The 56,563-nt window shown below is 69.6% G+C and carries 50 protein-coding genes and 2 pseudogenes (1 of these 52 cut by a window edge); 31 read left to right on the forward strand and 21 right to left on the reverse strand.

Annotated elements, in window-relative coordinates:
• Together ACZ7L5_RS30740 and ACZ7L5_RS30745 are read left to right on the forward strand one after the other, a co-directional pair.
• A protein-coding gene (locus ACZ7L5_RS30740) for a M35 family metalloendopeptidase (protein WP_471520652.1) crosses the window boundary here: on the forward strand, window positions 1-421 show its end. The gene continues 605 nt to the left of window position 1, outside the view; the window shows 421 of its 1,026 coding nt (coding positions 606-1,026); the start codon falls outside the window, past its left edge; the stop codon is at window positions 419-421.
• 90 nt (window positions 422-511) lie between these two features.
• Window positions 512-943 carry an ATP-binding protein gene (locus ACZ7L5_RS30745; RefSeq protein WP_471520654.1) on the forward strand — a complete coding sequence of 144 codons (432 nt, stop codon included), beginning with the start codon at window positions 512-514 and terminating at the stop codon, window positions 941-943.
• A gap of 98 nt (window positions 944-1,041) precedes the next feature.
• Here ACZ7L5_RS30745 and ACZ7L5_RS30750 read toward each other — a convergent pair whose 3' ends face one another.
• Window positions 1,042-1,539, reverse strand: coding sequence for a cupin domain-containing protein (locus ACZ7L5_RS30750; protein WP_471520656.1), 498 nt, complete (start codon window positions 1,537-1,539; stop codon window positions 1,042-1,044).
• A 555-nt stretch (window positions 1,540-2,094) separates the two neighbouring features.
• Here ACZ7L5_RS30750 and ACZ7L5_RS30755 point away from each other — a divergent pair.
• Together ACZ7L5_RS30755 and ACZ7L5_RS30760 are read left to right on the forward strand one after the other, a co-directional pair.
• Window positions 2,095-3,594 carry a family 43 glycosylhydrolase gene (locus ACZ7L5_RS30755; RefSeq protein WP_471520658.1) on the forward strand — a complete coding sequence of 500 codons (1,500 nt, stop codon included), beginning with the start codon at window positions 2,095-2,097 and terminating at the stop codon, window positions 3,592-3,594.
• 57 nt (window positions 3,595-3,651) lie between these two features.
• A complete protein-coding gene (locus tag ACZ7L5_RS30760; protein ID WP_471520660.1) occupies window positions 3,652-5,157 on the forward strand; it encodes a glycoside hydrolase in 1,506 nt (501 codons plus the stop codon).
• A gap of 4 nt (window positions 5,158-5,161) precedes the next feature.
• Here the strand turns inward: ACZ7L5_RS30760 and ACZ7L5_RS30765 are convergent, their stop codons facing one another.
• A complete protein-coding gene (locus tag ACZ7L5_RS30765; protein WP_471520662.1) occupies window positions 5,162-7,372 on the reverse strand; it encodes a sulfatase-like hydrolase/transferase in 2,211 nt (736 codons plus the stop codon).
• 132 nt (window positions 7,373-7,504) lie between these two features.
• Here ACZ7L5_RS30765 and ACZ7L5_RS30770 point away from each other — a divergent pair, with 132 nt between their 5' ends.
• Window positions 7,505-8,431 (forward strand): formylglycine-generating enzyme family protein, encoded by a 927-nt coding sequence (locus ACZ7L5_RS30770; protein WP_471520664.1) that lies wholly within the window; start codon window positions 7,505-7,507, stop codon window positions 8,429-8,431.
• A 101-nt stretch (window positions 8,432-8,532) separates the two neighbouring features.
• Here ACZ7L5_RS30770 and ACZ7L5_RS30775 read toward each other — a convergent pair whose 3' ends face one another.
• The 8 genes from ACZ7L5_RS30775 to ACZ7L5_RS30810 all read right to left on the reverse strand — a co-directional run bounded on the left by ACZ7L5_RS30775 (window position 8,533) and on the right by ACZ7L5_RS30810 (window position 18,344).
• Entirely contained in the window at window positions 8,533-9,318 is a 786-nt protein-coding gene (locus ACZ7L5_RS30775) for a DeoR/GlpR family DNA-binding transcription regulator (RefSeq protein WP_471520665.1), read from the reverse strand.
• Window positions 9,319-9,382: 64 nt separating this feature from the next.
• Window positions 9,383-11,635 (reverse strand): FAD-dependent oxidoreductase, encoded by a 2,253-nt coding sequence (locus ACZ7L5_RS30780; RefSeq protein ID WP_471520667.1) that lies wholly within the window; start codon window positions 11,633-11,635, stop codon window positions 9,383-9,385.
• A 117-nt stretch (window positions 11,636-11,752) separates the two neighbouring features.
• On the reverse strand, window positions 11,753-13,501 hold the full coding sequence (locus ACZ7L5_RS30785) for a glycoside hydrolase family 35 protein (RefSeq protein ID WP_471520669.1): 1,749 nt from the start codon (window positions 13,499-13,501) through the stop codon (window positions 11,753-11,755).
• A 44-nt stretch (window positions 13,502-13,545) separates the two neighbouring features.
• Window positions 13,546-14,502 (reverse strand): MurR/RpiR family transcriptional regulator, encoded by a 957-nt coding sequence (locus ACZ7L5_RS30790; protein WP_471520671.1) that lies wholly within the window; start codon window positions 14,500-14,502, stop codon window positions 13,546-13,548.
• Between the two features lie 79 nt (window positions 14,503-14,581).
• Window positions 14,582-15,922 carry an ABC transporter substrate-binding protein gene (locus tag ACZ7L5_RS30795; RefSeq protein ID WP_471520673.1) on the reverse strand — a complete coding sequence of 447 codons (1,341 nt, stop codon included), beginning with the start codon at window positions 15,920-15,922 and terminating at the stop codon, window positions 14,582-14,584.
• Window positions 15,923-15,976: 54 nt separating this feature from the next.
• Window positions 15,977-16,924 carry a carbohydrate ABC transporter permease gene (locus tag ACZ7L5_RS30800; protein ID WP_471520674.1) on the reverse strand — a complete coding sequence of 316 codons (948 nt, stop codon included), beginning with the start codon at window positions 16,922-16,924 and terminating at the stop codon, window positions 15,977-15,979.
• A complete protein-coding gene (locus tag ACZ7L5_RS30805) occupies window positions 16,924-17,841 on the reverse strand; it encodes a carbohydrate ABC transporter permease (protein WP_471520676.1) in 918 nt (305 codons plus the stop codon). The genes ACZ7L5_RS30800 and ACZ7L5_RS30805 overlap by 1 nt, the downstream gene beginning before the upstream one ends.
• 329 nt (window positions 17,842-18,170) lie before the next feature.
• Window positions 18,171-18,344, reverse strand: coding sequence for a hypothetical protein (locus ACZ7L5_RS30810; protein WP_471520678.1), 174 nt, complete (start codon window positions 18,342-18,344; stop codon window positions 18,171-18,173).
• 232 nt (window positions 18,345-18,576) lie between these two features.
• Between ACZ7L5_RS30810 and ACZ7L5_RS30815 the strand changes: the two genes are divergently transcribed.
• From ACZ7L5_RS30815 to ACZ7L5_RS30825, 3 genes and pseudogenes are all read left to right on the forward strand, one after another.
• Window positions 18,577-18,951, forward strand: coding sequence for a nuclear transport factor 2 family protein (locus ACZ7L5_RS30815; protein ID WP_471520679.1), 375 nt, complete (start codon window positions 18,577-18,579; stop codon window positions 18,949-18,951).
• A 142-nt stretch (window positions 18,952-19,093) separates the two neighbouring features.
• A pseudogene (locus ACZ7L5_RS30820) lies at window positions 19,094-19,856 on the forward strand (dioxygenase family protein).
• 428 nt (window positions 19,857-20,284) lie between these two features.
• Window positions 20,285-20,629 carry a DUF805 domain-containing protein gene (locus ACZ7L5_RS30825; RefSeq protein WP_471520681.1) on the forward strand — a complete coding sequence of 115 codons (345 nt, stop codon included), beginning with the start codon at window positions 20,285-20,287 and terminating at the stop codon, window positions 20,627-20,629.
• Window positions 20,630-21,136: 507 nt separating this feature from the next.
• Here the strand turns inward: ACZ7L5_RS30825 and ACZ7L5_RS30830 are convergent.
• A pseudogene (locus tag ACZ7L5_RS30830) lies at window positions 21,137-21,586 on the reverse strand (sensor histidine kinase family protein); the annotation flags it as partial.
• A gap of 595 nt (window positions 21,587-22,181) precedes the next feature.
• Between ACZ7L5_RS30830 and ACZ7L5_RS30835 the strand changes: the two are divergent.
• Both ACZ7L5_RS30835 and ACZ7L5_RS30840 read left to right on the forward strand, forming a co-directional pair.
• Window positions 22,182-23,378 carry a serine hydrolase domain-containing protein gene (locus ACZ7L5_RS30835; protein WP_471520683.1) on the forward strand — a complete coding sequence of 399 codons (1,197 nt, stop codon included), beginning with the start codon at window positions 22,182-22,184 and terminating at the stop codon, window positions 23,376-23,378.
• An 83-nt stretch (window positions 23,379-23,461) separates the two neighbouring features.
• A complete protein-coding gene (locus tag ACZ7L5_RS30840) occupies window positions 23,462-24,946 on the forward strand; it encodes an acyl-CoA synthetase (protein WP_471520685.1) in 1,485 nt (494 codons plus the stop codon).
• Between the two features lie 106 nt (window positions 24,947-25,052).
• Here ACZ7L5_RS30840 and ACZ7L5_RS30845 read toward each other — a convergent pair whose 3' ends face one another.
• The gene (locus ACZ7L5_RS30845; RefSeq protein ID WP_471520687.1) at window positions 25,053-26,423 is read right to left on the reverse strand and encodes a carotenoid oxygenase family protein; all 1,371 of its coding nucleotides are present in this window, start codon (window positions 26,421-26,423) and stop codon (window positions 25,053-25,055) included.
• A gap of 189 nt (window positions 26,424-26,612) precedes the next feature.
• Here ACZ7L5_RS30845 and ACZ7L5_RS30850 point away from each other — a divergent pair, with 189 nt between their 5' ends.
• From ACZ7L5_RS30850 to ACZ7L5_RS30865, 4 genes are all read left to right on the forward strand, one after another.
• Window positions 26,613-28,634: an oxidoreductase gene (locus ACZ7L5_RS30850; protein ID WP_471520689.1), complete on the forward strand. Its 2,022-nt coding sequence runs from the start codon at window positions 26,613-26,615 to the stop codon at window positions 28,632-28,634.
• A 628-nt stretch (window positions 28,635-29,262) separates the two neighbouring features.
• Entirely contained in the window at window positions 29,263-30,723 is a 1,461-nt protein-coding gene (locus ACZ7L5_RS30855) for an aldehyde dehydrogenase family protein (protein ID WP_471520691.1), read from the forward strand.
• 122 nt (window positions 30,724-30,845) lie between these two features.
• Entirely contained in the window at window positions 30,846-31,004 is a 159-nt protein-coding gene (locus ACZ7L5_RS30860) for a hypothetical protein (protein ID WP_471520693.1), read from the forward strand.
• Window positions 31,005-31,081: 77 nt separating this feature from the next.
• Complete coding sequence (locus ACZ7L5_RS30865) at window positions 31,082-31,678, forward strand: PadR family transcriptional regulator (protein WP_471520695.1); 597 nt, start codon at window positions 31,082-31,084, stop codon at window positions 31,676-31,678.
• A 107-nt stretch (window positions 31,679-31,785) separates the two neighbouring features.
• On the opposite strand, the gene ACZ7L5_RS30870 is transcribed toward ACZ7L5_RS30865, so the two are convergent.
• Window positions 31,786-32,832: a Gfo/Idh/MocA family protein gene (locus tag ACZ7L5_RS30870; protein ID WP_471520697.1), complete on the reverse strand. Its 1,047-nt coding sequence runs from the start codon at window positions 32,830-32,832 to the stop codon at window positions 31,786-31,788.
• Between the two features lie 131 nt (window positions 32,833-32,963).
• Entirely contained in the window at window positions 32,964-34,154 is a 1,191-nt protein-coding gene (locus ACZ7L5_RS30875; RefSeq protein WP_471520699.1) for an adenosylhomocysteinase, read from the reverse strand.
• A 655-nt stretch (window positions 34,155-34,809) separates the two neighbouring features.
• On the opposite strand from ACZ7L5_RS30875, the gene ACZ7L5_RS30880 reads away from it, so the two are divergent.
• From ACZ7L5_RS30880 to ACZ7L5_RS30900, 5 genes are all read left to right on the forward strand, one after another.
• Window positions 34,810-35,742 (forward strand): carbohydrate ABC transporter permease, encoded by a 933-nt coding sequence (locus ACZ7L5_RS30880; protein ID WP_471520701.1) that lies wholly within the window; start codon window positions 34,810-34,812, stop codon window positions 35,740-35,742.
• The gene (locus ACZ7L5_RS30885) at window positions 35,739-36,623 is read left to right on the forward strand and encodes a carbohydrate ABC transporter permease (protein ID WP_471520703.1); all 885 of its coding nucleotides are present in this window, start codon (window positions 35,739-35,741) and stop codon (window positions 36,621-36,623) included. The genes ACZ7L5_RS30880 and ACZ7L5_RS30885 overlap by 4 nt, the downstream gene beginning before the upstream one ends.
• A 40-nt stretch (window positions 36,624-36,663) precedes the next feature.
• On the forward strand, window positions 36,664-37,971 hold the full coding sequence (locus ACZ7L5_RS30890; protein ID WP_471520705.1) for an ABC transporter substrate-binding protein: 1,308 nt from the start codon (window positions 36,664-36,666) through the stop codon (window positions 37,969-37,971).
• A gap of 113 nt (window positions 37,972-38,084) precedes the next feature.
• The gene (locus ACZ7L5_RS30895; protein ID WP_471520706.1) at window positions 38,085-38,894 is read left to right on the forward strand and encodes an IclR family transcriptional regulator; all 810 of its coding nucleotides are present in this window, start codon (window positions 38,085-38,087) and stop codon (window positions 38,892-38,894) included.
• 31 nt (window positions 38,895-38,925) lie between these two features.
• The gene (locus ACZ7L5_RS30900; RefSeq protein ID WP_471520708.1) at window positions 38,926-39,801 is read left to right on the forward strand and encodes an SMP-30/gluconolactonase/LRE family protein; all 876 of its coding nucleotides are present in this window, start codon (window positions 38,926-38,928) and stop codon (window positions 39,799-39,801) included.
• Between the two features lie 78 nt (window positions 39,802-39,879).
• Here the strand turns inward: ACZ7L5_RS30900 and ACZ7L5_RS30905 are convergent, their stop codons facing one another.
• From ACZ7L5_RS30905 to ACZ7L5_RS30915, 3 genes are read right to left on the reverse strand one after another with little or no spacing between them, the layout of a single operon-like run.
• Window positions 39,880-40,599 (reverse strand): SDR family NAD(P)-dependent oxidoreductase, encoded by a 720-nt coding sequence (locus ACZ7L5_RS30905; protein WP_471520710.1) that lies wholly within the window; start codon window positions 40,597-40,599, stop codon window positions 39,880-39,882.
• Window positions 40,596-41,510: a dihydrodipicolinate synthase family protein gene (locus tag ACZ7L5_RS30910; protein ID WP_471520712.1), complete on the reverse strand. Its 915-nt coding sequence runs from the start codon at window positions 41,508-41,510 to the stop codon at window positions 40,596-40,598. The genes ACZ7L5_RS30905 and ACZ7L5_RS30910 overlap by 4 nt, the downstream gene beginning before the upstream one ends.
• Window positions 41,511-41,512: 2 nt before the next feature.
• Window positions 41,513-42,664: a mandelate racemase/muconate lactonizing enzyme family protein gene (locus ACZ7L5_RS30915; protein ID WP_471520714.1), complete on the reverse strand. Its 1,152-nt coding sequence runs from the start codon at window positions 42,662-42,664 to the stop codon at window positions 41,513-41,515.
• 158 nt (window positions 42,665-42,822) lie between these two features.
• On the opposite strand from ACZ7L5_RS30915, the gene ACZ7L5_RS30920 reads away from it, so the two are divergent.
• The 7 genes from ACZ7L5_RS30920 to ACZ7L5_RS30950 all read left to right on the forward strand — a co-directional run bounded on the left by ACZ7L5_RS30920 (window position 42,823) and on the right by ACZ7L5_RS30950 (window position 49,118).
• The gene (locus ACZ7L5_RS30920; protein WP_471520716.1) at window positions 42,823-43,494 is read left to right on the forward strand and encodes a bifunctional 4-hydroxy-2-oxoglutarate aldolase/2-dehydro-3-deoxy-phosphogluconate aldolase; all 672 of its coding nucleotides are present in this window, start codon (window positions 42,823-42,825) and stop codon (window positions 43,492-43,494) included.
• Window positions 43,491-44,426, forward strand: coding sequence for a sugar kinase (locus ACZ7L5_RS30925; RefSeq protein WP_471520719.1), 936 nt, complete (start codon window positions 43,491-43,493; stop codon window positions 44,424-44,426). The genes ACZ7L5_RS30920 and ACZ7L5_RS30925 overlap by 4 nt, the downstream gene beginning before the upstream one ends.
• Before the next feature lie 123 nt (window positions 44,427-44,549).
• On the forward strand, window positions 44,550-44,981 hold the full coding sequence (locus ACZ7L5_RS30930) for a hypothetical protein (protein WP_471520721.1): 432 nt from the start codon (window positions 44,550-44,552) through the stop codon (window positions 44,979-44,981).
• Window positions 44,978-46,225 (forward strand): family 16 glycosylhydrolase, encoded by a 1,248-nt coding sequence (locus ACZ7L5_RS30935; RefSeq protein ID WP_471520723.1) that lies wholly within the window; start codon window positions 44,978-44,980, stop codon window positions 46,223-46,225. Before ACZ7L5_RS30930 ends, ACZ7L5_RS30935 begins: the two co-directional genes overlap by 4 nt.
• A gap of 285 nt (window positions 46,226-46,510) precedes the next feature.
• A complete protein-coding gene (locus tag ACZ7L5_RS30940; protein WP_471520725.1) occupies window positions 46,511-47,503 on the forward strand; it encodes a hypothetical protein in 993 nt (330 codons plus the stop codon).
• Window positions 47,504-47,712: 209 nt separating this feature from the next.
• Window positions 47,713-48,321, forward strand: a complete 609-nt coding sequence (locus ACZ7L5_RS30945; protein WP_471520727.1) for a Mov34/MPN/PAD-1 family protein — start codon at window positions 47,713-47,715, stop codon at window positions 48,319-48,321.
• Window positions 48,322-48,326: 5 nt separating this feature from the next.
• Window positions 48,327-49,118 carry an SgcJ/EcaC family oxidoreductase gene (locus tag ACZ7L5_RS30950; RefSeq protein ID WP_471520729.1) on the forward strand — a complete coding sequence of 264 codons (792 nt, stop codon included), beginning with the start codon at window positions 48,327-48,329 and terminating at the stop codon, window positions 49,116-49,118.
• A 431-nt stretch (window positions 49,119-49,549) separates the two neighbouring features.
• Here the strand turns inward: ACZ7L5_RS30950 and ACZ7L5_RS30955 are convergent, their stop codons facing one another.
• Window positions 49,550-49,729: a hypothetical protein gene (locus ACZ7L5_RS30955; protein WP_471520731.1), complete on the reverse strand. Its 180-nt coding sequence runs from the start codon at window positions 49,727-49,729 to the stop codon at window positions 49,550-49,552.
• Window positions 49,730-49,760: 31 nt separating this feature from the next.
• On the opposite strand from ACZ7L5_RS30955, the gene ACZ7L5_RS30960 reads away from it, so the two are divergent.
• Complete coding sequence (locus tag ACZ7L5_RS30960; RefSeq protein ID WP_471520733.1) at window positions 49,761-50,282, forward strand: hypothetical protein; 522 nt, start codon at window positions 49,761-49,763, stop codon at window positions 50,280-50,282.
• Between the two features lie 418 nt (window positions 50,283-50,700).
• On the opposite strand, the gene ACZ7L5_RS30965 is transcribed toward ACZ7L5_RS30960, so the two are convergent.
• Both ACZ7L5_RS30965 and ACZ7L5_RS30970 read right to left on the reverse strand, forming a co-directional pair.
• A complete protein-coding gene (locus ACZ7L5_RS30965) occupies window positions 50,701-51,390 on the reverse strand; it encodes an ABC transporter ATP-binding protein (protein WP_471520735.1) in 690 nt (229 codons plus the stop codon).
• A 1-nt stretch (window position 51,391) separates the two neighbouring features.
• Window positions 51,392-52,831, reverse strand: a complete 1,440-nt coding sequence (locus ACZ7L5_RS30970) for an ABC transporter permease (RefSeq protein WP_471520737.1) — start codon at window positions 52,829-52,831, stop codon at window positions 51,392-51,394.
• Between the two features lie 207 nt (window positions 52,832-53,038).
• On the opposite strand from ACZ7L5_RS30970, the gene ACZ7L5_RS30975 reads away from it, so the two are divergent.
• Together ACZ7L5_RS30975 and ACZ7L5_RS30980 are read left to right on the forward strand one after the other, a co-directional pair.
• Window positions 53,039-53,701, forward strand: coding sequence for a response regulator transcription factor (locus ACZ7L5_RS30975; protein ID WP_471520739.1), 663 nt, complete (start codon window positions 53,039-53,041; stop codon window positions 53,699-53,701).
• Complete coding sequence (locus ACZ7L5_RS30980; protein ID WP_471520741.1) at window positions 53,698-54,930, forward strand: sensor histidine kinase; 1,233 nt, start codon at window positions 53,698-53,700, stop codon at window positions 54,928-54,930. The genes ACZ7L5_RS30975 and ACZ7L5_RS30980 overlap by 4 nt, the downstream gene beginning before the upstream one ends.
• An 11-nt stretch (window positions 54,931-54,941) precedes the next feature.
• Here the strand turns inward: ACZ7L5_RS30980 and ACZ7L5_RS30985 are convergent, their stop codons facing one another.
• Entirely contained in the window at window positions 54,942-55,160 is a 219-nt protein-coding gene (locus ACZ7L5_RS30985) for a hypothetical protein (RefSeq protein ID WP_471520742.1), read from the reverse strand.
• Window positions 55,161-55,632: 472 nt separating this feature from the next.
• On the opposite strand from ACZ7L5_RS30985, the gene ACZ7L5_RS30990 reads away from it, so the two are divergent.
• Both ACZ7L5_RS30990 and ACZ7L5_RS30995 read left to right on the forward strand, forming a co-directional pair.
• A complete protein-coding gene (locus ACZ7L5_RS30990) occupies window positions 55,633-55,755 on the forward strand; it encodes a hypothetical protein (RefSeq protein WP_471520744.1) in 123 nt (40 codons plus the stop codon).
• Window positions 55,756-55,883: 128 nt separating this feature from the next.
• Complete coding sequence (locus ACZ7L5_RS30995; RefSeq protein WP_471520904.1) at window positions 55,884-56,447, forward strand: Lrp/AsnC family transcriptional regulator; 564 nt, start codon at window positions 55,884-55,886, stop codon at window positions 56,445-56,447.
• Window positions 56,448-56,563 lie beyond the last annotated feature (116 nt).

A 56,563-nucleotide genomic window follows, 5' to 3' on the forward strand; every position in this document is an offset into this window, starting at 1 on the left:
GGAGTTTTTCGGAGGCGCCTGGACGTCTGTTGACGACTTCATCAGCCGCACGTACCGCGCCGTGGTCGCGCAGGCGGCCCACGCCCGGATCCACATGTACGGCAGCGGCGGGAACGAGAAGCTCACCTCGTCCATGGCCGACGGCAGCGCGTTCGCGTACACCGACGTCGGCAACGCCATCTTCCTGGCGGAGAGGTTCTGGGAACTCGACCCCGACCAGCAGGGCTTCTGCATCCTGCACGAGCTCTCCCACTTCGTCGACCCCGAGATCCTCGACAGATCCACTTTCTTCGAGAAGACAGGCTTGGGTAAGACATACGGGTTCGAATGCGCGACCAACGCCTACAGCTACCAGTACTTCGCCGAGGCGCTGGCGACGCGGGCATCCGCACCGGCCGCGGGCCCAGTGCGTCGAAGTTGAGGGAAATGCCCTAGCGATCGTTTTCACATCGTATGACAGGCTAAAAACGATCAGTAATGGAATGGATGGAAAGAGAGTTTGGTGTAGGTCATGCCCGTATCGCTCGATACCTTCCGGCCCGCCCTCGCGCGCACCGTCAACCTGGCCAACAGCGCGCAAGCGGTCCGCTGCGCACGGCGTGCCGTGTCCTTTCTCCTCGCTCGCCAGGGCTTTCTGAAGGGGCCGGACGGGGAACGCAGCGAGCAGGCCGAGGCCGCTCTGCTGGTCGTGTCCGAGCTGGTGACGAACGCCTGTCGGCACACGCCCGGCCCAGGGCGTCTGGGCATGGTCCTGCGCGGCGGGTGCCTGGTGCTTGAGGTGGGCGACCGGAGCCGGATCGCGCCCCACCTGGTGCCGCCCGGCGACCGGGGGCCGTGGGGAGGCTTCGGGCTCGGAATCGTCTCGGAGCTGGTCGACGACTGGTCCGTGGTCAGCACCGGCCAGGGCAAGGCGATCAGGGTGACGCTCCCGATGGCGGTGTGAACCGCTGCTGTCCGCTCACGTCCGCCCCCGGTCCGGGCCCGCCGCGCGAACCGGCCCGCCCCCGCCCTCGCCGGAGCGGCGCATGAGGCCCCCGCACATCACGTGGGCTCGTTCACCACTCTCGCCCGGCCGTCGCCGCCCGGCAGGCTCGTGAACACGCAGTCCCAGCGCGCCCCCAGTTCCCGTAGCGCCGCGGTCGGCGGGTCGCCGTTCGTCGCCGCGTTCAGTTCCGCCATCTCCGCGAAGAAGCCGTCCAGGGCCGGCGAGGTGATGAACAGGAACCGCACTTCGGCCGGCCCGGCGTTGTAGGGCCGGTGCACGGCTCCGCGCGGCACCATCGCGTACTCACCGGCACGCAGGGTGATCGTGCGGTCGTCGACATCCAGACTGAGCTCGCCCTCCAGCACGCGGAACGCCTCCTCGTGCCGCTCGTGCACATGGGGAGGCGGCCCGGGCGCCCCGGCGGCATGCGAGTACTCGATCAGTGAGTAGGCCCCGCCGGTCACCGCCCCGTCGATCTTCACCGTCATGGGAGCGCCGGTCGGACCTCGGAAGCTCCGGCCCTGTCCCGCCGCGATCACCGTGGGATCACTCATGTCATCACCGCCCATGACGCCGCCCCGGACCATCGTCACGCCGCACAGCGGCGAACGCATGTCAGCCCGGGACCGGCCCGGGGCGTGCGGGTTGTCCTGGCGTCGGCGGCGGTGGGGTGGTGCGGCATGAGGCACGCCGGGTTGCCGGGGGAGACAACCCGGCGTGCCGTGCCCGTCGTGGAAGCGGGGGCAGTGCCACGACGGAGGTTGGGTCGAAGCGCGTGCCGACCGAGCGTCAGCATCCCATTGCCCGAGCCCCCGGCCGGGCCGTCCGCAGCGCCTGGAGCGTCGCACATGGCACCTCGCAGCTCACCCGTCACACCCGTCACATGGCCTGCTGACCTGCGGTGATGTGGGCCAGAGCCTCATGTCTGCGGGTCGCGGAGCGGGAAGCGGCGCCGCCACATCGCTCATGTCACCTGCGTGGTGTGCGCCGTCCGTATCAGGTCGGCCGCTCCGGCATGGAAATTTCTTTCACGTCAGGGTCAATTAGTTGGCGTTCGTGATAATTCTTTGCGTCACGTCAATCCACGTCGATGCCAACCGAGGAGCCCCGTGAGCCTCCCCTCCCGCACCAAGCATCTGACCGCGCTGGCCGCCGCTGCCGCCCTTGTTCTCACCGGCGGCCTCACGCCGTCGGCCCAGGCCGCCGAGCCCGCGTCCCATCTGGCCAATGACACCGTCTGGAAGGACACCAACGGCAATCCGATCCTCGCCCAGGGCGGCAACGTCCTGAAGGTGGGCAACACCTACTACTGGGTTGGCCAGGCGCTGGTGATCGGCCAGCCCAAGGCGATCAACCTGTACAGCTCGACCGACCTGGAGAACTGGAAGTTCGAGAAGGCCATCCTGAAGCAGGACGGCTCCAAGCCCTACCTGACCTACCCGCTGTGGCTCGGACGCCCCCAGCTCATCCAGCGCCCGGACGGGAAGTTCGTCGTGGTCGCCGAGGTCAACAACGGCGACCAGAACCGCAATCAAATCCTCTTCGCCACGAGCGACACCGTCGACGGCACGTACACACCGACCGGTGACCCCACAGAGGTGAACGGCAACACCACCGGCGACCACTCCGTCTTCGTGGACGGTGACAAGGCGTACCTCGTCTATGTGGGCGACGTGGGCAGCGGTGGGTCGAAGCAGATCAACCAGACCGTCAACGTGGCCCCCCTCAACGACACCTGGACCGGAGTGAAGCCGGCGATATACACCGAGTCGTCCGCCCACAAGGAGGCCCCGGCCATCCTCAAGGCCAACGGGAAGTACTACCTGTTCGGCTCCGGCATGGACTACTGGAACGCCACGCCCACCTCCTACCGCGTCAGCAGCACCCTCGGCGGATGGGGCTCGGCACCGGGCTGGAAGCAGGTCACGACACGGCCCGCGTCGAACAACTCCTTCGGGACGCAGTTCGAGCAGATCATCCCCGTGGTCGGCCAGAACGGCACGACGTCGTACCTCTACAACGGCGACCGGTACTCGCAGTTCTACAGCAGGCCCGAACCCGCGCCGGGGGGTGTCGGTCTGAACGCCTGGTACCCGCTCACCTTCGACAACGGCGAGCCCGTACTGCACGGTCACACCGACGTCGACGTCGACACCACCGCCGGAACCGTCACCGGCAACCGGGTCGCCAACGGCCGCTTCGACCAGGACGTCGTCGGCACCAGGATCCCCCAGTGGAACACCACCAAGGCCAACGGGGCCGCCAGGGTGGAGGAGTCCCAGCTGGGGAACAGCCGCCGGCAACTCACCCTGTGGGACGACGCGCCCTACACCTCATGGGTCAATCAGGAGGTCACCCTCCCCGACGGCACCTATGAACTGTCCTTCGACTACCGCTCCTCGGGCGGCCAGACCAGCGCCTACTTCGAGGTCAAGGGACACGGCGGGAGCACTCCGCCGGTGCACCTCAAAACCGCGCAGGACGCCTGGGCCACGAAGAAGGTGACCTTCACCGTGTCGACCGGCAAGGTCAACCTCGGTGTCTGGGCGGACAGCCCGGCCGGCAAGTGGCTCAACGTCGACAACGTGGCTGTCTGGCCGGCTGGTTGATGCCCCGAGAAGACGTGATCCCCAAAAGAACTCGCCGAACGAACGGAGACATGAACGATGCGCCGTAGAACCCTCTTGGCAGCGGCAGGAGCGGGTGTCCTCGGCAGCGCGCTGGCGACAGGCACCGCGCGGGCCGACTCGACGATCGCCGTCGACCCTTCCAAGACCTATGGCACCTGGGAAGGCTGGGGCACCTCTCTGGCCTGGTGGGCGAATGTGTTCGGTGTGAGCGCCGGCTACGCCGACGTGTTCGCCGACCTGTTCTTCACCGACAAGTGGGTGACGTACCGGGGCGCGTCACGGCCCGGACTCAACCTGGACATCGCCCGCTACAACCTGGGTGCCTGCAGTTGGAACGCCGTGAACGGCAGCAGTATGGCCGTCTCACCCAACATCCCCTGGTTCAAGCAGATCGAGGGGTACTGGCTGGACCCGCGCGACGAGAATCCGGCGTCCACCGCCTGGAACTGGAACGCCGACCGCGCGCAGCGCACCATGCTGCTCAAAGCGGTTCAGCGTGGTGCGCACAGCGAACTGTTCGCCAACTCCCCCATGTGGTGGATGTGCAAGAACCGCAACCCCTCGGGAGCGGCCAGTTCCAAGAACGACAACCTCGCTCCCGAGCACTACCGCCGGCACGCCCTGCACCTGGCGTCCGTCGCGCAGCACGCGCGCGACGAATGGGGCGTCGACTTCGTGTCCGTGGAACCCTTCAACGAGCCCAGCTCCGGGAACTGGTACGCCAACTTCCGACAGGAGGGCTGCTACATGAGCGCGCCGGTGCAGGCCGCCGTACTGCCCGAACTGCGCCGGGAACTGGACCGCTGCGGCCTCACCGCCACGAAGATCGCCGCCTCGGACGAAGCGGAGGTCGACACGGCACTCGCGACCTGGGGCAAGCTGGACGCCTCGGCGAAGGCGCTCGTGGACCGGGTCAACGTGCACGGCTACCAGGGCGCGGGAGGCAATCGGGCAGGTCTCTACTCGCAGGTGGTGACCACGGGCCGCAAGGGCCTGTGGAACTCGGAGACCGGCACCGGCACGGCGAACGGCTTCTCCATGGCCATGTACCTGCTGAGCGACCTCCATGCCCTGCACCCGACGGCCTGGGCCTACTGGCAGCCCCTGGACCCCCACCCCGAGTGGGCCATGTTCCACTACACGGCGGCCGCGCAGCGCAACCCGGACGACCCCGCTCTCGGGGCAACGCTGGGAGCGGTGAACGCCAAGTACTACGTGATGGCCCAGTTCAGCCGGCACATCCGCCCGGGCATGAAGATGCTCCACACCGGGGTGCCGCATGCCGCCGCCGCCTGGGACGAGGCGGCGCGGAAGCTGGTCATCGTCGTTGCCAACAACTCGACCGCCCGGACGAACATCACGTTCGACCTGTCCCGCTTCTCGGCGGTGACCGGCGGCCCCGGCGGTGTGGTGCCTCGCTGGAACACGGGTGTCGGGGAGACATACGTGCGCCGCGAGGCAGGCCTCACCGGGAAGACGGTGACGATCCCCATCAACACGATGTGTGTGCAGACCCTGGAGATCGACGGCGTCGCTCTCTAGCGGGTCAGACCTTGACGTGGGCCGACGCCCAGGACGTGTGGTCGTAGGAGCCGTTGCCGTTGGCGTCCTCAACGACCAGCCGGAGCACCTGCACGCCCGTGACGTCCACGTCGACCTTCTTCGGTCCGCCGGCGGCAGTCAGCGCAAGGCTGTCGAAGAGCTGGGCCGCGTCACCGAACACGGTGGCGCGGACGCCGCCGGCGTCGGACATCTGGGCGGAGTAGTCGTCGATGCCCACGAGCGCGGTGAACCGCGTCGCCTTCCCGCCCAGGTAGTAGACGACCTCCGAGGGGGCGTGCACTCCCAGGCCCTTGGCGTAAGTGGTCCCGGCGAGACTGATGGCGGGACCGTCTCCGGCGCCCTGCTTGCCGTTGCTGCGGTTCCGTTCGACCGGGCCCCACCCATTGGACGCCCGCACCCAATCCAGGTCGCTCACATAGGAGTCGGCGGCGGGCGGCGCGGGCACCGTGGCGATCACCTCGACCGGGTCCCGGTCGCTGAATCGCACGGTGTTGCCGCCGTAGACCGCCGTGGCGTCGGCGCGCACGGTGAACGGCGTGTCCAGGGCCGCGGTCGAGGGTGGTGTCACTTCGAAGGACACGGTGAGGGAGCCACCGGCGGCGAGCTGGGCCTGCGTCGTGGGGGTGGTCGCGCGGTACTGCCAGCCCGTCGGCACGGTGAGCGTGACACCGGGGTTGGTCCAGGCGGAGGAGGACGCGTTGCCGAGGGTGGCGCGCACCGTGAAGGCCCCTGCGCGCGTCACGAATCCGGGTCCCTTCAGGGACAGTCCGTGTGGCCGGCGTGCGGAGGTGTCCGCCCAGGAGGAACGCATCAGCGCCGTGAGCGCCGCGACGTCCGCGGGACGCGAGGCCGCGATGTTCGTCTTCTCGCCCGGGTCCGTAGCCAGGTCGTACAGCTCGAAGTGCCACTGGGAGTCCGGCGCCGAACGGTCACGTGCCGGTGCGAAGCGGACCGCCTTCAGCGGGCCCTTGCGGACGGCCTCCGCGAGCCGGTTCCCGCGGCCGCCGTCCGCCTGGTTGGAGAGGCTGGTGGTGTACGGGTCGTTGCGCATCCAGTACAGGTGATCGTGCCACTGCACGTTCGTGCTGGTGAACAGGGGGACCACGGACATGCCGTCGATGTCCCTGGGGGCCGGCGCGCCGCCCAGCTGGGCGAAGGTGGGCAGCAGGTCGGTCAGCGGAGTGGGGCGGTCGGTGGTGCCCACCCGGACCTTGCCCGGCTGCCGGGCGATGAGCGGGACGCGCACTCCGCCCTCGTAGAGGTTGCGCTTGATGCCGCGCAAGGGGCCGTTCGCGTCGAAGGTGTCCGGGTTGACGCCGCCTTCCTGGTGCGGGCCGTTGTCGCTGGAGACGAGGACCAGGGTGTCCTCGCCGATGCCGAGCGCCTCCAGGCGGTCCACGACCTTGCCGACGAGCGTGTCGAGGCGGGTGACCTGGGCGGCGTGCTTCTTGTCCGCATCCGACCAGGGCTTGCCGGCGTACGGGCCGGTGTTCGGGATGTCCGAAGGCGCGTGCGGAAGAGTGGGGGTGAGGAACAGCAGGAACGGCTCGGCGGCGTGGGCGTCGATGAATTCCAGTGCGCGCTGCTCCATGAGGTCGGGCGCGTACTTGCCCCGGGCGCCGTTCGCGTTCTCTGGGATGTCTGCCTTCTCGCCGTTGTGCCACAGGTAGGACGGGTAGTACTCGTGGGCGTGCCCGTGGTTGATGTAGCCGTAGAACTCCTCGAAGCCGCGGGCGTTGGGGTGGCTCGGCTGGTCGGCCAGGTCCGGTCCGAAGCCCCACTTGCCGATGCAGGCCGTGCGGTAGCCGCGTGAGCGCAGCACCTCGGCGAAAGTGGTGTCGCCGTCACCGAGTGAACCCTGCGGGCCGCTGAAGGGGTTCTGGCGTACGGCGGCGTGCCCGGTGTGCAGGCCGGTCAGCAGCGAGCAGCGTGAGGGTGCGCAGACCGCCGCCGTGGCGTAGGCCCGGGTGAAGCGCAGGCCCTGCGCCGCCAGTTCGTCGATTCTCGGTGTGGCGATGAGGCTCTGGCCGTAGGAGCCCAGCTCGCTCCAGCCGAGGTCGTCCGCGAGGACCAGGACGATGTTCGGGGCGCGGCCGGCGGCTGCGACCGGGGCGGCCGCGGCGCGCGTCGCGGGCAGTGAGGCAAGGGTCAGCGCCGCGGCTGAACCGGCGAGGAACTGGCGACGATTGGGCATGACGGCTCCTGGCGGTGTGGGTTTCGTGGACTTTCGGAGAGCTCCGTGTTGAGGTCTGATGTTCCGTGTACGAACAGGAGGTGTCCATTGACCGCACACGAGTCCGCACCGACATCCGGCAGGGGTCTTGACATGTGCTGCGCCCCCGCCCGGGGCGGGGAAGCACCACCCGCGGCGCCGCCCGCCGTCCCGCGGGGCCGCAGAGCGTCCGGCGCGGGAACGGTGAAGCTGCCGGGCGGCACGTTCCGCATGGGCAACGAGGACGCGCACGCCAACTCCGGTGACGGCGAGGGGCCGGTGCGCCAGGTCACCGTCTCGCCGTTCCGCATGGACGAGACAGCTGTGACCAACGCCCAGTTCGCCGCCTTCGTCAAGGACACGGGCCATGTCACTGCCGCCGAGCGGTCGGGCTGGTCCTACGTCTTCGCGGGCTTCCTCACGCCCGAGCGGGTGCGGGCCACTCGGAGCGCGGCCGGCACTCCGTGGTGGCGGGGCGTGGCGGGTGCCTCCTGGCGGGCGCCCGAGGGCCCCGGGTCGGCAGTCGACGGCCGGGCCCGGCACCCCGTCGTCCATGTGACCTGGGACGATGCCCGGGCCTATGCCGCGTGGGCGGGCAAGCGACTGCCGACCGAGGCCGAGTGGGAGTACGCGGCGCGCGGCGGTCTCGACCAGGCCCGCTACCCGTGGGGTGATGAACTCACCCCGCGCGGCCGCTGGCGCTGCAACATCTGGCAGGGTGAATTCCCCGTGGTCAACACGGCTGAGGACGGACATGTGGGCACCGCCCCGGCCGACACCTACCGGCCCAACGCGTACGGCCTGTTCAACATGGTGGGCAACGTCTGGGAGTGGGTCGCCGACCGGTTCACCGCGATCCACGAGGCCGCCGCGAGCACCGACCCGCGAGGCCCCGGAGAGGGCGACCGACGGGTCATGCGCGGCGGCTCCTACCTCTGCCACGACTCCTACTGCAACCGCTACCGGGTGGCCGCCCGTACGGCCAACACCCCGGACTCCAGCACCGGCAACTGCGGCTTCCGCTGCGCGGTGGACCTCTGAGGACGGGCAAGCTCCGGTCCCGGCCACCGAACCGCTCAAACCCGGTGCGTGATTGCGGCTCGCCCGCGGCCCTCCCGAGCCGTCCGCTCGTGCGGCGGAGCTCATCCCGGCGGCACCCTCACCACCGTGGCGCGGACTCCGCGCCCGCGCAGCGCGGCCACCGTCTCCGGGGCCACCAGGGAGTCGGTGACCACGGTGTCGACGGCGTCCAGGCCCGCGATCGCCGCCTTGCGCACCCGGCCGAACTTGGAACTGTCGACGACGACGATCACGTGCTCCGCCCGCTCCAGCATGACCCGGTCGATCTCCGCGGCGTGCGGGCTGAAGCGGGTCAGGCCGGCGTCAGGGCTGATGCCGTCGGCGCCCACCACCGCGTAGTCGAACCGGTAGGAGCGCAGCGTCTTCACGGCGGCCATGCCCACGAGATCGTCGGACAGCGGCCTCGCCGTACCGCCGGTCAGCACGACCTCGACCAGCTGACGGGTCATCAGGGAACCTGCTGTCTCAAGGCCGTTGGTGACGACGGTGAGACCCGAACGGCCGGCCAGGCTCCGTGCGACGAAGCCGACGGTGCTGCCGCCGCCGAGCGCCACGGTGAGCGGGCGGCGCGGGATCAGCGCGCAGGCCAGGGCACCGATGCGGCGCTTCGCTTCGACATGGTGCGAGCGGCGCAGGCCGACCGGGAGTTCGGCGCCGGGGCGGACCGCGGTGATCTTTCCGTACGACCGCCGGATGAGCCCCCTCTCCTCCATCACGGCGAGGTCCCGGCGGACCGTGGCCTCGGAGACGCGGAGAACGGCGGGCAGCAGCCGCACCCGCACTTCCCCGCGCCGCGTGAGGAGGCCCAGCGTCATCGAGATGCGCGCGTCACGTCTTCGGTCAGCCATCGGGCTCTCCCTCGCTGCGATGAGAGGGGACGTTCGCGGACCGCTCGGGTGCGGACGCCGTCGTTCACCGCTGCGCGGCGAAGACGCGCACACCGACCACGGTGGCCCACTCCGATCCGTTGGTGGCGTCGGCGGTCAGCCGCAGGGCCGTGGCCCGAACCGGTTCCCCGAGCACATGGGAGCGGCGGCGTTCACGGTTGTCCCGGACGGCGACGAGGGTGTGCCAGGCGCCGCCGACGAGCGCCTCCACCCGGTAGTCGCGGATCAGTTCGGGCATGACCGGGAACGGCGTGCGGTGGTGGTGCAGGTTCACCAGGTCGATGTCGACGTCGTCGTTGAGGACGAGGTCGAACGAGCCGATCTCCCGTGCCTCCTCCCAGTCGAGCCGGATCCACGGCCTCGGGTCGGTGGCGAGCGACTCGGACGACCACATGCGCGGGCCGTGGTACGGGCGTTGCAGCGGCCCGGTCACCTGGCCGGGGGCATACGCGGTGCTCTCGCCCCCCACCGCGACGACGGGGCAGCGCCGCCGCAGTTCCTCGGCGGACCAGGCGTTGGACTGCGGCCGCTCGGTGACGGTGCGCGGTGTGCGGCTCACCAGGCCGAGCACCCCGTAGGGCCCCGGCCGGTCGACGACGACGAGGGACAGCGCGGGGTCGCGCCGGACCAGGACGACCACGTTCTCCCCGTCCGGGGCCTTGTGGGCGAACGGCGCACGTACCCAGTGCGTGCCCGGGTCGATCCCGACCGTCGCCTCGTCCAGCTTCTCGACGGGAATGTGGTTCTCGCCGCCGCCGGTCGACCACAGTTCCAGTCGTACCCCCGCGGCCCCGGTCGCCTCCAGGAGAACTTCCACGAACTCCACGGCCGGCTCGACCGGGAGAAGGATGCCCACGTCCCGGCCGTCGAGGGAGAACCTGCTGGTCTCCTCGCCGGGGCGGGGCCGCACGGACGGCGCTCCCAGCCGGCTGGAGGCTGTGACCTCCGCGGTCCGGGCGAGGTCGGCCGGGTCGTGCCATCCGACGCCGAGCAGCGAGGCGTCGTGCCGCAGCAGGGTCTGCTGGAGCAGGTCGATGTGGTCGTCGGCCAGTTGCCGGGGGCTCAGGCCGTCACGGACACACAGGGCCGCCGCCGTTCCCGCGGCCTCGCCCGTGACCGCGCAGGTGGCCATGACCCGGGTGGTGCCGAACGCGACATGGGTGGCGGAGATGTCCCGGCCCGCCAGGAGGAGATTGCCGACGTTGCGCGAGTACAGGCTGCGGAACGGAATGTGGTACAGCCCCGCCGCGAACAGGTGCTTGGAGCCGTCCTCCTCGGCGTACATGCCGCCGGCCGGATGCAGGTCGATGGACCAGCCGCCGAAGCCGACGGCGTCGGGGAAGCGCCGCTGCTCGATGATGTCCTGCTGGGTGAGCACGTGGTCGCCGACGAAGCGCCGGTACTCCCGCTTGCCCGGCACGGAACCGACCCACTCCAGGGTCAGGGTGTCCGCGTCGAACTTCCCGGAGTTCTTGATGTGGTCCCAGATGCCGTAGATCACGGCCCACAGTTCGTCGCGGATCTCCTCGTGGTCGGCGACGGCGTCGCGGTCCCCGCCGTACTCGATCCACCAGTAGTCGCAGCCGTTGGCGGTCGTCCGGATGGGGCGGTTGCGCACGATCGAGGTGGCCGAGATGTCCTTGGTGATGGAGGGCGGTACGAAGCGCACCGGCTCCCCGGTGTCCTTCGTGTAGAAGAACATCGTGCTGCCCAGCATCTCCGAGTCGGCCAGGCCCGGCGCCCACTCCTCCCCGTACTCGTGCGCCGCCTCGCGTCCCGTGCGGTACCAGGCACCCGCGAGCGCCCCGACGAGCCCGTCGCCGGTGGCGTCGACGAAGACCGGCGAGGTGAAGCGGATGATCCGCTCCGAGCCCATCTGCCAGCCGGTGACGGCGCGCACCGCGCGCTCGGCGTCGGGACCGTCGGCCTCCACCTCACGCACATCGGTGTTGAGGTAGAGCCGGATGTTCGGCTCGGCGCGGACGGCGTCGTGCACGACCTGGTCCCAAAGGAAGGGGTTGCCCTCCGGGTTGCGGTACTGGTTCTCCCGGAACAACTCGCCCATGACACCGGTCTCGCGGGCGAATTTCTGGGCGCCGTGCGCGGTGGCGCCGCACACCCACACGCGGATCTCGCTGCTGGCGTTGCCGCCGAGGACGGGGCGGTTGTTGATCAGGGCCACTCTGGCACCGGTCCGGGCCGCACCGATGGCGGCCGCCACACCCGCGAGGCCTCCCCCCACGACGGTGACGTCGGTCTCGACCGATAGCCGCTGCATGTCTGCTCTCTTTCTCCGCGCGGATGCGCTCTGTGAGGATCGATGAAATTCACTACCGCTCTACGGGTATTCGCGCCCGAACGCTGCAAAAAATTTGCCCTATGAGCGGCGGCCCGGTTACTCCGCGGGGCCCAGGTCGGGGCGGTCCCGCAGATGGACCACCGGCGTGTGCACCCCGTGCAGTTCGAGCACCACGATCTCGTTCACGCCCTGGCGCAGTACGGGTCCCGGGACGTACAGCGACCGCTGCGGACCCCTGGACCAGTAGCGGCCGAGGGCGAAGCCGTTGATCCAGGCGTTGCCCTTGCTCCAGCCGGGCAGATGCAGGAACGCGTCGGCGGGGCTGCGCACCTCGAATGTGCCCCGGTGGAACGCCGGACCGGCTTCGACGATCCCGTCGCCGAACGGCACGTCCTCAAGGGTGGTCAGCGGCAGGGGAGTGGTGGTCCAGTCGGTCAGGTCCTCGCCGTTGAAGGAGACCGGTCCCGCGAGCCCCTTCCAGTCCCGCAGGCCGGGACCGTAGTTGACGCGTCCCTGGTTCTCGACGAGGAGCGTGAGCCGGCTGTGGGGAGCCGGTGACCTCAGGCTGAGGGCCGTCTCGTGGTTCTCGCGCTCCAGTGTGCCGACGGGCTGCCCGTCGACGAACACCTGCGCCCGGTCGCGCACTCCGGACAGCCGCAGCGTGCCGGGGCCCTCGGCAGGGAGCACCGTCTCGTACAGCACGAACCCGAAGTCCTGCCCCAGCTCCTCCATGGTGAGCGGCCGGTCGGCACGCTGCGGGGCGCCGAGCCGGACCGCCTGGGTCAGCAGCGACGCGCGCTCGGTCATGCGGATGCCGTGCAGGTCGAGCTTCCGGCCGGCCGGGGGCACCGGATCCGCGGGCAGGGGCGCGTACTTGGCGATGGTGTCGCGGAAGAGCCAGAACTTCTCGGTGGGGTCACCGGCCTCGTCGAGCGGCGAGTCGTAGTCGTAGGAGGTGACGGTGGGCCGGTAGTGGCCCTTGTCGTTGGCGCCGTTGGTGAAGCCGAAGTTGGTGCCGCCGTGCAGCATGTAGATGTTGACGGACGCTCCGCACGACAGGATCTCGTCGAGCGTGGCGGCCTTGTCGGCGGCCGGACGGGTGCCGTGCCCGCCGCCCCAGTGGTCGAACCAGCCCGACCAGAACTCGGCGCACATGAGGGGGCCGGAGGGCTGGTGCTTGCGCAGTGTGCGGAGCTTCGTCGTGGCGTCGCCACTGAAGTTGACGGTCCTCAGGACGCCCGGCAGACCGCCGTCGGCGAGGTCGTCCGCCTGGTCGGAGGTGAACAGCGGCACATCGACGCCACCCTTGCGGAGCATGGTGACGAGCCGTTCGAGGTAGGCGGTGTCGCCCAGTCCCGAGGCGCCGTACTCGTTCTCGACCTGGACGGCGATCACCGGGCCGCCCTGCGTCGCGAGGTGGGGGCGCACCAGGGCCAGCAGCGGGGCGAAGTACCGTGCCACCGGCTCCAGATAGCGCGGGTCGCAGGTGCGCAGCCGGATGTCGGGATCGGTGAGCAGCCAGGACGGCAGGCCGCCGGCCTCCCACTCCGCGCAGATGTAGGGACCGGGCCGGAGCAGCACGTGAAGGCCTTCGGCCGCGGCCAGGTCCAGGAAGCGGGGGAGGTCGAGGCCCCCGTCCAGGAGGAGCGGGCCGTCGCGGTGCGGCTGGTGGAGGTTCCACGGCACATAGACATCGACCGTGTTCAGGCCCATCAGGCGGGCCTTGTGCAGCCGGTCGGCCCACTGCTCGGGGTGGATACGGAAGTAGTGCAGGCTGCCGGAGATGATCTGCAGCGGCTCGTCGCCGATGCGGAAATCGTCGTCGACGATGGTCAGTTCAGGCATGGATGTTCGTCCGTCCGGTTCTGGCACAGGGCCACGGGGGCGGGTCAGTGCATCGTGTCGTTGAAGAAGTCCTGGCCACGGGGAGAACCCCCGGGCTCCTCGCCGCGGCTCATCCGGTCGTAGATCCGGTCGGGAACGCGCTGGGCGACCAGCGCCCACAGCAGGGCGCCCACCAGGGAGTCGCTCGACCGGCCGGCGAAGTAGTCCGTCCAGGAGTTGCCGGTGCCCGTGCCGGTGTGCAGCACCACGTCGACCGCCTCGGCGAGGGGCGAGGCCGGGTCGCCGGTGATCAGCGCGGTCAGTGCTCCGTGGTCGCGGGCCACCTCGACGAACCGCAAGGGGGCGTCCCCCTCGCCGGAACGGGAGACCACCAGTGCCACGTCTCCCGGCGTGAGCAGGCTCGCGCCGACCTGGGCGAAGTAGGAGCCCTCGCCGAACCAGACGGGGATGCCGATGCGGAACAGCCGCAGATACAGCTCCTGGGCCGGCGGGGCGTCGCCCCACTCGCCGAAGAGCTGCACACGGCCGGCCGCGGCGATGCGGTCCGCCAGCCGGGCCATGGCGTCGAGGTCCACCGACGCCATGGCGTTGCGTGCCGCACTGAACTGATTGGCCGCCAGGGTGCTGAGGACCTTCGACGGCGGGTCCTGCGGGGTGATGGCGGAACCGATGTCCTTCTCCCAGCCCGCCTGCACATCGCGCCCGTGCTCCCGGGCGAGGGCGGCGCGCAGCTCCGGGAATCCGTCGAAACCCAGGGCGGTGGACAGGCGGGTGATGGTCGCCGCCGAGGTGTGGGCCTGCTCCGCGAGCCAGGTGATGGAGCTGCGGCCGGCGACCGCGGGATCGCGCAGAATCACCTCGGCGACACGCAGCTTGGCACCGGTGAGCCCGGACAGCGCCGAGCGCAGCAACTCCAGCGGACTGGCCTCGCTCACCCCCTCGGTGCGCCGTCCCCGCGCGGACGCGGCGGCGTCCTCGGCCGAGTTCGGGTCTTGGCTCACGGGCTGCTCTCCCACGGTGACGCGAACACGGTCGCCCTCCTCCACGCTGCTCTCGACAGGACTGACAGGTTATGCCTGCTCAGCCGATGGTGAAGCCTTGTTCCCCGCCGTAGCGGACCAGCTCCTCCTGCCAGGCGTTCAAGCCGTCCTGGAGCTTCATGGAGCCGGTGAACGCCTTGCCCACCTTGTCATTGAAGATGCTGGTGGCGTACACGTCGTAGGGCAGGTACTGCCAGCCGGGCCGCACGTCGGCGAGGGAGTCGGTGAAGACGCGGTTCACTTCCTGGCCGCCGAAGTACTCGTCCTTCTGCCCGAGGAACGCCTCGGACTGCAGGACCTCTGCCCGGGCCGGGAACGAGCCGGACTTCTGCGCGATGTCGGCGCCCTTGCCGGTGCTCGCGTAGCGCAGGAACGCCGCGGCGGCGAGCTGGTTCTTGCTCTGCTTCATCAGGGCGAGGCTGCCACCGCCGTTGACGGAGCTCGCCGGCTTCCCGTCAAAGCTGGGCAGGGGGGCCACCCGCCAGTCACCGGCGGCGTCGGCCACTCCGGACTTGAGCGTGCCGCTCATCCAGGCTCCGGACAGCAGCGTCGCGATGTTGCCCTTCGCCAGGCCCTTGTACCACTCCGGGCTCCAGCCGGCGACCGGCGACAGGAGCTTGTCGTCGAGGAGCTTTTGGTACATGGACGCGTACTTCTTGGTGCCCGCGTCCTTGAGGTCGATGGTCACCTTGTCGCCCTGCACGCCGAACGGCCGGCCGCCCGACGCCGAGATGAGGCTCTGCGTGAGCCCGGCGTTGCCCTCGTCGGCGGCGATGTAGGTGTCCGGGTCGGCGGCGTGCAGCTTGCGGGCCGCAGCGATGTACTCGTCCCAGGTGGCCGGCACGTCGATGTCGTACTTGTCGAAGACCTTCTTGTTGTAGAACAGCGCCATCGGGCCCGCGTTGAGCGGAAGCTCGTACAGGCCGCCGTCGATCTGGACGGAGTCCCAGGTGGCCTGCGTGAACTCCTTCTCCAGGGCGTCGAAGCCGAAGGCGCTCAGATCGACCAGCGAACCGGGCATCGCGAACTGCGGGACGGCGCTGTACTCGACGGTGGCCAGGTCGGGCCCGCCGTCGCCCGCCTTGATGGCGTTCTGCAGTTTGGTGTACTGCTCCGGGCCGGTGCCGACGTTCTCGACCTTGACCTTGATCTTCGGGTGTTCCTTCTCGAACGCCTCGGCGACGTCCGGGAGACTCGCGGACCAGCTCCAGACGGTGATGGTGGTCGGCTTGTCGAGCGCCTTGCGTATGTCCGCCTCGCTGTGGGTCGACGTCTTGGTCGCGCTGTCGGTGCCGCCGCCGCAGGCGCTCAGGCTCACCGCGGTGAGGGCCGCGCCGAGCAGCACGGCGGTGGTTCTGAGCAGGCCGGATCTGTTTGTCATGGGGATGTCCTCGAATCGGGGAGTTACGGACGGAGTCGGGTGCCCGCCGGGATGTCAGCCCTTGGTGCTGCCGGCGGCCAGACCGGACTGCCAGAAGCGCTGGAGGGTGATGAAGACGATCACCAGGGGGATGATCGTCAGGAGCGAGCCGGTGATGACGAGATGGGTGATGACCTCGCCGTCGGCGGTGTTCGCCTGGGCGTTCCACTGGTTGAGACCCACGGTCAGCGGGAACCACTGGGGGTCGTTGAGCATGATCAGCGGCAGGAAGTAGTTGTTCCAGGCGCTGACCACCTCGAGCAGGAAGATGGAGACGAGGGCCGGGGAGAGCAGCCGCAGCGCGATGGTGAAGAAGATGCGGAAGTCGCCCGCGCCGTCGACGCGGGCGGCGTCGATGATCTCGTCCGGGATGGCCTCGTTGGCGTAGCTGTACAGGAGGAACAGGCCGAAGGGGGTGACGAGGAGGGGGATCAGCACCGCCCAGGGCGTGTTGGTCAGTCCCAGTTCGCCGAAGAGCAGGAAGGCCGGCACCGCCAGGGCCGTGCTGGGCACGGCGACGGCTCCCACCACGACGGCCAGGAAGGCACGCCGGCCGGGGAAGTCGTACTTGGCCAGACCGTACCCGGCGAGCGCGGCCAGGAGCGTCGCGCCGACGGCGCCGATGGCGACGTACAGCACGGTGTTCGCGAGCCAGCGCAGGTAGATGCCGTCGTTGTAGGTGAGGACGCCGGTGATGTTGTCCCAGAGGGCGAAGTCGTCGCCGAACCAGAGCCCGAAGGTGGAGAAGAGCTGGTCGCGTGACTTGGTGGAGTTGACCGCGAGCCAGACCAGCGGCATCAGGCTGTACAGCAGCGGAAGCGTCATCAGCGCGGTCAGCAGGGCCGAGCGGCGAGGCTTGCTTCCGCCGCCGGATCGGCCGCGGCGGGCCGGTATCCGCTTGCGCTGGGGGGCGGGGGCCGCTCGCCCGGCGGCGGGGACGGGCTTTTCCTCGGCGGTGAGCATCACGCCGCTCCTCTCATGCCCCGGCGCTGCACGACGAAGGCGAACAGACCGGTCACCACGCCCATGATCACCGCGACGGTGGCGGCGGCGTTGTACTGCTGTCCGTTGAACGACAGGCTGTAGGCGTACATGTTGGGCGTGAAGTCGGTACTGATGACGTTGGGCACCAGGCCGCGCAGGATGTTCGGCTCGTTGAAGAGCTGGAAGCCGCCGATGACGGAGAACATCGTGGTCACCGCGAGCGTGGAGCGGATGGCCGGCAGTTTGATGTGTGCGATGACGTGCCAGGACCTGGCTCCGTCGAGCTTCGCCGCCTCGAAGATCTCGGCGGGTACGGCCTTGAGCGCGGCGTAGAAGACGAGCATGTTGTAGCCGACGTACAGCCACAGCACGATGTTGCCGATCGACGGCAGGATCAGAGCGCTCGACAAGGGGTCGGGCAGGGCGATGTCCAGGTACTGCCTGACATCGCCGACCAGGCCGAACTGCGCCCCGTAGATGTAGCCCCACAGCAGTGTGGCCACCACGCCCGGTACCGCGTAGGGGAGGAAGAGGCCGAGCCGGAAGACGGTCGGCGCGTAGAGCTTCGCGCTGTCGAGCGCCAGGGCGGCGGCCAGCGCGAGGAGCATCATGAGCGGCACCTGCACGAGCAGGTAGAGGCCGACCCGGGTGACGGCGGACCAGAAGCGGGGATCGCTCAGCTGGGCCTGGTAGTTGTCGAGCCCCACGAAGGACACCCCGCCGATGAGGCGCTCCCGGAAGAGGCTCAGGCCGAGGGTGTAGAGGATCGGGGCGACCACGGCGAGCAGGAACGGCGCCGTGAACGGCAGGACGAACGCCCATCCCGTGAGCCGTCGCCGCAGGGGCCGGCGCGGGGCCGCGGGCGCCCTGAGGGCTGAGAGGCCCGACTTCTTCATAGGAACTCCAGAGAACTGCTGAGACGCACGACGGCTGGAGCCTGGCGGGCCACAACCGGCCGACCGAGCGGCACAAATTTATTTCATGATGTGGCCGGTTGTGTAGATGTGCGGATAATTATTTTCATCCGCTTCGGCGGCGCTCCTCACCAGACCATGCTCGGCGCGCCACAGGAACGGGGACTTCCCCTAGTGGCCGGTCCAGGTCCGGCACGACACGCGCCTGGGGCAGGCCGCGGACCGCCGCGCGGCCAGGAACAGCCCGACCCGGCGGTCGCCCGGCACGCCCGCGACCGCGAGCGGACGGGGCGACTGCCGCCGGGAACCTGTCACTCCGCCACCGCTGTGCAGCGACGGCCCTCGTCCGCGTCCTCGGGCCGGTCCGCGATGCCCGCGCCCAGGTCGACCTGGACACCGTGGGGCGTCAGCTGCTGCCGGACCCGCTCGGCCACCGACTCGCTCAGGGAGTGGTGGTGCAGGTCCAGCTTGGACAGGTGGATCAACGGCCGGCCCTCCAGCAGCGCCCCACGCGCCCAGGGCGCTCAACGTGCCATGGACACCGCGGGCGGCGTGAGGTCGGTCCCCCAACTCCCCTGCGCACAAAGTTCCATACGACTGCGATGCCAGTCCATGGTGGCCGGTGTCGGGCGCCCTGAGGATGGTGGACGCGGCCGGGCCCGGAGCGGTTCGTGCCGCATGACCTCCAGCGATGAACACCGATGCAAGGAGCGACAGATGTCCGCCAACGGCAGGCTTGTTCTGGATGCGATGACGGCTCTCTTCGTCAACCGTGACACCAGCGTCGTCGAGCGCTACTGGAGCGAGGACTACCGTCAGCACAACCCCGACATGGTGGATGGCCGTGACCACATCGCCGGCGTCGTGGCGAGCCTGGGGGAGGACTTCCGCTACGAGCCGGGGGTCGTCATCGACGGCGGTGAGTACGTGGCCATCCACGGGCGTTACACCGGTTACGCGGCCAAGCCCCTGGTGGCCGTGGACATCTTCCGCATCGAGGACGGCAAGCTCGCCGAGCACTGGGACGTCCTCCAGGAGGAAGTCCCCGCGGCTGACACCAAGAGTGGCCGGTCCATGCTGACCAGCGACTGACCGGCCCTGTGGTGGCAGCCTCCTCGCTCCCGGGAGGCTGCCACCCAACGCCTTGTTCCTGGAGTAAGTCATGTCTGCTGTCACGCCGGAGACGCCGGAGACGCCGGAGACGCCGGACGCGTCGGCCGTCGTACCGAACCGCATGCCCGCCCTGTTCCTCAGTCACGGCGCGCCGCCCCTCGCCGACGACCCCGTCTGGCCCGGTGAACTCGCCGCCTGGTCCACAGCCTTGCCCCGCGCCAGGGCGATCCTCATGGTCTCCGCCCACTGGGAGGAGGCCCCGCTCGCGCTGGGCGCGGTGAGAACCGTCCCGCTCGTCTACGACTTCTCGGGCTTTCCCGAGCACTACTACCGGGTGCGGTACGCCGCTCCCGGCGCACCTGAGCCGGCCGAGTCCGTGCGCAAGCTGCTGCGCGCCGCCGGAACACCGGTGCAGGACTTCCCCGACCGCGGCCCCGACCACGGCGCCTACGTTCCCCTCGTCGAGATGTTCCCCGCCGCCGACATCCCTGTCCTGCAGATCTCCATGCCCACCCTCGACCCCTCGCGTCTGATGGACATCGGTCGCAAGCTCGCCCCTCTGCGCGACGAGGGGGTGCTCATCGTGGGCTCCGGTTTCTTCACCCACAATCTGGCCGCCCTGCGCCACGCGGGAGTGCCCAGCTGGTCCCACGAGTTCGACGACTGGGGCAGACAGGCGCTGGAGTCCCGCGACTGGGACGCACTGCTGGACTTCCTCGACAAGGCCCCGGCCGGCCGCTACGCGCACCCGCGCACCCGCGCACTTCGCCCCGCTGTTCGTGGCCATGGGTGCGGCGGAGGCGGACGGCGCGCTGGACACACAGAGGACGGTGATCGACGGATTCTGGAACGGTCTGGCCAAGCGGTCCGTGCAGTTCGGCTGAGCCGGCGCGCGCAAAGTTCCCGAACGTGCTGCGCACTTGCCCGGTTCATGTGCGACCTTGCGCCGTGAGCGGCCCCTGACCTGCGGGGGCTTCGGCTGGGCCGAAGCCACGCGGTATCGCCGGAATCAGCAACACTCACTTCCGATGCGCATTTCAATTACTCACGCGCGTTCTCCGCCCGGGACTGTATAAGATCTACGGTTCTCGTTTTCCCGTACTGCCGAGATAAATCGCCCGATTTCGCACGGTGAGATGCTGGGCGGCGAGAGATGAACGGCCGGACTGTCAGTGCCCGCTGTTAGCGTGCAGTTGTTCGATCCGCTCGGGGGTTTCCTTGTCATTCCCCCTGCCCGGAACGGGTAACCGGCGTCCCCGAAGCGCGCACGGCATTCACCTTTTCCGGCGCTCATTCCCTTCGTGGAGAATTCATGAACTGGTATCTCACTGCTCTGAAGAAGTACGCCACATTCTCCGGCCGCGCCCGGCGCGCGGAATTCTGGATGTTTGTCCTGTTCCACAGCCTGGCCGTCCTGGTGGCCGGCGTTGCCGACGCCGTCCTCGGCTGGGGACTGTGGCTGACCATCGTCTATGTCCTCTTCTCCTTCATCCCGACCCTGGCCGTCTCGGTCCGGCGCCTGCACGACACCGACCGCGCGGGTTGGTGGCTGCTGATCGGCCTGATCCCGCTCGCCGGCATCGTGCTGTTCGTCTTCGACGTCCTCGAAGGGACGTCGGGTCGCAATCAGTACGGCCCGGACCCCAAGAGCGCCTAGCGCGGATCGCTGATGCGACGAGGGACCGGATCGCGCCGCTGATGCCGGCCGATCCGGTCCCACTCAACTCCCCTCTGTCGCACTGCGGATCAAATACGCGGCGCCGGACCGGGAAGAGGACGACACGCACACCCGTAAGTCAGCGCAGACTGCCGGAGGCCCTCGGTGGTGGCCTCGCCACGACAGCGACGCACCGCGGAGTGGAATCGCCACCGCGGTGGTCGTGGGGGAGGCCGCCTGTCCGGTCGACACCGGCGGGGGAGCGAGCACGCATTTGGCGCGGGCTGGTTTGTCTCCGGCCGGCGTCGCGGGGTGTTTCTCACCCACCCGCACTCCGACCACATGATCGACCTCGGGACGCTTCTCCTCCTCAGCCAGTTCGACCGCGCGGCTCCCCGGCTGCCGCCCCTGCGCATCGTCGGGCCCGGCCGCCGGGGGACGCTGCCGGCCCCGCCTCCGCACATCGAGCGACCGGTCCGTCGTCACTCCCGAGAACCCCACCCCGGGGACCGAGGGCCTGGTGCGGGTGCTGCTCGCCGGGCCGTCGTCCAGGGTCCGGATCGCACAGCGGCCGGCACCGGTCTCGACGGAGGCGACCACCGTCGTGCCCGGCGGGGTGTGGGCCCGTGCGTTGGACAGGAAGCCGGCCACCACCTGACGCAGCCGGGCCGCGTCACCCAGGACCAACGGCGTGTCGTCGAGGCGGAGTTCGAGCTGCCATTCATGGTCTCCCCCGGCGGCCCGCGTGTCCCACACCGCCTCCGCGACCAGCGCCGCCACATCCACCTCGGCGGACTGCAGGGGGCGGCCCTCGTCCAGCCGGGCCAGCGGCAACAGGTCCTCCACCAGGCCCGTCATCCGGGCCGACTCCGCCCGGACGCGGCGCCAGGCGAGCATCGGCTCGATCCGGCCGGTGCCGCGGTTCATGAGTTCGGCGTACCCGGCGATCGAGGCGAGTCCTTCGCACCGCCGATGGACCCTTTCGAGATCCACCGCGACGCGCTGGTCAGCGTGACCGCGACCCTGGCGGCCCACCCGCCGACCGCTCCGGCGTTCGCCTTCCCGTTCACCACTGCCGAGGGCTCCGTGACGATCTCGGGGGACACGGCGCCGTGCGACAACCTCGTGCGCCTGGCCCGGGACACGGACCTGCTGCTGCACGAAGCCATCGACCTGGAGGCGATCGTGCGAGCAGCGCCAGGGCCCCCGTCCCTCGGTGCGAGAAGCTCTGATGGCGCATCACCGGCGTTCTCACACCATGTCGAGGGAGCCCGGCGAGATCGCCACCGCCGCGGGGGGCCGGAATCCTCGCCCTGCATCATCTCGTGCCGGGCGACGTTCCCGACGATGTCTGGGACCAGGCGTCCGAGACCTTCCGTGGCCGCCTTCTCGTACCGGACGACCTCGGCGTCGTCAAATTTTCCACGCGAAGTCGGCGAGCGTAGGAAACCATCGTCCGCAATATCCGGATCGAGACGGTCTGAATCTCGATGTTCTGGTTTCAATCGTACGGCTCGTATGGTCGAGATCGGGTTGAAAGGAGATCCGACAAATGAGTGATCACAACCTCGCGGCCGTTTCTCATTCAGCAGCGGCCGCCCCGTCCAGCCCGTCTATCCAAGGCACTTGGGACACGAAATTCGCGCGGCTGCGGGAAGCCTTCGAGGAGAACTTCCGCGAGCGCGGGGAGATCGGCGCGGCCGTCTGCGTCTACCAGGACGGAGAGAAGGTCGTGGACCTGTGGGGCGGGACCGCCGATCCCGCGACGGGACGCGCCTGGAGCGCGGACACGATCGTCGGCATGATGTCGGTCGGCAAGAGCATGGCGGCCGTGTGTGTGCTGATGCTCGCCGACCGGGGCAAGCTGGATCTCGACCGGCCGGTCGCGGCCTACTGGCCGGAGTTCGCCCAGGGCGGCAAGGCGGACATCACCGTGCGGACCCTGATGCAGGGCAAGGCGGGTCTCCTCTACGCGGATGCCGCGCCCGACGGTGCGGGCTTCGACTGGGACACCATGATCCGTGCCTTCGAGGTCCAGGAGCCCGAGTGGGAGCCGGGCACCATGGGCGGCTATCACTCCATGAGCATGGGCTTCCTGCTCGGCGAGCTCGTCCGGCGCGTCGACGGACGCCGCCTGGAGGACTTCTTCGACGACGAGGTCGCCGGGCCTCTCGGGGTCGACTACCGCTTCGGGCTCCGCCGGGCGGACTTCGCGCGGACCGCGAAGATCATCGCCGCTCCCGACGTCGAGATGATCAACCAGATGCTGACTCCCGGCACCAACATGAACCGCAGTTGGCGCGTTCGCCCCCGCCCGGCCACGATGGACCCGAACAACGACCCGGACTACCTGATGGCCCGGTTCCCGTCATCCAACGGCCAGGGCAACGCCCGGGCGGTGGCCCGCGTGTACGCCGCGCTCGCAGGCTTCGGAGAACTCGACGGGGTCCGCCTGATGTCCCGTGAGCTGGTCGAGGTGGCCAGGACCGAGAGCTGGGCCAATGTCTGCCCGTCGCTGGGGACGCACCCGCGGTACGGATGCGGCTTCCCGCTCCCCTCCGACTCGGGATACCCGTGGCCCAACCCGAAGGCCTTCGGCCACCCGGGGCTTGGCGGAGCCCTCGGTGTCGCGGACCCCGAAGCACGTCTCTCCTTCAGCTACAGCCCCAACCGCCTCGCCACCGACCTGACGGGGGTCGGCGACCGCTGCGCCGCGCTGATCGACGCGCTGTGGAACGAGAGCGACTGACGGCACCGCGCCGAAGGTCACCCCCAAGATCCTCACGTCGGACACGGCCCGACTCCGGGCCCCGTGGAGAGAGGCACCCGCCCATGCGCAACGAGGGAATAGGCTCCTGGCCTGCCCGGCGGGCTCGAAAAACCCCTGACAGGAGCGCATTCGTCTTCGAGGGACGCAGCGTCGGCTACGCGGAGTTCGCCGAGCGGACCACGCGTCTGGCTCACGCACTGCGCTCGGCCGGCATCGGTCGCGACGACCGTGTCGCCTACCTCGGCCCCAACCACCCGACCCTTCTCGAAACGCTCTTCGCCGCCGGGATGCTCGGCGCGATCTTCATCCCCCTCAACACCCGCCTCGCCGGGCCGGAGATCGCCTACCAGCTGCAGGACTGCGACGCCACGGCGCTGATCTGCGCCCCCAGCTGCGCCGAACTGGTCGACGTGACGGCCCGGTTGACCATCGAGGTCGGCGCCGACTACGAGTCCCGCCTGGCCGCCGCCGACACCGAGCCCATCGACGAGCCGGTGACGTCCGCGGACGTCTGCATGCTCATGTACACCTCGGGGACCACCGGTCGGCCCAAGGGCGCCATGCTCACCCACGGCAACATCACATGGAACGCCGTCAACGTCCTCGTCGACAACGACATCACGTCGGCCGAACGCGGGCTCATCTCCGCGCCGCTCTTCCACACCGCGAGCCTCAACCTCCTGGCGCTGCCGGTCTTCCTCAAGGGCGGCACCTGCCACATCCTCGGAGGCTTCGACCCCGCCAAGGTCCTCGCGTACATCGAACGTCACCGGATCACGTTCACGTTCGGCGTGCCCACCATGTACGACCTGATGGCACGTCAGCCCGGCTGGCCGGAGGCGGACCTGAGCAGTCTGCACCTGCTCACCTGCGGCGGAGCGCCGGTGCCCACCTCTTTGATCTCCCTCTACCAGCAGCGCGGTCTGAAGTTCCTCCAGGGCTACGGCATGACCGAGGTGGGGCCCGCGGCGCTCGGCGTGGGCGCCGAGTACTCGGTCACCAAGGCCGGCTCGGCCGGAGTGCCGGTCTTCTTCAGCGACGTGCGCGTCGTGGGGAACGACGGGGCCGACATCGAACCGGGGGCGACGGGTGAGGTGGTGATCGGCGGACCGCAGGTCAGCCCGGGCTACTGGGGGCTTCCCGAGGCCACCGCCGCCGCCTTCACCGGCGACTGGTTCCGCAGTGGGGACGCCGCCCGGATGGACACCGACGGGTACATCACCATCGCCGACCGGATCAAGGACATGTACATCTCGGGGGGCGAGAACGTGTACCCCGCCGAGGTGGAGGACGCCCTCCTTCACCTCTCCGGCGTCGCGGAGTGCGCGGTCATCGGGGTACCCGACGAGAAGTGGGGCGAGGTCGGGCGCGCGGTCGTCGTTCCCGACGCCGGCATCAGGCCGGACCCCGATGAACTGCTCGCCCGGCTCCGCGATGTGCTGGCGCGGTACAAGGTCCCCAAGAGCCTCATCCTGGTGGACGAGCTTCCGCGCAACGCGAGCGGGAAACTGCTGAAGCAGCGGATCCGCGCGGAGCACGGCGGCTGAGCCTTTCCGGACGTTGCCGGCCGGGTCCCGCGCCCCGACGGCCGGAGCCGGCCGCACGGACGGATGACGGCTGCAAGGCACGTGCCCTGCAGCCACGCACCGGTGTTCAGGCGAGCTGTGTGTCGGAGATCCAGTTGCCGTGGAAGCCGAACGGAACCCTGGTGGGAAGGTGAACGCGCGCGACAGGACCGGCGGCGATGTCCGCCGCGTCGAGGATCACGAGTTCTCCCCGATCGGTGTTCGCGTCGTGGACGACAGACATGATCCAGCCGTCGTCCTCGCTCTCGGCGTTCGGACGCGTGATGAATGCGGGCTCGCCGGTGACCCGGCCCGGACCGAAGTCGTACCGCACGCTGCTGCCGGCCACGGTGTCGACCTTCACGAGGGGCCCCACCTCGAACCCGCCCATCGACTGGGCGCGCTTCACGTCCTCGGGCGAGACCTCGATGCCGTGGGCGCCGACACCGGCGAAGTAGCCGTAGCGGTGCGGGCGGCCGACCAGCTTGGGGTCGATGCGCGGGAACTCCACGCTCCAGTCGCCCATCACCTGCTCGTTGACGTTCCCCGTGGCCGGGTTGACCGTCCAGCGCACGAGGATCGGCACCGTGCCGCCCGGCCCGTACAGGTCCTGCTGGAAGTTCTCGTCGTAGCGCACGACGTCCAGGGTGAGGGAGCCGTCGGCGTTGTCGTAGGCGTTCAGCACGTGGAAGACGTAGCACTGGGGGACCTCGACCCAGGTGATCTCCTGTGCCGCCCCCCGGATCGGCATGATCCCCACCCGTGCCGGGTGCTGATCGTCCCAGGTCATGAGGCCCTGTGTCACCGGTAGCCCCTCGTTCACGCGGCGGAGTCCCGCTCCGAGCGTGACCGGCAGGTCCAGCACGACGACGCGGGTCTCCGTCAGCGCCATGTCATGGATCAGCGGCATGTCCTCGACGTGGATCTCGGTGCTGTGCCTGGTCGTTCCGGCGCGGTCGATGACGACGTAACGGGTCATGCAACCGGTCTCGCCGATGGCCGTGTTGATGGCGTGCAGGTCGCCGGTCACCGGGTCGGTCTTCGGGTGCGCCGTGGACCCCCGCCGGAACTCACCCTCGAAGTCCCACACGGTCATACCGTCGAGTTCGGGCGTGAGCTCCACGCACGGCGTTCCCATTTCCCGCAGGGCGAGAATACGGCCGCTGTGCGCGAGGACATTGGTGTTGGGGCTGAACCCTTCACTGTCGACGAACCGGCTTCGGTACCATTCCGCCTTTCCGTCGCGCAGACGAATTCCGTGCACCATGCCGTCCCCCAGGAACCAGTGGTACATGGCCGGATCGATGTCGCCCCGAGGGTTCGGGCCGATCCGCATATAGCGCCCGTTCAGCTCTTTGGGCAGTGCACCCGTAATAGGCAGATCCGACGCCTGCACTTCCTCGGCGAGGGGTGCGAAGTTGCCGCTGAGGTAGTGGTTTTCCGTTTGCGTTTCCGTCACGGTTCTCCCCTTTCTATAACCCTCCCCACGTTAGAACCGCGATGGTTCGGCCTGGAATGCTGAGATCGAGACCGTCTGGAGCCGGAGGTCGGGTGGCCCATCGGTCCCTCGTCTTTTGCAACTTGTTGCATAAACGCGGGATCCGCTCTACAACTGAGGGCACGGAGCTCGACGAAGGAGCCATTCCTGATGAACGCCTATCCCCATCTGCTGTGCCCGCTCGACCTTGGCTTCACCACGCTGCCGAACCGTGTGCTCATGGGCTCGATGCACCTCGGCCTGGAGGAGGCCGAGCACGGCTTCGAGCGCATGGCCGCCTTCTACGCGGAACGGGCCAGGGGCGGCGTCGGGCTCATCGTCACCGGCGGAATCGCGCCCGAACAGCGCGGCTCCGCCCGCATGGACGGGGCGAAACTGACGACCGTCGCAGAGGTCGAGCAGCACGCCCTGATCACCGAAGCCGTACACCGCGAGGGCGGCCGGGTGGCCGTCCAGCTGCTCCACGTCGGCCGGTACGCCCACCACCCCGAACTGGTCGCACCCAGTGCGATCCAGGCGCCGATCAGCCCATACGTGCCGCACGCGCTGACCGACGACGAGGTGGAGGAGACGATCGAGAGCTTCGTCGAGGCCGCCGGACTCGCCCGGGCCGCGGGCTACGACGGCGTGGAAATCATGGGCTCCGAGGGCTACTTGATCAACGAGTTCATCGCGCCCGTGACCAACCACCGCACCGACCGCTGGGGCGGCTCTCCCGAGAATCGCACGCGTTTCCCCCTGGAGATCGTCCGCCGGGTGCGCGAGCGCGTCGGCCCCGACTTCATCCTCGTCTACCGGCTGTCGATGCTCGACCTGGTGCCCGGAGGCAGCACCCTGGACGGAGTCATCGCGCTGGCCAAGGCCGTGGAAGCGGCCGGTGCCACGATCATCAACACCGGGATCGGATGGCACGAGGCGCGCGTGCCGACCATCGCGACATCCGTGCCGCGCGCGGCGTTCACCTGGGTCACCCGCAGGCTCATGGAAGCCGTCACCGTGCCCCTGGTGACGAGCAACCGCATCAACACGCCGGACGTGGCCGAGCGGGTCCTGGCCGAAGGGCACGCGGACATGGTCTCGATGGCCCGCCCCTTCCTCGCGGACCCCGACTTCGTCAGCAAGGCCCGCTCCGGGCGCGCCGAGACCATCAACACCTGCATCGCCTGCAACCAGGCATGTCTCGACCACACGTTCAGCGGAGGGGTCACCTCCTGCCTGGTGAATCCGCGTGCCGGCCGCGAGACGGAACTGGTGCTGTCCCCGACCCGCAGGCGCAAGCGACTGGCGGTGGTGGGGGCCGGTCCCGCAGGGCTCGCCTTCTCCCTGTCGGCCGCCGAACGGGGGCACAGCGTCACGCTGTTCGAGGCCGGCGAGGCGATCGGCGGACAGCTGAACATCGCCCGGCGCGTCCCGGGCAAAGAGGAGTTCGACGAGACCCTCCGCTATTTCCGCGTGCAGTTGGAGGCGACGGGGGTGGACGTGCGCCTGCGCACCCGGGTCACTGCCGAGACCCTCGTCGACGGCTCGTATGACGAGGTCGTCCTCGCGACCGGCATCACGCCCCGCACTGCTTCGATTCCGGGCGTCGACCGGCCGGAGGTCGTCAGCTACCTGGACGTCCTGCGCGACGACGTCCCCGTCGGACAGCGGGTGGCGATCATCGGAGCCGGCGGCATCGGCTTCGACGTCGCGGGCTACCTCACCGACCCGGGAGACCGGGCGAGCCTGCGGCCCGAGGTCTACTTCGCGCACTGGGGCGTCGACACCGACTACCGCTTCGGCGGCGGCCTTCGGGAACCCGCCCACCCCACCGCGCCCCGGACGGTTCACCTCCTGCAGCGCAAGACCACGAAGGTCGGCGCCGGTCTGGGCACCACCACCGGGTGGATCCACCGCACGGAACTGCGGCGACGCGGAGTCACCATGGTGGCCGGGGCGACCTACGAGCGCATCGACGACGAGGGCTTGCACATCACCGTGGACGGCGAGACACGCGTCATCCCCGTCGACACCGTCGTGCTCTGCACCGGCCAGGACCCCAACCGCGAACTCCTCGACGAACTGCGCGCTGCCGGGCAGGCCGTCCATGTCATCGGAGGTGCCGAGACAGCGGCCGAACTCGACGCCAAGCGCGCCATCCGACGAGGCACGGAACTGGCGGCGGCGCTCTGAGCCGCACAGCCCCTGACGTGCCGTTCGACGGAAAGGCCCTGCGTCCGATGGAAGTCCTGCGTGAGGTCCGGCTCTGGTTCACCGCCGAGCCCTGGGGCCGGCCGTTCGATCCCGACGCGGACGTCACCCCGCCGATGGAGCCTTTCGAGGTCTACTGGGACGACCTGGTGACCGCTACCGCGACGCTGGTCGCCCACCCTCCCACGGCTCCCGCCTACGCGTTCCCCTTCACCACGCCGGAAGGTTCCGTGTCGGTCTCGGGGGACACCGCGCCGTGCGACAACCTCGTGCGACCGGCCCGTGGCAAGGATCGCTGCTGCACGAGGCGATCGACCTGGACTTCACGGCGACGGTGCGGGATCCGATGCCCAACCCCGAGGTGTGGGACGCCCCGATGGAGCACCACCGGCGGGCGCACACCACGCCGCGGCAGCTGGTCGAGACCGCCACGGCCGCGAAAGCCAAAATCCTGGCTCTCCATCGTCTGGTCCCGGGCGACGGTGACGACAAGGGACTGGTGCCAGGCCTCCGAGACCTTCGACGGCAGGCTCGTCGTCCCCCGCGACCTGGACGTCATCGCACTCTCCCCGACAGACACCTGACGGCGCATTGGAACGAGGAACCACACATGTCACTGCATCGCGCTCTCATCATCGGCGGCACGGAGGCCCCCGCGCTGTCGGGACGGACCACCGAGGACATCGGCCCGTGCACCGGGAAGGTCTACGCGACGATCGCCGCGGCGGGGCCGGACGACGTCACGGCCGCCGTCGACGCGGCCGAAGCGGCGTTCGCGCAGTGGGCGGCGCTGAGTCCCTTCGCCCGGCGCAGGATCTTCCTCACCGCAGCGGAGCTGACGGAACACCGCAGCGAGGGAGCAGCCGAACTCATGGCTGCCGAAGTGGGCGGCACCCGCCCGTGGGCTCAGTTCAACGTGGCGGTGGCGGCCGACATCCTGCGCGAGGCCGCTGCCGCGATCACCGCCCCGCGCGGAGACGTCCTCGCCGCCCAGGAGCGCGGCGCTCTCGGTCTGGCGGTCCGGGAGCCAGTAGGTGTGGTCGCCGCCTTCTCGCCGTGGAACGCGCCACTCATCCTCGGGGTCAGGGCAGTTGCCGCCGCGCTGGCCGCGGGCAACACGGTGGTGCTCAAGCCCAGCGAGGACGCCCCGATCGCCTGCGGCCTGTTCGTCGCCGACATCCTGAAGGCGGCCGGTCTGCCCGACGGCGTGCTGAACGTGGTCACCAACGACAGGGCCGATGCCGCTCTTGTCGCCGAGACACTGATCGCCGATCCGCGCGTGCGGGCCGTGAACTTCACCGGGTCGACCGGCGTCGGCCGGGTGATCGGCACGCTCGCCGCGCAGCACCTCAAGCCGGCCCTGCTCGAACTCGGCGGGAAGAACTCGGTCCTCGTCCTGGACGACGCCGACGTCGACTACGCCGTCCAGGCCTCGGCGTTCTCGGTCTTCATGAACTCCGGTCAGATCTGCATGTCCGCCGACCGGCTGCTGGTGCACGCGGACCTTGTGGACGAGTTCACCGAGAAGTTCGTGGCACGCGTGGCCACTCTTGCCTCCGGTGCCCCGACCAGCCCGTCCACGGTCGTCGGCCCACTGATCTCGTCGGACGCGGCGGAGCGGGTGGCGGAGCAGGTCGCTGACGCCGTGGCGAAGGGCGCGCGGTTGCTGACCGGGGGCGGCCGGCCGGACGGTGCGCTGTACCCGCCCACGGTGTTGTCCGACCTGCCGAAGGAAGCGGCCCTGCACCACGAGGAGGCGTTCGGCCCGGTCGTCGCCATCACGCCCTTCACGACGGACGACGAGGCGATCGCGCTGGCCAACGACACCGAGCACGGTCTGACCTGCGGCGTCATCACCGAGAACGGAACACACGGGCTCAGGGTCGCGCGCCGTATCCGTACCGGCATCGTCCACGTCAACGACCAGTCCGTCGCCGACGAACCACAGGCACCCTTCGGCGGGTTCGGTTCCTCCGGCTACGGCCGCTTCGGTGGGCGCTGGGGCATCGAGGCCTTCAGCAACACGCGCTGGGTGACGCTGGCGACCGAGCAGGCGCACTACCCCTTCTGACCGCAAGGCCATAGCGAGAGGCACGTACATGGAGCAGGCCGGCTATGGAGATTCACCGTCGTGTCGGCCTTCCTCCCGGCTCTGCCTGGGCATCGTGAGTGCCGCCACGGTGTCGGGGCCTCGTGCGCGCACTGCCTCGGCTCCTCGGCGAGGCACGTCAAGCCATCCATGGCGCCTACGTGTTCGTCGGCCGGTCCGTCGTCGTGGCCGTCCTCGCGACGACTGCCGCCCTGTCGTTCTCGGGTACCGATCCCGCCCGTGAGCCCCTCCGGAGAAGGTGACCTTCCTCTTACGGTGCAAGCTGTATGGTGCAATGTGTAATATTCCGGGCTTTGGCCGCGGTATCCGGGAGAACGTCATGGCGGATCTGCCCATCAGCGCATACGTGGTTCTGGGCCTGTTGGCCGAGCGGGAAGAGGCGACCACCCCTTACCAGCTCGACCAGTTGATCCGACGAAGCATCGGCAACTTCTGGTCATTCCCCCGCTCCCAGTTGTACGCGGAGGCCGGGCGGCTCGCGCGACACGGGCTGATCATCGAGCGCCGGGAGGCCAGCGGGCGGCGCCGCCGCACCCTGGCCATCACCGATGCGGGAAGAAAACAGCTGCGCACGTGGCTGGAGACTCCGACGGACGCGCCCGCCGAGGTCCATGACCAGGGCGTACTGCGGCTGCATTTCCAGCCTGTCGGACATGACCGGGGTGAGAGCCAGTCGGCATCCGTGACGCAGGCGATCGTCAGACTGGCCGGGGAACAGATCGCGACCCATGAGAGGCTTCTGACGGCCTATCGCCAGCAGACGGAGGCCCCGACCATGCGTCCGGGAACCCCCCAGCGGGCCTCACTGGAACTCGGCATGAGGTACGAACAACTCCTCATCGACTTCTGGAAGGAAGTCCTGGCCTCGCCCACGAACCTGCCCGGCGGGTCCTCGGGCGGCCCGAGCGATCAGTGACCACCTGGCGGAGCAACGGTCTGTCCCCCTGTGAGCCCGCTTCCGTGCGCCCGGCAACTTGAGGAGCCGGGCGCAGGGAAAGGTGCGACAGTTCCCGTGCCCGGAGCTCAGACGTGGGGGAGGTCCAGGACCGCGTCGCACAGGGCCATGGTGGCGACGTTGTCCCGTGCGGAGCAGACGGGCACGGTGCCCAGGCGGACGGCGTCCAGGAAGTGGCGCACCTCGCCCGCGAAACCGCGCAGGTACAGGTCCTGACTCCCCCCGGAGGCAGGAGAGTTGACCGAGTGGGTCAGGACCGTCTGCTCGGTGAGCCCCTGCCAGGCCTCGGCCGGCGCCGGCCCCTCGACGGCGCCGGGGACCTGCCGGTGCACCAGGGCGGTGAGGTTGTCGGCGCGGACGAAGCCCCGCGTACCTGTGACCGTGAGCTCCTCCTGCTCGCGACTCCACGCGGGTACGCCCGCGAGCGTCAGATTGCCGACCACGCCGTTCGCGCAGCGCAGGGTCAGAGCCATGCTGATGTCTGCGTCACGGGAGTTGCGGAACCCCGTGACCTCGGCGACCTCTCCGAACAGCCCGCGGACCAGATCCAGGATGTGGACGGCGCCGAACTTGAGGTAGGTGTCGTCGCGCAGGGTGTCCGTCCAGGGCGCGAACGCGAAGAACCCGTGGAACGACACCACCCGCCCGAACTGCTCCTCGTCGGCGGCCAGTTCGGCCAGCCGGCGGTAGAGCGGAGCGTGACGCTTCATGAAGCCGACCATGACGTGCCGGCCGTACCGATCCGCGGTCGCGGCGACCCGGCGGGCGTCGGCCTCGTCCAGACCGAGGGGCTTCTCCACGAAGACATGCGCTCCGGCCCTGAGGCAGTCCTCGGTGACGGCGGCCTGGTCCTCGGGGGCGACGCTGACGAACACCGCGTCCAGTGCGTCCTGGGCGAGCATCCGCCGGTGGTCGCCATGGCCGTGACGCGCGCCGTGCAGGGTGGCCGCGGCCTGCGCGGCGTCCTCGTGGCGGGTCGCGATGCTGGTCGGACGGGCCCCCGCGAGCCCTAGTGCGGGATACAGGTTGGCCCGGGCGTGACGGCCGTGGCCGATGAAGCCGAGACGCAGATCCTCGACGCGGCGGCCCCTGCTGATGGCGGTGGGAGAGGTCATGAGCTGCTTCCTCTTCGAGATGTGGATGCAAGAGGTGGAAGGGACACAGGAGGTTCAGGAAGTGCAAGGGATGCGTACACAGCGGCGGCAGGGAGGAGCACGGCCGATACGGACGGTCGTCCGCGCACCCGTCAGGCGGTGAGGTGGGCGAGGAAGTCCGCGGCGATCTCCCTGTCGACCTCCGGCGGGAGAGGCTGTGCCCCGGCTTCGAGGGGGAGCGTGGCGACGGCGGCCAGGCTGCGGGCCTGGAGGGTGAGTCCGAGGTCCATCGCCTGGATGGGATTGCCCTTGGCCGCGGTCAGGTTGATCATCCGGCTCCCGGCCAGGACGGTGATCTCCCGGCCGTCGCGCAGCCGGTGTACGGCCCGTTCGTCCTCGACCGAGCCGAACCGGGTCACCGCGACGGTGCGAGCGGCGAGCGCGTCCTCGTCCAACTCCCAGGGCATATGGCCCACGCCCGCGACGACCGCGCCGCCCGCCAGGGCGTCGAGCTCCTCGGCGCCGACGACTCCGGGACGACCGGTGGCCAGGAAGAGCAACTGCGTGCGGGGCAGGAGGTCGACGAGCTCACCGACTTCGTGACCACGCATGACCGCCTCCAGAGCGCGGTACGGGTCGGGTTCCGCCACGCCGACCCGGGCGCCGAGCCGGGCCAGGGTGTCGGCGACACCGATGCCGCACGGCCCGGCGCCGACCACGGTGGCCCGCACGCCGGGCAGCATCAGGTTGGTGGCGTTCATGAACCCCTGGACGATGCTGTGGCCCACGCCGTACTCGTTCTCGACGAGCAGTTTCAGCCTGCTGTCGTTGATGACGACCACGGGGAACGGCGGCGGAGTGCCGAGCGCGCGGATCCGCAGCCCGCCGGTCGTGGTCTCCTCGGTGCCACCGATCAGATGCGGCAGTCCGCCACGGCCACCGTCCGCGACCGCGGCAATGGTGAGGTCGCCGCCGTTGTCGAGCAGCAGGTGCGGCTCGCAGGCGAGGACCCGTTCGATGTTGCGGCGGTGATCCGCGAGATCGTCGCAACGCCGGCCGTGGACCGTGACGCCGGCGGCACGCAACGCGTCGGCGGTGTCGTCCTGGGTCGTGCCGGGCGACCCGGTGAGCGTCACCTCGGCCCCGGCCTCGGTGAGCAGGGCGACCAGGGCGGCGGTCTTGGGCTCGATGTGCAGGCACATCGCGATGCGCCTGCCGGCAAGGGCGGCCGTGTGACGCCGGACGGTGGAGGCGAGCAGCGGCATGTACCGCAGGGCCCAGTCGGTGCCGTCATGACCGAGGGCCGGAAGTGCGCGTGCGGGTGCCGGGGAGGGTGAGGACATGTCCACTCCTGAAGTCGTGACTCGCGGGCCCGGCGTGGTGGCGTCCGGGCGCGGTGGTGACGTGCTGCGCGGCTGAGCGCGGGGTGGCAGCGAGTGCGGAGCGCAGGCAGGGCCCGAAGGGGCACGGGACGAGCGCACCGCGGCCGGTGGCTAGCCGTAGAAGTCGCAGCGGTAGCAGTGGTCACCGAAGACAGGCAGGCGGCGCACCGCCCGAGGAGCGGGCACGCATAGGGACACGGCGACTGTCGTCACGGCACATCCCTCCCTTCAGCGTCCTCGCGGAGACTTCGACGTTATACGTATCACTGCCAGGGGGCAATGGGGCGATAGGGCAATGCGCGGACGCCGGATCCGTCAGCAGGCCCGCACCGCACCCTCGGCGGGTGTCAATCGCTCATTGGGCATGAGCACTGTGTTTCGTCCTCGGCGACCGCTCAACCATCGTGCGGGAGTGGCCGTTTCACCGGCGCGCAGGGGGTCGAGTGGCTCGGAACCGGCCCGTGGCGCCGCGGCACAGCGCGGTGCAGGTCCGGGATGCGTGGCATCGGGCCCCCTCACACCACGCATATTGCGAACCCAGATTGTGAAGTTGCCATCCATTTACTAGATAACTCTTCTGCGATACGGTCCTGCCGTCGCATCGCAAGGAGTTGACATGGCGATTACCACTGAACCCCCACCGGTGCGGGAGTCCGCGGCCCGACCCTCGCGGCGGTCCGGACAGCGAAGCTCGCTCGCCGGGCGCGACCGCACCTTCGGATTCATGCTCGCGGCTCCCGGAGTGGCGCTTTTCCTCGTCGTGGCGGTGTACCCCCTGGTGGCGAGCCTGTACGAGCAGTCCCTGGTGCGCCCCGACCGTTCGTTCGCCGGCCTGCGCAACTACGTCGAGGTCTGGCCGGAGTTCGTAGACCGCCTCGGAACCACGCTCGTGTTCTCCGTGTTCGCGACGGTCTTGCCTCTGCTGGTCGGCGTGGCGCTCGCGCTCCTGCTCAACGCCCGTCTCAAAGGGCGTGCCGTGCTGCGGGGGATGCTGATGCTCCCGTGGCTGCTGCCGGGGGTGGTCGTGTCATTCCTGTGGGCGTGGATCTTCAACGACAGCTACGGCGTCATCAACCACTCCCTGTCGCAACTGGGTCTGCCGCAGGCCGACTTCCTCGGCGAGCCCGCGACGGCCATGGCGGCCGTGATCGTCGCCAAGACCTGGAACACCTTCCCTTGGGTGATGGTGGTCGTCCTCGCCGTCCTGCAGACCCTGCCGCGTGAGCAGCTGGAGGCGGCGGCCATCGACGGCGCCTCGCGCTCCCAGCGCTTCTGGCACGTGTCAGTGCCGCATCTGATGGGCCCGGTCGCCCTGGTGACCATGCTGGAGTTCATCTACAACTTCGGGTCCTTCGACATGATCTTCGTCATGACGGGCGGCGGCCCCGGCACCTCGACCATGACCCTGGCGGTCAGCCTCTATCAGTACGCGTTCGTCGAATTCTCCCTGGGCCGCGCGGCCGCCATGGGTGTGCTGTGGCTGATGGCCCTGTCTCTGGTGTGCGCCGCGTACTTCCTGCTGAACAAGAAACTGGAGGCGCGACGGTGAGCGCCCTGTCATTCCTGCAGCCCAGCCGTCGGTCCCGCCACGTGGGCGAGGGCATCACCCGGCCGACGCTCAGCGGCCCCGGCAAGCTGGGGCTCCTGATACTCGCGCTGTTCGGGCTGCTGCCCGTGTACTGGCTGGTCGCCACCGCCTTCATGCACCGCGAGGACGTCTTCTCGGCGGACCGGCCCTTCTTCCCGTTTCATCCCACACTGGAGAACTTCGGCGCGTTCTTCGACGACACCAAGCTGCTGGCCGCTCTCGGCAACTCGGTCATCGTCTCGGCCGGGACCGCGATGGTGTCCGTCCTGGTGTCCGGCCTGACGGCCTACTCGCTGTCGAAGTTCCGCTATCGGGGCCGCAACCTGTTCATGGTCATGTTCCTGGTCGGGCAGTTGGTCCCGGGAGCACTCCTGCTGGTCACGCTGTATCTGATGTTCAGCGCAACCGGCCTGCTCTACACGTACACGGCCGTCATCCTCGCGTTCACGACGTTCACGCTGCCGCTCACCGTCTTCCTGCTCAAGGGCATCATCGACGGGCTGCCGGACGAGATCATCGAGGCGGCAAAGGTGGACGGACTGTCCAACATGGCGATCCTGTTCCGGATCGTCTTCCCCCTCATCACACCGGGCCTGGTCACCGCGGCGATGTTCGCCTTCATGCGCGGCTGGAGCGATCTGCTCTTCGCCCTGACCCTGGCCGGCCCGGACAAGCAGACCCTTCCCGTGGGCATGACGTCGGCCTTCATCCACGAGGGATCCGGCGACTGGCCCGCACTGATGGCGGCGTCGGTGATCACCTCGCTCCCGCTCGCACTGATCTTCATCGCGCTTCAGCGCTACTTCGTCTCCGGCCTGGCTGCCGGAGCGGTCAAGGGCTGAGCCCCCCTTCACCTCACCTCACGGACAACACGGAGCCACCATGTCCCAGTTGAACGTCCCTGGACAGCCCGTCTCCCGGCGCGGACTCCTCGCGGGCCTCGGCGCGCTCGGCCTCACCGGAGCGTTCGCCCTGACGGGCTGCTCGACCTCCACCCCCGGCAGCAGCGCGGCCAACGGCGCCGCCTCCGACGTCGACACGCTCAAGTTCTACGGCAACGCACTCGGCGACAACGCCCAGAAGGCCGCATGGCAGTCGATCATTGCCGGCTGGGAGAAGAAGACCGGCAAGTCGGTGAAGCCTGTCGTCTACCCCTACGACCAGGCCGCCACCCAGCTGGCGCTGGCCGCGAAGGCGGGTGACTTCCAGGGCGTGGCCCAGGGACCCTGGCAACTGCTGGCCCCCATGGGCATCCTGGCCGACGTCTCCGACCTGGCCAAGGGGAGGGCTCTGCCGGAGCGCATCCTCGACGGGCTCCGTGTCGACGGCAAGCTGTACATGCTGCCCTTGACCGCCTCCGGCATCGGGCTGGTCTGCGACGGCCGGATCGCCGACGAGGTCGGCCTCACGGACGGTATGAGCGTCGAGGACTTCGCCGCCGTCCTGGAGAAGATCAAGCGCCAGGACGGCGACCTCATCCCCTATGCGGCGGTCACCAAGAATCCCGACCTCAAGGACGCCGTGCACTGGATGTGGGGCTGGGGCAGCGAGGTCGTCACCGAGGACCTGAAGTGCACCATCGGTGACTCCGAGAGCGTCGCGGCCGTCACCTGGTACAAGGACCTCCAGGACGCCGGGCTGACCAAGGCGGGCGTCGCGCGTACCGACGCGCGCATCCTGTTCGCACGCGGGCAGGCCGTCATGTACGACGACGCTCCGCTGGCCAACACGTTCCTGAAGTCCAACGGCGGCTCCAAGGCCCTGCAGGCCGCGATCCGGCCCGTACAGCGGCCGGCCGTCAAGGGCGGCCACTCGTACAACCGCTACTGGGGCACGGGCCTGTTCTGCAGCGCCGGGAAGGGCGAGAAGACCAGCAAGGACTTCATCTCCCACGTGGCCGGGGACCTCGGCGCGGCGACCGCGCTGTACGAGCAGTCCGCGCTGGCCCCGGCGGACAGAAAGGTCGCCGACCGCATCGAGAAGCTCCAGAAGGACAGCTTCCAGAAGGACTTCGCCGGTGTGATCGCCGAGAACTCCCGTCCGGGCGCCTGGGACAAGCTGTCCACCGCCGCCCAGATCGACACCACGATCGGTGAGGGTGTCGCTTCCATCCTGGCAGGTCAGGTGGGTGTGCAGAGCGGGCTCAACGCACTGCGGAAGAAGGTGGACACCGCTCTCGAGCAGGGGTGACGCACGTAGCTCGCCCTTCACCGATGAGGGGCGGTGCACGTTAGTGTGAAACCGTAACCCACAACGCGGATGGCCGATGACACAGTCGGCTCTCTCCCTCGGACAGGAGGACCATGGCAGCCGAATCCGGCGCCGGCACGCAGGCGGTCGAGCGCGCCATGTCACTGCTCACGTGCTTCACCGACGAGCACAGCGAGCTGCGTATCTCCGAGCTCTGTGCCCAGACGGGCCTGGGACAGTCGACAGTGTCGCGGATGGTGTCGTCACTCGACCGCATGGGTTTCCTCGTGCAGGACACCCGGACCGGTCTGTACCGCCTGGGTCCGACCGCCGTGACCCTGGGCTCGGTGGCGCTCAACAGCTCGCCGGTCTTCCGCGCCGCACGCCAGATCGCGCAGAACCTCGCCCATGTCGCCGACCTCGGGGCGAACCTCGCCGAGCTCCGCGGCGACCAGCTGTTCTACCTCGGTAACTTCGAGGGCGCGAAGTCCCCCAAGTCGTTCACCATGGCCGGACGAACCGCACCGCTGCACGCCACCGGCATGGGCAAGACACTGCTGTCGGCGCAGGCCCCCGACCACGTGCGCGACTACTACGCCAAGGGCCTCGCCGTCGCGTACACCCCGCACACCCTCACCGAGCTCTCGTCCATGGAGAGCGCGCTGTCCGAGATCCGCAGTCGCGGTTACGCCACGGAGATCGAGGAGCTGGCCTTCGGGCGGGCCTGTGTGGCCGCTCCGATCCGCGGGCGCAGCGGGGAGGTCGTGGCGGCCCTCTCGGTCAGCGGGCCGCTGTCAGAACTCGACGATCCGGCGCGCCGACGCGAACTCGCGCTGATGGTGATCGAGGCCGCCGACGAGGTCTCGGTCGCTCTGGGCTTCACCATGGCCCGGGCACCCCAGCCGCGCGTTCCGCTGCCGTAGCCCGGGAGTCACCGCTCTGAACACCGAGATCGTGCGCACGCCGTTCCCACGGGCCGAGCTGGGGGAGGCGCCCCGCTTCGACGCGGTGACACGCACCTTGAGCTGGGTCGACCTGGTCGCCGGATGCCTCTGGCTCGCCCACGTGTCGCCGGATGCCTTTGCGGACACCTGGGAACCGGAGCCCGAACCCTTGGCGGTAGTGCACGGTCCGCTGGGCTGTGCGGTGCGCACCGAGGACGGCGGCTGGCTGCTCGCCGCGGGTGGGACGGTGCTGCGCTCGCACGGGGACGAGCCGCTCACCCCGCTGGTCACGCTGGAGCCCGCCGCGGACCGGGCCCGCCTCAACGACGGTGCCGTGGACACCGAGGGGCGCTTCTGGGTGGGCTCGATGAGCGTCCCCCGCCCGCTGGAGCCATGGGGCCGGCTCCATGTCCTGGACGGGGACAGCGGGTTCCTGCACGGCCGTGTCGCCCGGGACGGAATGCTCGCGGCCAACGGCATCGGCTGGAGCCCCGACGGCGCGACCACCTACGTGGTGGACAGCGGGCACCGGTTGATCCACCGCCTGCGCACGGCGACCGAGGGCGTCCTCGTACCGGCCGGCCCGCCGCTCGGCGTTCCGGCCGGAGTGCCGGACGGGATGACGGTCGACGAGGAGGGCTGTCTGTGGGTGGCTTTGTGGGACGCCGGAGCCGTCGTCCGCCTGAGCCCGCGGGGACAGGTGCTGCGGCGCGTCACGATGCCGTGCTCCCGGCCGACCGCCTGTGCGCTGCTCGGCTCCCTGCTGGTGATCTGTACCGCCACGGTTGACGGCGAGGCCTCGTCCGGCTGGACGTACGCCGTCGACGCAGGGGTGCACGGCCCGCCCGCGCCTCGTGCACGTGTCCCACGGGAACGGCCCGCGTAGCCGCTCCCACCCGCGGACCCGTCGGGGCACACCCCATGCCGACGGGTCCGCGCTCCGCACGTGATGTGCCGGTCCGCCCTACTTGCCGAAGAGCCTGTCGCGCAGGTCGGGCCGGAGGAACGCGGCGGGAGAGGCGATGGACAGGCCGCCGTCAACCGGCAGGACGCTCCCGGTGACGAAGTCCGCAGCCGCGAGGTAGAGGACGGCCCCGGCGACATCGGCGGGGCGGCCCACCCGGCCCAGTGGGTACCCCTCGGTGACGTTCGGCAGGTCGTCGTTGTCGATGATTCCCGGGGCGACGGCGTTGACGCGGATGCCGCGAGGGCCGTAGTCCAGGGCCAGTTGCCGCACCAGCCCCTCCACCCCGGCCTTGGCCGCGGCGTAGGCGGGGAGCCAGGGAGCGGCCAGCGTGGCGTTGACGGATGTCACGGCGACGATGCTGCCCCCGCGGGGCAGCACGGCCAGCGCCGCCCGAGCCGGAAAGAACGCGGTGTGCAGGGTGTTGGTGATGCCGTGATGCCAGTCCCCGGCGCTCATGGCGTGTGCCGGCGCCGGGGCCATGACGGCGGCGGCGAGCACCAGGACGTCGAGACCGCCGAGTCGCTCGACGGTACGGCGCACGGCCGCGTCGCCGCCCTCCTCGGTGCCGGCGTCGAGGGCGAGGCCCTCCACCAGATGCGGACCGGCGTCGCCCTCCAGAGAGACCCCGACGACCCTGTCACCCGCCTCCGCGAAGGCACCGGCGATCGCCTGCCCGATCGGTGAGGAGCTGCCGATCAGCAGCACGGCGCGGCTCACGCCAGAACCTGCTGTCCGGCGGGCAGCCGCAGTTCGGCCAGAATCTCGTCCAGGGCCCGGGACGTGACCGGCTCGAGCTCCTGGGCGGGCAGCCGGACCCGGCCCGAGGCGATGATCCCGCGCCTGCGCAGCACCTCCTTGTGGACCGCCCAGGCCTGGCCCGGACGCATGCCGAGGTGGATCAGCGGAAGGAGACGTCCGAACGCGCCACGCGCCTCGGCGCGCCGGCCCGCGGCCATGTCGTCGAGGATGCCGCGGAGCAGATCGGCGAACTCGCAGGCGGGCATGGTGCCGACGCTCCCGTTGTCGTACTCCTCCATCAAGGAGGCGGCGTTCAGGCCGCCGAGGACGGCGAGATCGCCGGCGGTGCCGGTCACCGCCGCCACCTTCACGGGGGTCGGGGGCGCCTCCACCTTCACGGAGGTGATGCCGGGGAGGCGGCCCAGCGCGGCGAGGGTGTTCACGTCGATCGGGACGCCGGTGACTCCGGGCGCGTCCTGCACCATGACCGTCGCATCGGTCGCCCGGGCCACGTCCCCGAAGAAGTCGAGGAGTTGCTGCTGGTTCGGCTTGGCGAGGAACGGGGGCAGGACCATGAGCTGGTCGGCGCCCTGGGCTGCGGCCTGCCGTGCCTGCTCGACGGCGACCACCGTGCTGGTGCCGTTGACACCGGCGACGATCGGCAGGCTGTCTCCCACCACGTGCCTGACCTCGCGCAGGATGACGGCCCGTTCCTCGGCGGTCAGTGCGAAGCCCTCGCTCGCCATGCCGAAGACCGCCACACCGTCCACACCGGAGGCGAGCTGGAACTCCACGAGCGACCGCAGGGAGGGCAGATCCAGCTCGCCGGCGTCGGTGAACGGCGTGGCGAGAATCGGCACAAGTCCGAGCGCGGTACGGGTACGCGCCATGGTCAGCCTCCCTGAGTGAGGTCGTCGATGATGTCCTGGTCGATGTCGAGGCCCAGCCCCGGCCCCTCCGGAAGGGTGAACCCGGTCGGGCCCGCGGTGATCGGAGTGCGCAGGATGCGTTGCGCGAACGGCAGTGTCGTCGGCTGGAACTCGAAGAAGGGGCAGTCGGCGACCGCGGCCGAGACATGCAGGCCCGCGGCGAGGGCGACGCCGAGGCCCACGGAGTGATGGCAGGCCACCGGGACATGGCGGGCGTCGGCGAGCGTGGCGATCGTCATGGCTTCCGTGATGCCCGTGCGCGCGACGTCCGGCTGGGCCAGACCCGTGGCGCGGTGGTCGAGCCAGTCGCGGAACTCGTAGCGATTGCGCAGGGCTTCACCGACCGCGATCGGGGTGACGATCCTGGAGGCCAGCTCGCGATGGCCCGCGATGTCCTCGGGCGCCATGGGGGCCTCGAAGAACAGGGCGCGCCGGCGGTCGAGTTCGCGTCCGAGTTCCAGAGCCTCCGGCAGGCTGTAGACCCAGTGCGCGTCGACGGCGATGCGTACCCCGGGGGCCGCGGCTGCCACGGCGTCGTACGTGGCGAGGTCCGCGTCGATACCCTTGCCGAGGGCCAGTTTGACCGTGGTCGCTCCCTGCGCGGCCCAGTCGGCGGCGAGCCGGGCGCGGCCCTCGTCGGTGGGTTCGGGCAGGCCGGAGATGTAGGCGGGGATCTCGGTGCGGTACATGCCGCCCAGAAGCTGTGCCACGGGCAGCCCGGATGCCTTGCCCGCGAGGTCCCACAGGGCGATGTCGCAGGCCGCCAGCGCGTCGGCCTGATGGCCCACCAGGTGTCCGCGCTCACGCATGAGGTCGCGCATGCCGTCCCACAGCGGGCGCACCGCCAGCGGGTCCTGGCCCACGAGCCAGGGCCCCAGCATGCGGTCGATGATCGCGGCGACGACCTCGGGGCCGACCGGAGCGAGCGCCTCGCCCCAGCCCTCGGCCCCGTCGTCCGTCGAGACGCGGACCAGGACGGTCTCCATATGGGCGGAGTACAGGCTCCGCCACGGAGGTCGCACGAAGTAACCCTGCTCGGCCCGCGGCAGGGAACCGTCGTCCTGCTTTCCGAGATAGGGGGACTCGGTCGGTTGCTTCAGGACGTACGTTGTCACCCGAGTGATCCGCATGGCACCTCCAGAGTAGCCAATTCGCATTGAATCATCTTGCTTCCGCATGGTGAATCTAGCATCCATCACATGGGAGACTGATCACAACAACGACTCAGTCAGCCATGGCCACCCGGCGTCAGGGCTGACGAAAGCGAGGAACCGTGCACCTGCTCGACGAGCTGACACAGCGCAGACTGCTCGCCATCGTCCGCGCCGACGGACCGGATCAAGCCCTGCGCTGCATGCGCACTTTGGTCGATGCCGGCGTCACGGCCCTGGAGGTCTCCCTGACCACGCCGGGCGCCCTCGACGCCATCACCCGTGCGAGGTCGCAGCTTGCGCCCTGCGTCCTCCTCGGCGCCGGAACCGTCCTGACGGCCGACCAGGCGGATGCCGCATCCACCGCGGGCGCCGGCTTCGTCGTCACCCCCGGCCTCACGCAGGGCGCCCGCCGCGCGGCCGCTACCGGAACGCCCCTGCTGTGCGGCGCGCTGACTCCCACGGAGGTCATCACCGCCCTGGACCTGGGCGCTTGGGCCGTGAAGCTCTTCCCGGCCGGACTGCACGGCCCCGGTTATGTGCGCGAACTGCGCGCCCCCCTTCCCGAGGCGCCGCTCGTCGCGGTCGGCGGCGTTGACGCCGCCACCGCGTCCGAATACCTCGCCGCGGGCGCTGTGGCGGTGGGTGTCGGCTCTCCCTTGCTGGGCTCCGCCGGGAGCAGCGGCACCCGGCAGGCGCGGGACGATCTGGCGGCGCGGGCCGCCACGTTCCTGGAATCGGTCGGCTCCCGCAGCGCGGGCGCGCGCACCCGCAGCGGACAGGAGGGACGATGACCGGCGTACTGACGATGGGTGAGGCGATGGTGTCCGTGCGCACGCACACCCCCATGGCGCTCGGCGGCACCGCGCAGCTGTCCGTGGCCGGTTCGGAGAGCAACGTGGCGATCGGCCTGGCCCGGCTCGGCCACGACGTCGCATGGCTCGGCGTGGTCGGCGCGGACCAGCCGGGGGACCTCATATGCCGGACGTTGCGTGCCGAGGGGGTCGACACCCGTTTCGTCCGGTCCGTGGACGAGTCGTTCACCGGGTTCATCGCCTTCGACCAGCCGGCGCACGACATCACCCGGGTCAGCTACCACCGCAAGGGATCCGCCGGCTCGCTGCTCACGGCCGAGGAGTGTCTGGCGGCGTTGGAGGCGACCGCACCGACTGTGCTGCACCTGACCGGCATCACACCCGCCCTGTCCCCGGCGGCCCGGGAAGCGATCCTCTCGGCGGGCCGCACCGCGCATGCCACGGGTGTCCGGGTGAGCCTGGACGTCAACCACCGCAGCAGGCTGTGGAGCCGCGAGGACGCGGCAGAGGCGCTACGGGCTTTGCTGCCCTCGATCGACATCGTGTTCGCCTCTCGCGACGAACTCGACATCCTCGCGCCCACCGCGCAGCCCGTCGCCGCTCTGCTCGACCTCGGCGTCACAGAGGTCGTCGTCACCGCCGGCGCCGAAGGTGCCCACTGCCACACACGGGGCGACGTACTGCACCAGGCCGCCCTGCCGGTCACGGTCGTCGACAGCATCGGGGCCGGGGACGCCTTCGTGTCGGGTTATCTCTCCGCCCTGCTCGACGGACTGCCGCACATGGACCGGCTCCGGCGAGGAGCCGCCACCGGCGCGTTCTGCGTGGGCGCACACGGAGACTGGGAGGCCCTTCCCACGCGTCGGAGCCTCGAACTGCTGTCACACGCCGAGGGCACAGCGATGCGTTGAGAAGTGCTCACGAAAATGCTCAATGTAACCGGGTTCTCACAGATCGATTGACCCGCCCCATCTCTGGCTCTACTTTCACAACCATGCGGATCAGGCATCCACAATGAAGATGAGCGCACCCAGGTGGTCGATGCTCCTTGTCGTCGGCGATGGAGGAGCGCCACCCTCTCCGCAGCGGTCAAGCTGTCGAACGCCGGGGGAGGGGCAGGCATCGCCGCCCGGTGCACGGACCCCAACAACTGCTACTACCTGCGTCTGATGCCGTCGAACAACGGCATCGAACTCGTGAAGAAGCAGGGCGGTGCTGTCACCACACTCGCCCGCCACAACACGACGAGCACTCCGGGCACGACGTATCCGCTGACCTTCCAGCTCGACGACACCCGGCTGACCGCGAAGCTGAACGGCGCACAGGTCATGAGCGTCACCGACAGATCCCTGACGTCCGGCAAGTGGGGCGTCAAGGGTTGCAAGCAGCCCTTCAGTGTCGATGACGTCGCCATGACCTGTCTCTCGCCCCGCATGCACACACGACGAACAGGAGCAACGACGTGAAAGCAAGGCGACGCCCGGCCTTTGCGGCCCTCACCGCGGGAGCCGCTCTGGTGGCGGTACTGCCCGCATCGCCGTCGAGCGCGGCCGTACAGACCCTTCCCGTACCCGACAGCGCTCTCTACACCGAGCGATTCCGGGACGACTTCGACTCCGCCTCGGTCGACACCGACGTGTGGCAGTTCCGGACGGACAAGCGGATATACAGCTGCCAGCAAGCCGACAACGTCTCGACCAGCGGCGGCAATCTCGTCATCGACCTGAAGAAGGAAACCGTCACGTGCAAGGACGGCACCACGGCCAACTGGACGGGTGGCGGCCTGATCTCGAAGCGGAAATTCGGATACGGCTACTACGAAGCCAGCGTGAAGATGCCCAGCGCCCCCGGCTGGCACAGCGCGTTCTGGACCATGTGCGGCGACACCAGCGGCACCGGTGACAACTGCAGGAAGACCGAGATCGACGGCTTCGAGAACGGGTCCGGCAATACGTCGCAGCTCCGGCACAACATCTTCGACTGGAGTGTCTCCCCCTACCAGACGCTCAGCAGTCAGCCGTACAGCCCTTCCGCCGTCGACCCGGCCCGGTTCGCCGGCTTCACAACCTCGGACTGGCACACGTACGGCTTCCTCTACGACGAAACCGGCGTGACGTTCTACATCGACGGCAAGACCGTGCCCGGGAAGAACCAGGTGGATGCAGGCGGCAAGCTCGCCTATCCGGCGACAAGCCGCCCGGGCGGCCTGATGAACCTGTGGCTGACCAGCATCATGTTCGACCCTCCGACAGCCCGGACCGCGCCCGGCCAACTCCTCTTCGGCGACGTCAGCTACGCGGAGAAGGACCGCTACATCGACAACGACGGCTCCGAGGCGGGCACCTACACCGAGACCGGACCCGGCTGGACCACGAGCGGACTGCGGAACGCGTTCGCCAAGTCCACGTCCCGCTTCTCGTGTACGGCCGGTTCATCCGCCCGATGGAGCACGGAGGGACTGACACCCGGCACGTACAGGGTCTGGATTCACAACATCAAGGACTCCAACAGCGACCCCGCGGCCAAGGTGACCCTCACTCACGACGGTCAGGTGGCCCCTTACACCCTCGACCAGAAGAACACCGCGACCGGCTGGCACCAACTCGGCGACGAGCTCACGCTCGGAGCAGGCCGGCAGGACATCGAGATCACAGCCAGTGGCGCCGGCTGTGCCCGCGCCGACACGGTCAAGCTCGAACGCACCGGCTGAGCCCGACACCGAAGGACACGGGATCCGGATGTCTCCCAAGGCGTCCGGATCCTCCCTCTCGCCGTGCTCCGGCTTCGCGGCGAACATACCCGGGCCTGAAGTGGTCGGGCCTGGCGAGCGGTTCGAAGGGCCGGCTCCGAGGGCCGATCGTCTTGCCGCGCGGTTGACCTGCGGCTTCCTCGTCGCACCGGGGAAAGGGTCCACCACGGTCCGCCTCCTCGGCGGGGCTCCCGTGTCGGTGGCGGATGGCAGCGTTGCGGTCATCGTCCGACGGAAGAGGGGCCAATGAACGCATACGACGACCGGCCGGCACAGCCCGCCGACCAGGACGAGGAAACCGCCGCGATCGCCCAGGGATTCGGCGCGGGCCGGCGACCCCAACGCGCCTCCGCCGCCGACGCGTTCGTCCTCATGACCGCCCGCGGCAGCCTCGACACCACCCGCTTCGGCCACGAACTCGCCGGCCTCGCCGCCGACGGCACCCTCAAGCTCGGCCGCCTCACCGAGGCCCTGACCCTCGCGGCACAGGGCGGCGCCCGGCACGCCGTCGCCGCGGTCCTCGCCACCACGCTGCCGGCGCTGCTGCCCGCACCCGGGACCCCGGTGCGGACCGGACTGGCAGCTCTGCTGAACCTCGCCGCCGACTGTGCGGAGCGGGCCGAGAGCACGGCCCCGGTGGAAGGCATCGCCGAACTCGCCGCACGCAAGGGCTACAGCCTCTACCTCAAGGCAGCCCGCCGTCTGCACGCCAACACCCGGATGGTGGAGCCGTTCGGCGGGGGAAGGGGCTTCCGGTTCAAGATCCGCAACATGAGGATCGACGGCCGGGGCGGCGTGGTGCGCGTTCGCTCAGGCGGTTCGTACGAGGTCCGTTTCGAGGTGCTCCACGACTGCTCGGAGTGCGGCAACGCCATCAACCAGGTGATCGTCGGCCTGGCGGGCCAGGAGCGCGCCCAGGCGTCGGTGTGGAACGGCAAGCGACGCAGCGGGGGAGGTGTGAAGGTGGTCAATCCGGGTTCGCGCGTCCAGGCATGGGCGGAGGACAACCCGGGCCCGGCCGAGTGGGTCGAGGTGTCGTGCGAGATCGCCGTTCCCGACAAGCCCGGCACCTACGAGGTGCGAGCACGTTACGCCCAGGCGTATCAGGGGCGGTTGATGACGGCAGAGGCACGCGCGTTCCCCCAGCGCGAGTACGACGACGTGCTCGGCTGGTGGAAGGTCGACCGTCCGGACGGACCCGGCCCGCAATCCACCATCGGCACCGTCATCGTCGAGTAGGGGACAGATCTCCCGGGCTGCAAGGGGCAAATGAGCCGTAGGGAAAACCCCTTGATGTCCCGCCGCCGGGCGCTGTTTGGCAAATTCTCAAGTAATGTCCCGGCGCAGCGTCAAGCCCATCCCCCGCCCCCCACGGAGACCTCCCCATGCCCGCTGCGACGAGCACATCGCGGCCGCCCTTACCAGGCCCCCAGCCCCCCACTGTCCTGATGGACGACCAAGCCCTCGCCGACTTCCTCGGCGCCGCCGCCAGCGAGTACCGGCTCATCACCGCGGAAGCACCACTGCCCTGCTTCGCGCTCCTGCTCGGCAGTGCGGAGGCGACGACGTATCACGTACGTCGCGTCGCCTTCGGCCGCAACGCCCGCACCACCGATCCCGCGGCCCGTCGGGAGTTCACCGAGACGATCGTGCCGACGTTCGGCCCGGCATACGAGAACGAGCGCCGCGGATGGTGGATGCACCCGGAGGACCTGCTGAGGGCGTCCCGCGAGGCGGACGAGTTGGGCCTGGACCTGCTCGGGTCCATCCACATGCACCCCGACTGGCACCGCCTCGGCCCACCTTCACAACGGGACCGGCTGCTCAGCGAACGACCCACCCCCATGGACCGGCATCTGTTCAGCCGGACCGGGTGGCCGCTCAACATCATCTGCTACCTGGAACGCCGAGGCGGTCACTTCTACCACGCCCTGGCGGCCTGGGCCCCGCCTCCGCCTCACTCCGCTGAAGGCGCTGAAGGCGCTGAAGGAGCGAACGGCACCGAGTGCACCGAGGTGGCCCTGCGCATCCGCACGAGCCCTCTGACGAAAGCGTGACCGCGATGGACCAGACCGCAGCAACATCCCCTCCGTTCCCGGACCAGGACGACGAGGCGGCCATCCGCGCGCTGTGGGCCGAGATGGCCCGCGGCTGGGCGGCGGGTGACGCGACGCTCTTCGCGTCGAGCTTCGCGGCGGACTGCGACTTCACGACCGTACGAGGGGAGAAACCACCTGGCCGGGACGGCATAGCGGCAGGCCACGCGGCCCTGTTCGACGGGCCCTATGCCGGAACGGCACTCGCCGCCCAGGTGCTCGCCGTCCGTTTCCTCCGCCCCGGCCTGGCGACCGTCGAAGCCGAGTCGACCATCACCGCCCCGGGCGGGAAACGCCTCGCGACGACACACGCGTCTGCCGTCGTCGAGCGGACGGCGGGGGGCCGCTGGCTGATCGTCACCTTCCACAACATGATCCCCGCGCCCCCGCCGACCGTCCGGCCGAGGCTCCGTCACCTGGCCATCGTGGCCCGCGATCCCGAGAAACTGGCCGAGTTCTACTCCTCGCTGTTCGCCATGGAGCTCTTCCACCGTGACCCGGACGGCAGTTGCTTCCTGTCCGACGGTTACCTGTCCCTCGCCCTCATCAAGCATCGGCTCGACGGGGAGACCCCGGTCGGCTTCAACCACTTCGGTTTCCACGTCGCGGACACGGCGGCCCTCGGCGCGGCACTGGCGGCCGCAGGCACGCCCGAGCCCGCCGAGCGCTTCACCGACCGCCCCTTCGCCGAGTACCGGGCCATGGACCCCGAGGGCAACTGGTTCGACCTCTCGGAGCACGGCTTCGGCGGTCCTTGACGGCTTACTGCCCATGCTCGCGCGTTCCGGGGCGGAGCCCGCCTGGCAAGCGGTCGTCCGGCCCGGTACCAGGGAAAGTCCCCTGTCTGATTCAAGACGTTATGCGGCACTCTGATCCTCTCCGGGCGTTCGCCGCGGTCATGGTGATCATCGCGACCGAGCGGATACCCACCTCGCATGTGTTCCGCTACGACTTGGAACTGGTGGCTCGTTCATGAGTACCGAAAGCCTCTTCAGTCACCTCGCCGACCGGCAGCGCCGGCTGTTCGTTGTGCCGATGACGCTGGTCGTGTGCGTCGTGCTGGTGGATGTCCTGAGCCCGTCCCCTGTCCGATTCACCGTTTCTGGCCGTGGCGCCGGCGTTCACCGCCGCTTTCGCCGGCGTCAGGACCACCGCGGGCGTCGGGGCCCTGCCGTGGGACTGCAGATCTTCATCGACCTCCAGGAGAGGCCGGGCTGCGTCGCGCGGCCCGGCTCATGCCGTCGCCCGGTGGCTCGCCGTCAGCCACCATCGGGTAGACCTGGCCGTTGTGCAGCGGGCCGTCGTGACCGAACTTCCGCGCCGCACAAGGGTGGGTGCAGCGCAGGTCGGGCTGGATCGGCGTGGGCATGTCGCCGGCCGTTCGCGGGCAATGCTGAACCATGGCTACGGATGGCGGCGTCGCGGCAGGGGTGCAGGTCTGCTCTCTCAAGGTCGATACACCTCAGCTGATCTCGCCGGGGACCGCGTACAAGATTGTCCGGTTCCCCTTCGGAGCGGCGGAATCGACGGACCGATTCGAGATGCACCAGGCCCTCCAGCCGGACGGCTATGTGGTGAGTGACTGGGCGACAGACGACCGCAGCGGCCTGATCTGGCCGTCCAAGGCGGGCTGGGGCCACCTGCACGCGATGATCCAGTGGGAGTCCACCAGCGGCACCACCGGCTACACCGAGCTGCGCGACCAGTACGTCCGTGACCCGCTGGGCCTGACGCCCAACCCGAACGACACCACAGCGACCGAGCACCGCACACCGACGCCCGGCGGCCAGTACTACGTCAAGAACCATGGCATCTTCGTCGTCCCGGGTACCCCGGTCGCGCTGCGCGTCACGCACAACGACGCCGTGCCGCGTCTGTTGACCCTCGCCGAGTTCAAGCTCGTCATCCACGACGCCGCCTAGGGCCGGTGGAAGGCCTCGTCACCCCGCTTGACCAGCTGTCCTCCGCGCACCCCGGCGCCCAACGCCCTCGGTCACCGCAACGCCGCCCACCACGGCGAGGAAGCGATGCCGAACACTCTCGGCCGAGCTGACCCACCGCCGCACCCGCCGGCGATCCCGCGGCAACCTGGCCCCCGGTACCAGCCGGAGGCCAGGCCAGTCCCAGTCCGGTAGCCCGCTGCGGCTCGATCGCGTCCAACACACGGCGGTCCCCCGGGAACTGACCCTCCCTCAGGCATCCCGTCACCTCGGGCGCCTCATCCCGTCAGTTCCCGCCGCGGGCCTTGTGATCCGGCGTCGGCTCCGCATTCACGGACGGGATGCCGCTCGGCGCAGGTTTCCGGATGGCGCAGCCGTGAGGTGTTGCTTCGGGGGAGGGTCACGCGTGCGTCACCAACTTGCCGCGCTGCAGCCGCAGCACCTCGTCGCAGGCGTCGGCGACCTCCTTGGAATGGGTCACCACGATCACACACTTGCCGTCGTCATGGGCGAGCTTGCGGAACACCTCGATGATCCCGCTCGCCGTCTGATGGTCCAGGGAGCCGGTGGGCTCGTCCGCGAAGAGGACGTCCACCTCGCAGGCGAGCGCCCGGGCGATGGCGACGCGCTGCTGCTGACCGCCCGAGAGCTGGAGCGTCCGCCGCTTCTGGTCGGCCGCCTCCACGCCCAGCAGTTCGAGGAGCTCCGCCGCACGTTCAGCACGGCGGCCACCCTTCACCCCGGTGATCTCCATGGCCGAGGTGATGTTCTGGATCGCGGTCATGTACGTGAGCAGGTTCAGCGACTGGAAGACGGTCGCCGCGTGCCGGTTGCGGTACTTGCCGAGGCCCAGTTCTGCGATGTCGCGACCGCGGAAGCGCACGGTGCCGTCCGTGGGGGAGTCCAGGCCGCTGGCCAGCGACAACAGGGTCGTCTTGCCGGATCCGGAGGGGCCCACCACGGCGTACATCCGGCCGGCTTCGAAGCGGTGCGAGACGCTTTTCAGCACCACACGGCGGCGGTTTCCGCTCTGGTAGACCCGGGTCAGGCTCTCGAGTTCGAGGAGGGGACCGGAGGGGAGTTCGGACACGTCAGTCGCCCTTCGTCAGGATGTCGCGGGGGTTGAGGCGCAGCACGCGGCTGCCGGGGATCAGCGTGGCGATGGCCGCGATGACGAGGCCGGTGGCGCCGACCTTGCCGATGTCGCCGGGGCCGAGCCTGATGTCCATGGAGTCGATGGGGTCCGCGGCGGGCTCGTTCTGCTTCATGCCGCCGTTGGTGTCGGAAGGGTCACGCTCTGGGCCCTGGTTCGCGGCCTCGTCCTTGGCGGAGGCGACCTCACCGGCCAGGAGCCGGTCCCCGATGCTCTGGGACAGCAACCCGCTGCACGCCCCCGCGATACCGATCGCGATGACGGCGCAAGCCACGACCTCCACGAGGTGCTGCCCGAGCAGCCGCGGCTTCTTCTCGCCGAGCGAGAGCAGGATTCCCAGCTCCTTACGGCGCTCGCGCAACGACGACGCGACGATCAGAGCCAGAATGACCGTGCCCGCGACGGCGACCAGCCACACGGTGACCGTGGCGAAATCCGCCGTCTTGGTGATCGGCCCGACCAGCGCCTTGTACTGCTTGTCGTTGACGCTCAGCGGGAAGATGTCCAGGTCCGCGCCGGCCTTCTCGGCGTCCTGCTTGAGCCGGTCCAGATCCTCGGGGTCCTTCAACGTGAACGTGGCCTGCTTGACGACAGCGTCGTCGGCCTTGCCGCCCTTGCCGAGCAGGGTGCTCGCGCCGTCCGGGCTGACGTACAGGTGATTGGCCGGGTCCATCAGAGCAGGCACGTACTGGCCGGTGTCGGCGAGGCTGCTCTTGTAGATGCCGACGACCTTGAAGACGTATTCCTTCTCGTTCTTCTTCTGACCGGGCGGCGGAAACTGCCCGACCTTCAGCCTCACCGAGTCGCCGACCTTCAGGCCGTTCGCCTTCGCCATACGTTCCTCGACGACGATCTCATCACTCTTGCTGCGCGGGGTGATCCCGTGGCCCGATACGAGCTTGGAGTCACCGCCCCGGAACTCATTCACCGCGTTCAGATCACGAATGCCGTCCGCCCGGAACAGGTCGGTTCCCAGGGTGTCCTGTCCGGCCGGCGGCGGGACGGGCTGATACAGCTTCGTGGACTTGGTGGGGAACGCGCCCGCATCGGTGGTGTAGTTGCACTGCGCCACCACCGACGACCCGCAGATCTTGTCCACGAGGGAGCGGTGCAGATCGCCTGCCGCGCCGATGGTCCCAGGCATGCTCCCGTTCGACTCCTGCGCCTTGCCCGAAGAGATCAGCGCATCCAGGTCGAGCTGCATGGTCGCCACCGCGCCGACGCGCTGCTTGGCGTCGGTCGCGGCGCGTGCGGCGGCCGACTGGATCAGAAAGCCGGAGAGCACCAGGGTGCAGATGACGAAGAACAGGCCGATCAGCATCAGCGTCTTCCCCAGGTGACCGGTCAGCCGCCACCACGCCCGTTTGAAAAGATTCATGACTTCGACGCTAGGCACCGGGTGTTGTGAACCGCATTTGCCGACAGCGCCCGCGCTCTGCTTCTCATACACGGATCACATACCGGACCTGATAGTTGTGGCCGAGGACAGTGCGACAAGAGGAAAACCGGCGGCCGTCCCGCCGAATTCCTCATGGAATTCTCAGAAATGAGAAATCACGAAATCACGGAGAAAGGTGTCACGGCGATGCGCGTTCTGGTGGTCGAGGACGAGCAGTACATGGGAAGGGTCCTCGAAATCGGACTGCGCCAGGAGGCGATCGCGGTCGACGTCGTGCACGACGGCGAGACGGCCCTGGAGAAAGTCACCGTGTACGACTACGACGCGGTCGTCCTCGACCGCGACCTGCCGGGTGTGCACGGGGACGAGGTGTGCCGCCGGATCGTCGCCATGGACCTGGACTGCCGCATCCTGATGCTCACCGCCGCGGGCCGCCTCGGCGACAAGGTCGAAGGGCTCGGCCTGGGCGCCGACGACTACCTCGCGAAACCCTTCGACTTCCCCGAACTGGTCGCCCGCCTCAGGGCGTTGTACCGCCGCAGCCCCATGGTCCACCCACCCGTCCTCACCTTCGCCGACCTCTCCTTCGACACCCACCGCCGCATCGTCACCCGGGCCGGCGCCGAGATCCGCCTCACCCCCAAGGAGCAGGCCGTCCTGGAACTGCTGCTGCGGGCCGACGGGGGCGTCCTCAGTGCCGAGTACCTCCTGGACAAAGCCTGGGACGCCCACTGCGACCCGCTCACGAACGCGGTACGCCTGGTCGTCCACACCCTCCGCAAGAAGCTCGGCCACCCCCAGCTCGTCCACACCGCGATCAGCGCCGGCTATCACCTGGGCCTCAAGTGAGACGCCTGCGTCCCCCGGGCGGCAGGCCCCGTGCCCTGAGCATCCACACCCGCCTCTTCCTCGGCTTCGGCGGTGCGCTGGCCCTGTGCTCGGCCCTGATGGTCACGATCATCTACGTCGGCATCCGCTATCTGCCGACGTACGACCTCACGACGCCCGCCAGCCTCCTGCCGCAGCCGTCCCACACCACCCAGCCGCACCAGCCCACTCAGGGCCCGACCGTCGACCCGGACGGTCTCGTCCCCGCCGGCAAGATGCCTCAGAGCGAGACGCTCGACCTCTCCGGCCTGGTCCGCAGCAAGGAAGACGTATGGCACATGGTGCTCGCCGTGTCCACCGGCGGTGTCGTCCTGGTGATGGTCATCGGGCTGGCCGCGGGCTGGCTCCTGTCGCGCCGCCTGCTCGCCCCCCTCGGCACCATCAACAAGGCGGCGGCGAAAGCGGGCGAGGGCGACCTCGCGTACCGCATCAACGCCCAGGGCCCGCACGACGAGCTGAAGCAACTCGCCGACACCTTCGACACCACCCTGGCCCGCCTTCAGGAGTCCTTCGCGGCGCACCAGCGCTTCGCCGCCAACGCCTCGCACGAACTCCTCACTCCACTCGCCACGAACCGGGCCATCCTCCAGGTCGCCGCGGCCGACCACAGCGGCAAACAGTTCGCCGAGCTGCTGCCGATGCTGGTGGACACCAACGAGCGCAACATCACCATCGTCAACGAACTGCTCCAACTGGCCGCCGCGGACCAGGTCTGCTACGACATCGAAGCCGTCGATCTCGCGGCCCTGACCGCCGAGGCGGTCGATGAGCAGCGCTCCCGGACGTCCGGCATCACCATCATCGAGGAGTTCCCCGGCAGGGCCACGCCGGGATGCGAAGTGGTGGGAAACGAAGCGCTGTTGCACCGGGTCGTCGCCAACCTGCTGGACAACGCACGCGTCCACAACATCCCCGGCGGACCGGTGCACGTGGCGGTACGCACGGCCTCGTCGCGCACCGTGGTGCTGGAAGTGGACAACGCCGGCCCGGGCGTGGACCCCGGCACCGTGGACCGCCTCTTCGAACCCTTCTACCGGGCCCGGCCCCGCGTCTCCAGCGACCGGGGCCATGGCCTCGGCCTAGCGATCGTCCGCTCCGTGGTCCGCGCCCACCGCGGCACGATCGCCGCCGAGGCCAATGCGACAGGAGGTCTCCGCGTCCGGGTGACACTGCCGACAGTCGGCCCCTGACCTCCACCCGATCACCACGGCCCCAGTTTCTCGGCCGCGTCCCCGTGGGGGCCGTGGTCCTGGTCCTGGGCGTGCGTACACAGCGCCAGCAGGACGGCTGCCACCGCGCTGCCGATCAGAAGTCCGATGAACCGCGCTCTGAGCGTCGGCGGGGCCGGAAGCCGCGCGGTCGTCGCCCGCCGGGGCGGCGTGCGCCCCTCGGTGGCGTGCCCCGGCGGGCGGCGGTGCACACCGCGCCGTGGACGGGGCGGCGTTGGGCCTCCGGGGTGGGACGGCCGGCCCGGAGCCGGCCCGGGCTTTGATGCGGTGGTACTCGTTTGAGGGCCACCAGCCCAGCAGCCGGGTGGGAAGGTGCAGCCCGGTGCGGCGGTCCAGATCGCCGAGATCATCATGGAGGGACCGGCACCGCACGCAGCGGCGCACATGATGTACCGCCCCGGGGCGGCACAGGCATCCGTGGCTCCCGGAGACCCTCCACGACCTGGGCGCACGCGTCACTGTCCAGCCGGTGCAGGTCCCCAGGCCGATCCTGGCACTGCGCAGCGTGGCCCGCGCCGCCCGAGAGCCGTCGCCACACCCGAGCCGGACGCCCCGCGCGCCCGTTGGTCGGGGCGGACGCGACGACGGTGTCGCGCCGTGGGCTAGGGCGAAGGACTCGCCTGGCTCTGCTGCCATCCGGCGCCGACAGCCGTCGGTGAGATCGTGGTCGCCTTCATCGAGGTCAACTGGGTCCCGGGCAGGCTGCACGAGGTCTGCGCCCAACTCGTCGACGACGCACCGCTGTTGACCATCGAGCATGTGACCGTGGCCGGGATCCGCTGCTGACGGACGTGCTGCGCAGCCCTGCCCAGCTCGTGCGGTACGTGGCGTTCAGGCTGGAGACCATGGAAGGCGTCACGGCCGTCCGGACACTGGTTCTGACGGCACTGCACATCGAGGGCAGCCGGTGGCGCATGGGCCGCCTGCACGGTGTGACCAGGTCGTCCGCGCCGCTGTCGGCCGCGGGCCCTCCGGTCCACGAGCTCTCCGAGGCCGACCATGAACTGATCCGTCTGCTGGACCGGGACGTACGCCAGAGCGCGGAGCGCATGGCGCGTGACAGCGGACTGAGCCCGACGACGGTGCGCCGCCGGCTGGCACGCCTCGACGCGGCACGGGCCATCACCTACCGGTGCGAGGTCGCCCGGTCGGTCTCGGGCTGGCCGGTGTCCGCGACGCTGTGCCGCCACGGTCGCGGCCCAGGACGTCCAGCGGGTGGTGGCGCAGCTCGCCGTGATGCGGGAGACCCGCATGTGCGTCTGGCTGTCGGGGCCGGGCAACCTGATGACGACGGTGGGGCTGCGGACCGTCGACGACCCCCGGACGTTCGAGTCCTCGCTGACCCAGCGGGTACCACAACTGACGGTCACCGAGAAGTCGTTGACGCTGTGGCGGCTCAAGCATTCCGGCCGTGTGCTCGACGCGGACGGCCGGGTGCTGCGATCCGTGGCGGCGGCCGAGGAGTGGCAGGGCAGTGATACCCGCAGGTGGAGAAGGAGTTGCTGGAGCGGTTGCGGACGCCGGGCCGGACGACCTGACAGCCGCGGCGGGCGTGGTGAGCAACGACATGCCCGGTCCGCACGCCGTCCCGTGG

The sequence above is a fragment of the Streptomyces sp. NPDC107528 genome, assembly GCF_055639295.1.

Bases quoted from the DNA above. Each gene is read 5' to 3' on its own strand.
- ACZ7L5_RS30745 (WP_471520654.1), top strand. From the start codon at position 512: ATGCCCGTATCGCTCGATACCTTCCGGCCCGCCCTCGCGCGCACCGTC.
- ACZ7L5_RS30750 (WP_471520656.1), bottom strand. From the start codon at position 1,539: ATGAGTGATCCCACGGTGATCGCGGCGGGACAGGGCCGGAGCTTCCGA.
- ACZ7L5_RS30760 (WP_471520660.1), top strand. From the start codon at position 3,652: ATGCGCCGTAGAACCCTCTTGGCAGCGGCAGGAGCGGGTGTCCTCGGC.
- ACZ7L5_RS30765 (WP_471520662.1), bottom strand. From the start codon at position 7,372: ATGCCCAATCGTCGCCAGTTCCTCGCCGGTTCAGCCGCGGCGCTGACC.
- ACZ7L5_RS30770 (WP_471520664.1), top strand. From the start codon at position 7,505: ATGTGCTGCGCCCCCGCCCGGGGCGGGGAAGCACCACCCGCGGCGCCG.
- ACZ7L5_RS30775 (WP_471520665.1), bottom strand. From the start codon at position 9,318: ATGGCTGACCGAAGACGTGACGCGCGCATCTCGATGACGCTGGGCCTC.
- ACZ7L5_RS30780 (WP_471520667.1), bottom strand. From the start codon at position 11,635: ATGCAGCGGCTATCGGTCGAGACCGACGTCACCGTCGTGGGGGGAGGC.
- ACZ7L5_RS30785 (WP_471520669.1), bottom strand. From the start codon at position 13,501: ATGCCTGAACTGACCATCGTCGACGACGATTTCCGCATCGGCGACGAG.
- ACZ7L5_RS30795 (WP_471520673.1), bottom strand. From the start codon at position 15,922: ATGACAAACAGATCCGGCCTGCTCAGAACCACCGCCGTGCTGCTCGGC.
- ACZ7L5_RS30800 (WP_471520674.1), bottom strand. From the start codon at position 16,924: ATGCTCACCGCCGAGGAAAAGCCCGTCCCCGCCGCCGGGCGAGCGGCC.
- ACZ7L5_RS30805 (WP_471520676.1), bottom strand. From the start codon at position 17,841: ATGAAGAAGTCGGGCCTCTCAGCCCTCAGGGCGCCCGCGGCCCCGCGC.
- ACZ7L5_RS30815 (WP_471520679.1), top strand. From the start codon at position 18,577: ATGTCCGCCAACGGCAGGCTTGTTCTGGATGCGATGACGGCTCTCTTC.
- ACZ7L5_RS30825 (WP_471520681.1), top strand. From the start codon at position 20,285: ATGAACTGGTATCTCACTGCTCTGAAGAAGTACGCCACATTCTCCGGC.
- ACZ7L5_RS30835 (WP_471520683.1), top strand. From the start codon at position 22,182: ATGAGTGATCACAACCTCGCGGCCGTTTCTCATTCAGCAGCGGCCGCC.
- ACZ7L5_RS30840 (WP_471520685.1), top strand. From the start codon at position 23,462: ATGCGCAACGAGGGAATAGGCTCCTGGCCTGCCCGGCGGGCTCGAAAA.
- ACZ7L5_RS30850 (WP_471520689.1), top strand. From the start codon at position 26,613: ATGAACGCCTATCCCCATCTGCTGTGCCCGCTCGACCTTGGCTTCACC.
- ACZ7L5_RS30855 (WP_471520691.1), top strand. From the start codon at position 29,263: ATGTCACTGCATCGCGCTCTCATCATCGGCGGCACGGAGGCCCCCGCG.
- ACZ7L5_RS30865 (WP_471520695.1), top strand. From the start codon at position 31,082: ATGGCGGATCTGCCCATCAGCGCATACGTGGTTCTGGGCCTGTTGGCC.
- ACZ7L5_RS30870 (WP_471520697.1), bottom strand. From the start codon at position 32,832: ATGACCTCTCCCACCGCCATCAGCAGGGGCCGCCGCGTCGAGGATCTG.
- ACZ7L5_RS30875 (WP_471520699.1), bottom strand. From the start codon at position 34,154: ATGTCCTCACCCTCCCCGGCACCCGCACGCGCACTTCCGGCCCTCGGT.
- ACZ7L5_RS30880 (WP_471520701.1), top strand. From the start codon at position 34,810: ATGGCGATTACCACTGAACCCCCACCGGTGCGGGAGTCCGCGGCCCGA.
- ACZ7L5_RS30890 (WP_471520705.1), top strand. From the start codon at position 36,664: ATGTCCCAGTTGAACGTCCCTGGACAGCCCGTCTCCCGGCGCGGACTC.
- ACZ7L5_RS30895 (WP_471520706.1), top strand. From the start codon at position 38,085: ATGGCAGCCGAATCCGGCGCCGGCACGCAGGCGGTCGAGCGCGCCATG.
- ACZ7L5_RS30910 (WP_471520712.1), bottom strand. From the start codon at position 41,510: ATGGCGCGTACCCGTACCGCGCTCGGACTTGTGCCGATTCTCGCCACG.
- ACZ7L5_RS30925 (WP_471520719.1), top strand. From the start codon at position 43,491: ATGACCGGCGTACTGACGATGGGTGAGGCGATGGTGTCCGTGCGCACG.
- ACZ7L5_RS30940 (WP_471520725.1), top strand. From the start codon at position 46,511: ATGAACGCATACGACGACCGGCCGGCACAGCCCGCCGACCAGGACGAG.
- ACZ7L5_RS30945 (WP_471520727.1), top strand. From the start codon at position 47,713: ATGGACGACCAAGCCCTCGCCGACTTCCTCGGCGCCGCCGCCAGCGAG.
- ACZ7L5_RS30950 (WP_471520729.1), top strand. From the start codon at position 48,327: ATGGACCAGACCGCAGCAACATCCCCTCCGTTCCCGGACCAGGACGAC.
- ACZ7L5_RS30955 (WP_471520731.1), bottom strand. From the start codon at position 49,729: ATGCCCACGCCGATCCAGCCCGACCTGCGCTGCACCCACCCTTGTGCG.
- ACZ7L5_RS30960 (WP_471520733.1), top strand. From the start codon at position 49,761: ATGGCTACGGATGGCGGCGTCGCGGCAGGGGTGCAGGTCTGCTCTCTC.
- ACZ7L5_RS30970 (WP_471520737.1), bottom strand. From the start codon at position 52,831: ATGAATCTTTTCAAACGGGCGTGGTGGCGGCTGACCGGTCACCTGGGG.
- ACZ7L5_RS30975 (WP_471520739.1), top strand. From the start codon at position 53,039: ATGCGCGTTCTGGTGGTCGAGGACGAGCAGTACATGGGAAGGGTCCTC.
- ACZ7L5_RS30995 (WP_471520904.1), top strand. From the start codon at position 55,884: ATGGGCCGCCTGCACGGTGTGACCAGGTCGTCCGCGCCGCTGTCGGCC.